Raw genomic sequence first — 57,671 nt, 5'->3', positions numbered from 1 at the left:
CGCCCGCGAGCTCGGAACGAGTCACCCTCGCCCAATTGTCATACCAAAGCAGACCCCAGGCCGCGTCATCCAGAAGAATCTTCTGCGCGTCCTTGACTGCGGCCATGCGCCTGGCTGGATCAGCCTCTCGGATATTCTCGTCGATGATCTTGTCGAGGGCAGGATTGGCGTAGCCCCCCTTGTTGGTCGCACTGGCTTTGCTGTGAAAATTCCAATAGAGGTGATAGAATGGGTCGTTGATCCAGGACTGCCACGTTTCAATCGACAGCTCGTGCCCGCCGCTCGATGACAGTTGGCGGAAGGTCGCGTCAGTCTCCTTCTCGATGCTGACCCGGAATCCGATTTTCTCCAGTTCGCGCTGAATCCATATCGCTGCTTGCTCATGCGGCGCATATCCAACACGCACCGCGAGCTTGACCGGGATCGGCTCCGAGCCGAGCCCAGCTTCCGCCATCAGTGATTTTGCTTTGGCGACATCGTAATTGTACGGCGAGAGCGAACCATCATGGCCGGGCGTTTGAGCTGCGATCGGGCTTTTCATCTGTTCGCCATAACCGTAGAGGACGTTCGGGATGATTGCGTGGATCGGCATCGCGTAATTGATCGCCTGGCGAACTTTCACGTTATCGAACGGTTTTTTCTTCAGATTCATGCAGAGAAAATTGCAATTGGTGTCGGGCAACGACACGACATTGAGACCCGGCTCGCCCTCAAGGCTCTTAAGATTCTTCGGCGACATCGAGTTGGGTCCGATCACCATGTCGATGGCTTTGCGCTTAAGCAGGAGAATCCGGTCAGCCTCATTCGCCGTTGATTTGATGACGATGCGCTTGAAATAGGGTGACGCCCCCCAATAGCCTTGTGTGGCTTCCAGGACCACCTCGACGCCTGGCTCGTTTCTGACGGCTTTATAGGGCCCGAGCCCGGCCGTGTTGCGCTTAAGCCATTGAGAGGCCCAAGGATCGTCGGCGGTCGCGTGCAGCTTGATCTCTTCGGGATCAAGAAGTGCGTTGTTGGACAAGGACAGCACGTCGAGCAACATGGCACTCGGCGCCGGCAGGTTGATCGCAAAGGTACTATCGTCGCGCACCTCGAATTGATCTGCCTCCGTCACCCCGATCATGGTTGGAAAGATGAGCCGCATGTAGCCGGAAGATTGCAGCCCACGGTCGAAGAGATATTTCACCGCGTTCGCATTCACCGGCCGGCCGCTCGGAAATTTCAGGCCACGACGGATGTTGACGACAAGGGTTTTGTTGTCGTTCTCATACGTCCAGCTTTCGCCGATGCCGCTTGCGAAAACAGCGGGCTTGGAAATCGCAAGGTTAGGCGATCCGGCGACTGGCTCTGCACCCCAGCTCAGCACCGTGTCGTAGATGTTTGCCTGAACGATATAAGCGCCGTCGGACTTGAATTGCGCCGGATCGAAGGAATCGATATCCGTGCCCCAGGCCACCGTGAGCGTCGGACCACCCTGTGCATTTGCAGACCCGGTAAAAAGGCCCGGCGTGAACATCGCACTGCCGCTCGCCGCCAGCTTGAGAAAGCTGCGGCGTGATTGATTTCCCAACATTCAAGTCCCCTGCGTAGGTTCTGGATTTGCGTGAACAAGCTCGAATGACGTGGATAGCTCTGTCTCGTGCGCACGAGTCTTCGAAGGCGCTCCCGCAAAGGAGCGACCCAGGAAGTTCCGCTTGCGTCCGCACAATCGACGATCGCGGAGATAAAGATGCGCCTGACGTGTTCAGACACACAGCTCGGGATAAGGCATGAACCGCTGCAGGATCCTCAGGCAGAGGCGTTTCCGCGCCTGCCTTTCGGAGCGGCCGCCGATCGCTTCTTTACGGGTTTGTCGATAACGCGCGAGAGGCAATTGGCCGCCTGCATGATGTCATCGGTCACAGCCGCGCGGGCGGCGGGGCCGTCGCGATGCGTCAGCGCATCAAGGATGCGGCGATGAGCATCCATGGAGCGACGCAGGTGCGCGGCGTCGGGCGCAACGAGCACGAAGCACGGGCCAATCAGAACCCAGAAATTCTCGACCGCACCAAGGATGATGGGTGCTTGAGCGATCTCATAGATCCGCCTATGAAAGGCGAAATTCGCCGATAGATAAGCGGGCACATCGACTGCATCGGCCGCCGCCTGGAGACGATCATAGAGCTCAGCGACCTCACTATCGTCAACGCCCGTCATGCGGATTGCCGCGCGCTCGGCAAGAAGCCCCTCAAGCGCCACCCGTGCATCGCGCACGTCGCGCAATTGCGCGCCTGACAGATGAACGACGCTCAGGCGCGCCGTGTCGCTGAACTCGAATGCACCTTCAGCCTGCAGGCGGCGGAGCGCCTCGCGCACCGGCATCGGGCTCGAACCCAACGCCTCGGCAAGTCCTCGAATTGTCAGCCTCTGGCCCGGCGCGAAGCGGCCGGCCATTACGCCGTCACGCAAATGCCGGTAAACCTGATCCGCCATCGAGTCCCGGGCAACGGACGGCAGTAGCGGCAGCGGTTTCTTGTCCTTCACCTTCGCGGGTCCCCCCAAGTCTTAATTTCGGATATGTGATCACAAATTTGCCCCTACGTCAAGTTTGCTCAGCCCATTCTTGATTTTGGACTTAAGGTTGCAGACTTGTCGGGTCGTTCGGTCAACGTGAGACTTCAGATGGGACGCGAGCGGCGGAGCACCGCTCGTCCCGCGGATCATGGGCCTGAAAAACCGGTTCTTAGAAAGGCCTCCGGCGGGCATGCCGGAGGCCTTCTGGAGGTCAAACTCGATTCTAAAAGCCTCTTCCTTTCTCCTTCGTGCTAGTTGCCAAAACAGATCACCAATTGCGCTGAGCTCGCAGGAGCAAGCTCACCGTGCTCTGGTCCTTCAGCTCGTAGGTCACTCCGGGCTTGGCAATACCCGTCTGCGCCGGCAACACCACAGTGCCGCCGGCCGCATACTTCTGGTCGAGCACGCTGTATGCCAGATCGGCCGAGAAGGTCAGGTTCTTGACCGGAGTCCAGCGAGTGATCACGCCTGCGACCGCATAGTTGAAGTCGGGGTTGCAGCCGGCCGCGCCGCTCGAGAGCGCAAGGCCCGCGACGAATGCACCGCAGATGTAGCCTTTCGCTGCACTATTATATCGCGCAGCAGCCCACGCACCGTAGATGCCAGTGTTCCAGTAAGGATCCCAGTTGTGGGTATAGCCGCCACGGAAGCCGTAGGTGGTGGTCAGTTCCTGACCGGAGCCCGCCACGAAGACCGAGTCGGCGAGACCGGCAAGGCCGACGCTCTGGTAGACCCCCGCAAGTCCCGCCCCCCCGTACATCGCGTAGGTGGTGGGTACGAGGTCCTGGAAATTATAGCGGCTTGCGCCATACGTATAAACGCCTTGGACGTTGATTGTGTCACCCGGACCGGTCGGGAGATTCTTGATTGACAAGGCCAGTTGACCCGCCCAGCCCCACTTGTCGCCGGGATGACCGGTCGTCTCGTCGGCGCCGTAGTAAGCGGCATGATTGTCATGCATCGCGACTGACGCCTGGAAGAGGCCCCAAGCCTGATCGACTCGAAGCATAGCGACAAGGTCAGGAGAGCTTGCACCGGCAATGTCGCTCGCGCCGTACGCGCCTGTCGCAAGACCAGCCACTGTCGCGCCGCTGATGTTCCAGATGTTGGTCGTGTAGTATTGGACCTGATCCTGCGCCGAGAATGATGCCGTGATACCCTGGCCGAAGTCAGCGGTGTACGTAAACTGATTCACACCCGTAACCGCACCGCCGCCGCCCGGCAGACCGTCAAAGTTGTTCGCGGGGTAATTGATCCAGGGCGTTGAGAACTGGGAGATGGTTTTGCCTATCGTGAACCCTGCGAACTGGATGAAGGCCAGATAGACACCAACCGATCCACCAGCGACGCCAGTTCCGCCGTAAACCGTCGAGCCGTTAACACCGCTGGTCCCAACGCCGGTATAGCCGCCCGACCCCCAGTCGAACACACCATCGAAGAAGGTGCGGAGCATACCGTATTGTGTTGCGGTGCGCGTATCGATCGTCAGATCTTCACGGGCATTGGTGGAATAGTAGTTGCGCAGGCGATTGCCCGCTCCAGGCGCACCATTCACCGCGCCCTGCGTGTAGATCGAGTTGGTGTTGAAGGCCGCATCAACGCGCAGATAACCTCCGAGCTTGATGCATGTGTCGGTGCCGGGGATATAATAGAACCCGGCGCCATAGAGAGAGCAGACCTTCACGTATTCAATCGGCCCTGCCTTGGCCGGCAGGTCGGCCGCCTGTGCACCACCCATCAAGCTGAGCGCAGCGGCCGAACCGCAGAGCATTCGGTTAAACGTCTTCATAAAAGCCCTCCAACATCTTCTGCGGCCCTTATGGGCGGTTGCCGAAGAATGATCCCAAGTTCACGACTGTTGCTTCTCGTTTCGCGCACCTCGACGTCTTCGCCACGCGCGAATGGATCGATTTGCTTGACGTGCGACCGAGGGGCCGCTCCGTCACGGGATGGACATTATATAAGTTACTTATATACGCAACTGATATAAGTTAGCGAAGTGTCGATTCGGGAAAGAGTCGTGGTATTCGAGCAACACACCACCGCACCCGCATTGTTGCTGCGTGTTGCAAACCGGGTTAGGTAAGTTGGCGAAATAATGAAGAGGAGGTCTCGGATCATGTCCCGAGATACGACCCGGCAGCAGCCCTCGCTGAGCGCGAAAGGTCACAGGACAAGCAAACAAACCGCTCCGTCGGACCGAATCATAGGAGAAGTCGGTTGGGACATTGCGGCCATCAATGTGCATCTGGAGGACATTCGGCGGACCTGGGCAAAGGCACTTGGCGTCAGCGGCCCCCAATGGCTGATCCTAATGGCGATTGCCGATCTGGATCAGGGTGCAGGCGTGTCCGTCGGAGATGTTTCGGCGAAGATCAACGTCCGCTCCCCGTTCGTGACCGCAGAGACCAAAATGCTGGAAAAGGGGGGCTTCGTATCTCGCACTGCCTCTCCGGCGGATGGCAGGGTCGTTTTGATGTCGCTGACCGAAAAGGCTCGTAAGGCAATTACGAGCCTTGCAGCCAAGCGCAGAAAACTGGATGAGACGATTTTTGCAGATCTTGGGCACGAAAGGCTGCAAGATTTCAGAGAAGTGCTTTCGACCATCAAGCGCAGAATGGAGAAAGTGGCCCTTCAGCTCGAGCTGGATGCAAGCAAGCCGGACGTGTGAGTGGCTATATTACAGGAGCCATTCGGCTCCGAAGGATTTATGAGCAGATTGTGCGCACCGGACGCCGAGCGCGAGAGCGATTGATCCCAATTGAATTCGCGCCCTAGGCCCTCGACGCCGTGCGGGTATCATTGAGCGCCAGCGGCCGAGCGTTCTTTACGCAATTCTTTCGCGTTGGAATGCTAGGCGCCTGGTCGTTTCGGTCGATGCGCAGTTTGTCTCTGAGCCAATCGAAGATAAACTGCCGCCCAATGCTCGGATTGTCGAGTTGCCGGTGCGATGAACCGGTCTCCTCGCCCTTGAAGATCTTGAGATCCATGGGTACGCCGGCGGCGCGGCAGTGCTCATGCAAGGCAGTGATATCCTCCAGGCTGACATAGTCGTGCTCTCCCACAACGACCAAGGATGGACATTTGATCTGACGGGCAAGCTTACAGAACGGGGATAGTTTTATATCTGGACCGAAGAGGCTGGCGGTGACATATCTGTGCTCGAGATCATCCCAAAATCCGCCGTCGCAAACGGCAGCAGCCCACCTCGTTTCGGTTGCCGCCACGCGTGTGGCAAGGGCCCCTCCAAGACCATCGCCTATCAAGGCGATTCGCCTCTGATCGACGTCATCGCGGCTGAGTAGATAATCCAACCAGCGACGTAGAGCCACGCATTGATAATGGTGGACCGGTCGATCCTGGAAGCGCTCGATCTCTCGCGGCAGGTCGGTAACGAGCAATGACAGGCCGTTCGCAATGGCATGAGACTGAAATCTCACCAATAGGTCTTCTTTCGTATCTCTTTCCTCGCCGATGGCCACGACCACCGGGGATTTGCGCGGCGCGGCCGATGAACGAATGAGATAGCCTTGGAGCAAATTGGTACCGAAGCGGATCTCGAGCACCTCTCCACGCGGAGACAGCACTTCCAGGAAGGCCTCGGCACATGAGTTGGCAATGCGAGACAGTTCGGGAATTCTCGGATCGCTGCGAACAAGAAAGGCGGAAGCTGTGCGATAATAGTTCAAGGCGCGCAGCCATTCGTTCCTTGCCGTCGTAAAGTGGCCTTCTGCGCTTGAGAGGCGCGCGCGCCTTGCGATCCGGTCGGCCAGGGCACGCCACTCCTCGAGCCAGCTCTCGTCGTCGCCGACAACGATCTTGCCGGCAATCATGAGGCACTCGGACACGAAGCTTGCGCCCTCTTGAGCATCTCCCAGCAGGCGTCTCAGCTGGGTGCTCTCGACCTCATGATCCGGCCAGTGGGTCCAGCCGTCAGCGTCATATCTGGGCGAGCGGTGGACACTTTTCGCCTGTTCTCGCATCATCCTGCCCTCCCTATTAAGCCGCGTAGAACGTCTCTGTTCTTTGCGGTCGATCACCTTTTTTTCGTCCAAGCGCCGAATTGACACGTGGCGATATGTCGTATGGTGCGGCGCGCGCATGCAATGCTATTTGAACTCATGCTCGAACCCGAAAACGCGACGATTAGGCCGGCTGGTCACATTGAACCGCCATCGGCTCGTCCTGCGGAACGTGAGACCATTTCGTGTTCGTCTATGCCCAGCGAAGTCTAGGCGACGACGACGCACGCGCTCACGGCAGAGAGCCGGACGCTATTCACAGCTCACCGAGCTCTCCTGTCTTCGCCCCGAACGCTGATCGGTGGCCCTTGGCTGCCTTGCTGAGCTGGCGCCGGTCTCATTCGCAAAAGGTCGCCACAAGATCGCACTCAGAAGCCGACATCGCTCGTCCCTTTCAACTTCAGCATGACACGAGCCTCGTCCGGGGTTGCTGCCTCTAATCCGAGTCCTTTCAGGATCGAGCGGGCTAGCCTCACTTGCTCGGCGCTGGAGGTGGCGAGCTTGCCAGGCCCCGCCCAAAGGCTGTCCTCGAGTCCCACGCGGATATTGCCGCCCATTGCCGCAGCCATGGCGCCTATGCGCATCTGCGCGGCGCCCGCGCCGAGTACCGACCAGACATAGTCGTCGCCGAACAGCCGCTCGGCCGTGCGGCGCATGGTGACGATGTCCTCATGATGCGCCCCGATCCCGCCGAGCAAACCGAAGACGGACTGGATGAAGAACGGCGGCCGCACCACTCCGCGGTCGACAAAGTGCTTAAGATTATAGAGGTGGCCGACATCGTAGCATTCGAATTCAAATCGCGTGCCACTGGGCGCGCACAATGCGAGGACCTGCTCGATCTCGGCAAAGGTGTTACGGAAAACGAGGTCGCGTGAGGACTCCAGGTGCTCGCGTTCCCACTGATGGGTGAACTCGTGATAACGCTCGAGCATCGGAAACAGGCCGAAGTTGAAGGAGCCCATGTTGAGCGAGGCCAGCTCAGGCCGGAAATGCCGGGCGGGCTCCACGCGTTCGGCGACTGTCATGAATGGGCTGCCGCCGGTCGTGATGTTGATCACGGCCCCCGATCTGCGGCTCAACTCCGGGAGAATCTTCGCAAATCCTTCGACCGATTGGTCCGGCTGACCAGTTTTCGGGTTGCGTGCATGCACATGCAGAATCGCAGCTCCCGCTTCCGCAGCTCGCACGCCCTCTTCGATGATCTCCTCCGGTGTCACCGGCAGGTGCGCGGACATTGAGGGCGTGTGGATCGCGCCGGTTAAGGCGCAAGTGAGAATGACCTTGCCAGACCTGGCCATGTGAAACCTCAAGAGCTAATCGGTAGCGGTAAGCGGCGGCGGCCGCGGAATTTTCGGCTTTGATGGCAGGACAGCCGGATCAGGAGTGCCCATCGCGCTTGTGCACGATGGATCTCCTCGCCTGCCAATTGATGACGAGGCAGCTTTTCGCGAGGTCAGCTGGCGAACCGCGGCTCCGGTATGCCCCGGACGCCAAGCCCCTTGATTGCAAATAGGGCCCCGCGCTGCTGTCCGTCATCGGGAAATCGCGGCAAGGGCGGCTTCGCCATGGAGGTCACATAGAGAATGTCGAGGTTGGGACCACCGAACATCACGCTCGTGACCTTGCGCACCGGCATCTGAATAACGCGCTCAACGCTGCCGTCGGGCGCGTAGCGTACGAGCTTTCCATCATAAACAAGCGCTTGCCAAAGAAATCCTTCTGCATCGACTGTGGCGCCATCGGCAGCACCGCCGTTTGAGCGATCTACTGGCGCGAAACGGCGCCGCTTGGTCGCAGCGCCAGTCTCTATGTCATAGTCGTAGGCCCAGATTTCTCCAGTCCAGGTGTCGGCGAAATAGAAGGTCTGGTCGTCCGGGCTCCAGCACGGGCCATTGGACACGATGATCTTCTCATCCAGGACGTGCAGCGAGAGATCGGGATCGAGCCGGTAGAGACGGCCGGAGGCCTGATCCTCCAGTGTATCCATGGAACCGAACACGAAACGCCCGCGGCGATCGACTTTGCCGTCATTCAATCGATTGCGCGGCAAATGTGCCTCGGGGGCCGCGATCAGCTTCAGCTCCCCGCTCTCCAGATCGAGATCATGCACGCCCGATTGCAGCGCGACGAGCGCATGCGTACCGTCGCGACGAAGCGCCATCGAGCCGATTTTCGCTCCAACATCCCAGGCGCGAAGCTCGCGTCCATCTGCGGTCGCACGAAAAACGCGACCATCGATGCTGTCTATCCAGTACAGACGCTGCTGCTCGGTGTCCCAAAGCGGGCCTTCGCCAAGCGTCGTCTTCAGATCCGCCACGATCTCGATCTGCAAAGTCATCCCCCCATTCTCACGTTTCACAGGTATTCCACATTCCCGTCAACGCTGATCGCTTGGCCAGTCACATTGCGTGCACCTGGCGAGCAGAGGAATAAGGCCATGGCCGCAACGTCCTCAGCCGTCACCATGCGACGCAGCGAGATCTTCTTGAGGTATTCCTGGCGCATCGCCTCGTAGCTGGTATGGAGCTGCTCGGCGCGCGCGCGGATTACGCCCTCCATGCGCGGGCCCTCGACGATACCGGGCAAAAGCGCATTGACGCGGATGTCGTCAGGACCGAGCTCGGCAGCAAGCGATTTGACGAGCCCAACAATAGCCCATTTCGTTGCCGCGTACGGGGTACGCCAGGCATAACCGAGGCGGCCGGCAACGGAGGCCATGCAGAGGATTTGTCCATAGCGAGATTGGCGAAGCATCGGGACCGCATGACGGGCGAAGCGGTACTGTGCATTGAGATTGATATCGATCGTTTGCTGCCAATCGAACTCTGCAATGGCATCGATTCCGCCCGTCGGTCCGGCAATGCCTGCATTGTTGATGAGCACGTCGAGCCCACCCCAACGCGCAGCCTGCGCGCGAAAGACGGCCGCGACCGCACCGCGGTCCGATACGTCGGCCTTTGTGGCAAGGACCTGCGGATGTTGATTGCAGAAGCTTGCAAGCGCATCGTCGTTGACGTCGCAGATATGCACATACGCACCAGCCTCAACGAAGGCACCCGCAAGTGCGGCGCCAATGCCGGATGCGCCCGCCGAGATCAGGACGCGCAGCTCGGGATGAGGCACAAGACGCTGCAGCACGCTCATGCCGGTGCACCTGCCCGGCCGCGTCTCGGAACGGCCACGGAGCGCCCAATGCCCGCATTGTCGAGAAAGCGGGACAGACAATTGGCGGCCTGCATGATGTCGTCTGTCACAGCGGCACGAGCGGCGGGCGCATCGCGGTTCAACAGCGCATTGAGGATCTGGCGGTGCGCGTCCATAGAACGCTGCAGGTGGGCAGCGTCGGGAGCAACGAGCACGAAGCACGGACCAATGAGCAGCCAAAAATGCTCGACGGCGCCGAGAATCGCCGGTGCCTGTGCAATTTGGTAGATCCGCCGATGAAAGGCGAAGTTGGTCCAGAGATAAGCGGGTCCATTGACTGCATCAGCGGCGCTCTGCAGCCGGCCGTAGAGTTGCGCCACCTCGGCATCGTCGACACGCGTCATACGCGAAGCCGCGCGCTCGGCCAGCAGCCCCTCGAGCGCCACGCGCGCATCGCGCACATCCCGCAGCTGCGCCTCGGACAGGCTCCCAACGCTCAGTCGCGCCGAATCGCGGAATTCGAAGGCGCCCTCGGCTTGCAGGCGGCGGAGCGCCTCCCGTACCGACGTCGGGCTTGAGCCCAGCGCCTCGGCAAGGCCCCGGATTGTCAACTTCTGACCCGGCGCAAAGCGTCCGGCCATCAGACCATCTCTCAAATGCCGGTAAACCTGATCCGCCATCGAGTCCCGGACGAGGGACGGCAACGGCAGCAGGGCAATGAGGTTGCGCGATTCCAAGTTCCCTCTCCTATATGAGATATGTGATCACATTATGAAAAACCCGTCAAGCTTCGTCGGCGGGGATTCCCGAATCGCGCGTTGAGGCAATTGCCGCCCGGCTGGCGGCGGCAGAATGCCTCGCAGAGGAGGCAAGAGGATTGAGCTTTTCACGCACCGAGGAGTTCGTTCGATGACAGCTGAAGGATGCCGACTGCGTAGAGCCCATCGACGAAGGCCCGATACTGCGGTCGCGCCGCAACGATGGCGGCAACGAGTCTCCTCCCTGAAGCGATCTCGCCGGCGCGGATCAGCAGCACGCCCTTCCAGAAGGTTGGCTCTGGATCAAAGCCGATCAATCCCTGGGCGTCCGTGAGCATGCGCAGCGCCTCTGCAAGCTGCGGACCTGTCGCTGCCGTCTCGCCCGAGAGCAGCCCGGGTGTGAAGACAGATGCGCCGAAGATCGTGTGGGCCTGAGAGAGCTTGGTGAGCCTGCGCAATTCGGCAAGCGGCTCCGGATGGTCGTCAACTCGCACATCGATGAGCCGGTTAGCCCAGGGCGCTGGAGCGATTTCGGCGGACACAATGAGGAGCGCGGCCGACATCCGGCCGCGGGCGTCACCTCCAGCGGCTTCAGCTGCATCCATCGCCGCGAGCATGCGGTCGAGAAGTGGGCCGGCAGTATCCTCGTAAGCTGCCAGCATGGCGGGAACCACGGCGTCGCTGGCCAGCATGTTTCCCAGCACCACAACGTTGCTGGCCTCGAGCTGAGCGCGGTGGGGAACGCAGCGATCGCCAGTGAACATGGCTTTGCCGCCAGCGGCATCGAGAAAGGCGACTTGGCGCAGCTCTCGGTCCTCGTCCTTCGCAAGCAGGCTCGTGAGCGCCATCGGCGCCGACACGCCGGAGGCCATGAGATCCAGCCCGTTCGGCCCGTAAGCTGGATCAACGAACGATTGGGTCGCAACAACACCAACGCCGGCTCGCGCAAACGGCACAACGCGCCCGAGGGCGAAATAATGCGATTGGCTCGCAACACCCAACTCACCCGTAACCGAATCCCGGGCGACAATCGAGTACGTCATCATCAAGACTCCACACGCTCGAGGTGCGCCTTGATCGCCGCGATCAAAGCCAGCGGATCCTCCAGCATCGGCAAATGACCGATACCTGGCAGGAGAACGTGCGGAGCATGCAGCGAGGCTGCCATTTCTGCGCCGGCTGCGGGAGGGCAAGTCAGGTCGAACTCCCCGGTCAGAACCGTCACAGGGCAATTGACGCTGGCCACATGGGCGCGGATATCGGCCGCGCAGGCGGCTCTCCACACGCGACGGATGTCGTCCTTTCCGTTTGGATTGCGCAGCGCAATGGTCTTGGCCACCACTTCGGCAGACGCGTGTGGACCCAGCGCATATTTCGGCAAGATAAGCTCAAACATTTCGGTGACGGTGTGATACTCGAGGGTGGCTAGAACAGCCGCATTGTCAGAATCTCGCGAGTAGAGCTGACTGCCTACCGCAACAACCGAGAGGACCCGTTTGGGCTCTGCAGCGGCGAGATAGACCGAAATTGCTCCACCAAGCGAACCGCCGATGGCGTGGAAGCGATCGATGCCTGCCCGGTCCACGGCATCGATGCAGTCCTGCGCCCACCGCGCAAGGTCGTACTGTTCGGCCGGCGGCGAGTCACCGAATCCACGCATGTCGGGGACAATCGTAAATCGGTCGGCGAATGCCGGAACAATTTCGGCCCACGCCGCGCCCTTGAGATTGATAGGATGCACGAACAGGATTGGCGGCCTGCTCGCGTCGGTCTCGCCATGGTAAGAAACGGCGATCGGACCGACCGGTCGCTTGATAGTGAGCCGCCTCATGAGTCCTCCACGGTCACGACGTTCCGAACGGCCGAAGGGACGCTCGATTGCGTGTGCTCTCCCTTTCCAGTGAGGCTCGCGCACTACGGTCCATCCGCTTCTCGGCGGTCACATCGGGCGGCAAGTTCAGCTGGAAAATCTTCTTTGGACGTTCTTCGCCCCGGCGGGATCAGCCTGTCCGCCGGATGTAGGCGGCGCGGCCAGCCCGGCGGGGCGCTCGCTTTGATTACAGCTTTTGGTCGTCCGTAACCGAGAAGCTCTTGCCGAAGCCTGGCGGCAGATAACCCACGCCGCGGCTGGCGTAGCTATCGCCGAACGGCTGCCGGATCTTGTCTTTGGGCGCCATCTCCGAGCAGTGGAAGTGCCAGATCTTCCACTCCGGCTTTCCCTCTCCGTCGTTGCGCACGTAAATTTCGGTGCTGCGCAGGTACTGGTCCGGTTTGTCGGCTTCCTCGAAATTGCCTTCGCAAAGCAGGTAGGCCATGTCGCCATGGAGATCCAGACGCCAGATGTGCATGACCGCAGGCTTCGATCGCGGCCTGTCCTTGAACGACTCCCAAAAAGCGGTCAGTTCCTCCCGCCCAAAGTACGGATCGCCGCTAAGGTTGAAATTCAAGAACGCGGTGCCACTCGGGAAGCAGGTTCGCATCAAGGGGATATCCCACTTGTGATTGGCAACCCACCAGTCGCGGTGCACTTTCAAAATGGCTGCTCGGTCCTCATTTAAAGTCGGCATGAATGCTCCTGATTGGTGTGATCGTTAAATTGGCCGCCGGGAAAATCCCCCTCAGATTGGCGACCTCATCGGCCTTCGGGTCAAAGACCAAGGCAGATTCTTGTGCTTACGCCTCGGCCACTAGCAGTCGCTCTGGACAGCAGTTCTGAGCGGTTCAGCTGAGCGCGCGCCAGAAACGCGAAATCTCGAGCGCTGAAGCAGGGCGTTGCCGCTGCTCGTCGTGATCCACTGACGCGGACGACGCCAAGAATGCACTTGGATGGCCTGCAACGCTGAGCCAACTCATAGGCCGCGGAATAGTTGATCCAATGACTCTTGCGGCACAGCGCATTGCGCGCCCACAACAAGCTTGAGCTGAGAGCAACACGAAGAGATGGCGCGAAGCGCCGGCCGATCGAAGCTGGATGCGCGATCAATGCCCGGCCGAAAGCGTGCGCTGGCGCGATAATGCGGCTCACTTTTAGGGGCCCTCCGTTCTCGATATGTGATCACAAATCAAATTCAGCGTCAAGCATTCCCGGCCGACGCCTTTCGGCATCGTCTCAGGCTCGCGCGGGACGCGCTCCCATTACGTCATTTCAAGCGCGCGGGACCGAGGGATGTTTCGCACCTCGCGATGGTCGTCCAGTCCCGTAACAATCGGAGTGAGCGCCGGAGGGTTCAGCGACGCGAGATAACGAGCGTCAGCAACTTCGCCATAGAGCGTCGTACGTTGGCGCGGCAGGCGTGCCATGGCCCGGATGAGCTCTTCCATTTGTTTTGGAGCCATCTCGTGGCCATGCTGAGCACCGGCTGAACGCGAGATCGTTTCGTCCATCAGCGTGCCGCCGAGATCGTTCACACCAGCCTCAAGGCAGGCGCGAATGCCTTGTTCGCCGAGTTTCACCCAAGAGGTTTGGATGTTGGAGATTTTCGTGTGGAAGACGAGCCGCCCGATCGCATGCATGAGAACGACTTCGCGGAAGGTCGGCCCCTTGCGCGAGCGCCCTTTCAAGTAGATCGGGGCCTCCATGTGCACGAACGGCAATGGGACAAATTCAGTGAAGCCGCCGGTCTCGGTCTGAAGATCCCGGATGCGCAACAGATGCTTTGCCCAATGCTCGTAACGGTCGACATGACCGAACATGATCGTTGCGGTGCTGCGCAATCCGGCTCTATGGGCCGCTGCCATGACCTGCAGCCATTGCGCGGTGTTGATCTTGTCGGGACACAGAATCGCGCGGACCTCGTCGTCCAGGATTTCTGCGGCGGTCCCGGGCAATGTACCAAGACCGGCGTCCTTCAACTCGCGCAGAAACTCATCGACCGAAACTCCGAGCGTCTTGGCCCCCTGAAACACCTCCAAGGGCGAGAAAGCATGGATATGCATTTCGGGCGTGAACTGCTTTACGGTCCGACAAATCTCAAGATACTTTGCGCCGGTGTAGGCGGGATGGATGCCGCCCTGCATGCAGACTTCGGTCGCGCCACGCTCCCAGGCTTCGCGCGCGCGCCGCCCGATCTCATCCATGGAAATATCGTACGGCCGCCCGCGCAAGTTCTCGGCGAGCTTTCCTTTCGAAAACGCGCAGAACTGGCACCTGAAGTAGCAGATATTAGTGTAGTTTATGTTGCGGTTGACGACATAACTAACGGAATCCCCATTGACGGAGCGGCGCAGCTCGTCAGCAGCGCGGCACACGGCCGTGAAGTCGCACTCCTCGGCTTCGAACAGCGACACGATCTCTGCCTCGTCGAGTCGTGCCCCAGAATGAGCCTTTGCGACGATTCTCCGAAAGCTGCCGGTTAGGACGGCGGGCGAGCTGGCATCTTCACGCAGCATCGCGAGGTCCCCGGCAGGCGGCTCGCACCTCGCTCCAGGGCACCATTCGTCTCGGCGCGGCCAGCCATGTCCGTCGACAAGACCGAGCAGGTTCTTCTGCAGCGACATGTCAGTCCAGCGAGCATATTGACGCGCATAGGGCGGATAAACTGCGAGGCGTTCGACGAGCGTCTTGCCGCATTGAACGGTGGCCTCGGAGAGACGTGCCAGATGCGGCCATGGCGCCTCCGGATTGACATGGTCCGGTGTAACCGGGGATACGCCGCCCCAGTCATTGATGCCAGCGGCCAGAATCTTGTCCAGTACGCCCGGGCTGAGATTGGGGGGAGCCTGGATGTTCATGTCGGGCCGGAACAGCAATCGCGCGAGCGCAATGGTCCACAGATGCTCTTCCATTGTTGGGGCCGCCGCGCCCCTCATGCGGGTATCCGGCTTCGGCTTGAAGTTCTGGATAATGACTTCCTGAATGTGCCCGTAGCTTTCGTCTAAATTGCGCAATGCAAGCAATGAGGAGATGCGCTCAAGCGGCGTCTCGCCGATACCGATGAGCAATCCGCTCGTGAATGGGACCGAGAGCTGGCCTGCCAGTTCAATTGTCCGCAACCGACTTCCAGGCTCCTTGTCAGGTGAGCCGAAATGTGGCCCCCCGGGCTCGCACAGTCGTGCCGAGGCGCTCTCGAGCATGATCCCTTGCGAGATGGAGACCTTGCGCAAAGCTGCGATATCGTCGGCCTCCATCAAGCCTGGATTGAGGTGCGGCAACAAGCCAGTCTCGCAGAAAACCACGCGCGCGGCTTCCTGGAGGTAGGCGAGCGTCGATGCAAAGCCCATCTCGTGCAGCTCTCGCTCGGCCTGGCGGTAGCGCAGCTCAGGCTTGTCGCCCAGCGTAAACAGCGCCTCCTTGCAGCCGGCCTCACGACCGGCACGCGCGATCGCCAGCACCTCATCGATGGTGAGGTAGGCACGCTGCCCTTTTTGGGGCGGATGGGCGAATGTGCAGTAGTGGCAGACATCCCGGCATAACTGGGTCAGCGGAATGAAGACTTTTCGCGAGTAGGAGATCTTTCTGCCGTGAGCCTCATCCCGCTTTGATGCCGCCATCCGCATGAGATCGGGAAGGGACACGTCGCTGACGAGAGACATGGCCTCGGAAGCGGAAATGTCACTTCGCCTCAAGGATTCCAGAAGCATCCGATCCACCATTCTCAGAACTCCTCACGCTCCGCGAAAAACGTCGGAGCTCTCTGCATTTTGGGCAACCAACCCCGAGCTCACTTCGGCCGCCGCATCGACGCTTGCGCGCCCCGTCCGTCCGTTCCCATCCCCAGCCGCCTTTGGCCGAGATTAATCGAACGCAAATAGCGATCGGTGGCTGTGGACGTGTTCAGGTCAAGAAAATCAAAGACATCGGCGGGAGCATCGAGATCAAGCCCAATCCTTGCATTGCGGCACACGATAGGCTGAATGCCGAGCCTATCGGCTGCGGCGATGTGGCGGGCGAAGCTATCGGGGCCGAAACACGGCTGCAAGGCTCGCGCTACGGTGAATGCAACCGCGTTGGTGCCGCCATCGCGCGGCGCCGGCACGATCACGGCGTTGCCTTGCGCGGCTTGGAGGAGCGTCGAAACGTCCTCGCTCAAGATAGCCGGCACATCGCTCGGCAGAACAAGGATGAGTTCGTCCCCACGATTTTCGACCGCGGCGAGCCCGGCTGCCACTGCCGCATTGGTTCCGTCCGCACCGCCGTCATCAATCACGACAGTCCCCAGACGAGCCGCCTCTTGAGCGACATCCTCAGCATTTGTTACCACAGCGATATGATTTAGTTTTATCACGCCACATGCCGCGCTCAGAACATCGCACAGCATAGACCGGGCCAACAGGGCGCGCTCGGATGCCGTCAGCAATGGGGAGAGCCGCTGCTTCGCGCACCAGAACGATTTTGCCGGGATGACTACCCATGCATCACGTGTCGTCATGATGCGCCTCCCTTTGAAGGGGCCCTGCCCCGCCGCTCGTGCGTTGCGCGAAGGTTTTCGCCGAAGGCAAGCGCATGCTCTGCGAGCATGAACTTCGACTGCATGTCTGTCATGAGCGTAGGCGCCGGGTGTACATCGACCCCCAGGTCGCCCGCCCCTGCCGCATCGGCAATATCTATGATTAGGCCATCGAGCAGCCCCGCATAATGCCTGGAAATCTCTGCATTTGACGGCTCAAGGCCGAGTTCGTCCATGATCTTGCGCGTCGGTCCTTTGATTGCCTGACCGCCGATAATCGGGGAAATGGCCACAACGGGAACGCTGGTCGCACGCAGTTTTTCAGCCATCCCTGGAACAGCCAGGATTGGATCGATGCTGAGATAAGGATTGGAAGGACATAGGATGATGAGGCGGAGATCCTCGGCATCGAATGACGCAAGCACCTCCTCGCTCAGGCGAGCGTTTTGCGCCCCGCTGAACCGGATCTGCTTGACAACCGGTTCGCAGCGACGCTCGACGAAATAGCGCTGGAATTCGAGCTCGCCTTCCGTGGTGTCGAGGATGGTCGAAAGCCTGTCATTGGTGACGGGCAGCACAGCTGAAGCGATCCCGAGCCGTCGTGCAATGTCGCTCGCAATCGCTGTGAGACTTTCTCCCCTTAAGCGGCGGCGGGTCCGCTCGATATGCATCGCCATATCGCGATCCCCGAGCAAGAACCAGGTCTCGCCGCCGATCTGCTTCAAGGCCTCCATGAAGTTCCAGGTCTCATCGGATCGGCCCCAGCCGCGCTCGGGATCGCTGAGACCGGCGAGCGTATAAAGGACTGTATCGAGGTCCGGCGAGATATGGAGTCCGAGATGCTCGAAATCGTCGGCCACATTGATGACCACGGTCAATCGTTCTCCGAGAACGTGCTGTAATCCAACAGCGAGCTTTGCTCCTCCGACGCCCCCGCAGAGCGCCACAACACGCCCTTTTCCCGGCAAATGTGACCGCCCGTTCATCTGAACATATCCCGTTCTTTCGCACGCACGAGCGCGGACGCCGAATTGATAGGCGCACGAGAGGAGAATCCACGAACATGGATTACTGGTTGGCCTTCGGCCGCCTGTCCCATCAAGAGCGAGGCGGCGGCCGCCAGCTCATCCGCGACCGCGATCTCTGTTACCTGCATGGGCCGGCCGAACAGATCGGGCTTGCCGATCATGCTCTGAAGGGCAGGAATTCCAGCACTTCCAAGCGCCACACCTACGACGCCGTTGCGCCATGGACGGCCGAAGCTATCGTTTATGATGACGCCGACATCGACCCCGAATTGTCGATCGAGGCCGCGCTTGAGGTGCCGGCAACTGTCATCCGGATCTTCAGGCAGCAACAACACGCGATGGCCGCGATCCTGCTCGATATTGGATTCATCTATGCCGGCGTTCGCCATCACGAAGCCGAGGCGGTGAACAACGATGATCACATTCTGTCTTGCGCGAAGGACCTCGGTGGATTCTGAGAGTACCACCTCGATGTGCCGGGAATCTTTGCCGACCGTTTTTGCAAGCTCCACAGCGCGGTCGGAAGGCCTCACATCATCGAGATAGACGTACCTGTTTTCCGCCTTCGACACGATCTTTTGTGCGACGACAAAAATATCGCCAGATGCCACGGCGATCTCTCCGGTCTTCGCGCCATCCGCGATGACACCAACCAGATCGTCGCCAGGCCCCACCAGAGGGATCCCGGGAAGGGCGCTGTATGTGATGCTCCTCGTCATCGCGACTTTTTCCTCCTTCGCCGCTGCCCACACGTCTTGTTGTTTCTGGCGCGGGGCATCTCTCCTCGAATACGATCTCTACGCGCCGTACCCGAAATCAGTTCTGTATCCTATCTGCTTCTCCCTTAAGCAGACCCTGGCACACCTCCTGGATAAGTCTTCGACGTTCGCATCCTTCAAGCGTGCTGACGCGCGTTTCCGTGCTATCTCTTGCCCTTATTCCGAACTCCGCTTCGCAACGGAGAGGCTAGCCATGAAGCGCCGCCGGAGAAATTGACCGCTTTATGACAGTGCGCATTGCGAAACTCGATTGCAGTCTTGCCACCCCCGGCAGGCGTGACAGGTGCTGCTTATGAATGCGTTCGTAGTCCTCCATGTCGCGCGCCAGTACCGAAAGCCGATAATCGTCCGTACCGGACATCAGATGGCAGGCGATCACGTCGGGGCATTTCTGAATTTCGGCTTCGAAAGCCCTGAGCGCGCCCTCGCTTTGGCGGTCAAGCGTGATGTGGACGATCACGGTGAGGGGAAAGCCAAGCGAGTTTGCATCGATCTCGGCCGAGTAGCCTTTGATGATCCCGGCTTTCTCCATTTGCAGCACGCGCCTTGCGCAAGACGTTGCCGAGAGGCCGACCCGTTCGGCCAACGCCAGCTGGCTTATGCGGGCATCCCGAATGAGTTCGCTTAGGATTTTGCGGTCTAGAGGATCGAGGGCTGTGAGCATCGTTGCGAACGCCCGTGTGGTTTTCCATTCAGGTCAGGCCGGAAATCGTGATGCCGGCACCCTTCACCTTGTATTTGCGGTTGATCGCGATCAGGACGGAGGTGAGGGCCTCGGCTGCAGCGGAGTTCGCGAGCGCACCGCCATCGATCCCGCGATTGCTCACCGCATCCGCCAGCAACATCACCTCCTTGCGGGCCTCAGGATCATCGCTGAACACCAGAACGTCGCAGTCCGCCTTTCCTCCGGCATGGAGCTTCTGTGAGCCGACATTGTGAAACGCTCCGACCACCCGCGAACTCGGATCAAGCTGCGATTGGGCGATCAGCGCAGCCGACCCGGCGCTCGGGAGTTGAACAACAGAGACCTTCGGCGGCACGAGCGGCACGACCGCGGTGACAACAATCTTGCCCTTGGCCGCGTCCTTGATCTCGGCCAGGCTTGTCTCATAACTGGAGAATGGCACCGCAACGACAACAATATCGCTCTTCGCCGCGGCGGCAGCGTTGGCCTCGCCAGTCACATTGGCGAACCCGTCGGATTTTAAGAGCGCGACTGCATCCTGAGCGCGCTCAATCGAGCGCGATCCAAGAATGACGGAATATCCGGCGCGACTCCAGCTGCGGGCAAGGCCGGATCCGAGATCTCCAGTGCCGCCGACGATCGACAAAGTCGGAAGGGGCGCGTTCGACATTTGGCTTACACTCCTTTGCTTGCGGCATGACGCCTTGACAGTGAAACTCTGCTTCGCTCGAGCGTGCTTGACCGTATTCACACCAGGCCGAACACTCAATAGATCAGTCGCACCGCTCCTTCACGTGAACGAATTAGTTCAAAGACGGCTCGATCGCGGGTCAACACTTCTCGGTCCGTCGCCGAACAAAGAAGTTCATACTAGCCGCCTTCAAGATAGGGAAAGAAATTGAGCTCGGCTCCGTCTTTGACTTCAGCTGACAACGGCACGACCATGTCACCAATCGAGGCCAGCCAGACATCATGCTCGGCGCTCAACGAGCCGATCACGTTGAGAATCGTCGCTCCCTCGGGGAGGTCAAGCTGAATGGATCCAACCCCGCCGGGCAAGAACCGACGGAGATTTCCATGCATATTGACCTCGACGCGGATCATGAGTGCGGGGCTCGCATTGTGGCGGCAATCTTTTCAGCGGTCATCGGCAGCGAGTTCGGCCAGCAGCCAGTCGCCGCCGCGATCGCATTGCCGATTGCAGCCGGTGGTTCGATGCATGGTGGCTCTCCAACGCCCTTGGCACCGTAAGGACCGGCAGCGGATCGGCATTCGACGATAATGCTCTCGATCTCCGGGACATCCATCGCCGTCGGCATCTTGTAATCTGTCAGGTTCGCATTCATGACGCGACCGTCCTGATAGACGATCTCTTCCGACAGGGCCTGGCCTATACCTTGCGCCACGCCACCCTCGATCTGTCCCTCAATATAGGTCGGATTGATCGCATATCCGACGTCCTGGGCCACGACATAGCGATTGATCGTCACTTTGCCCGTGGCTTGATCGACGGAAAGGTCGACGGCGTGGGCATGGTAGCTCGGCGTATTCCAGACCGGGAGCGGATGGTTCTTGACGCGTGTCGGATCGTAGGCTGGTGCCGGTGAAATGGCTGTGCCATGCGCAATGAGCCCGCCACCGGCAAGACGCGAGATGCGTGCCAGCTCCGCAATCGAAATCGACTTGTTGCCGACGACCACGTGCTTGTCCTGCAGCTTCATATCCTCAATCGGTGCTTCCAGCTGCTTGGCCGCGAGTTCGAACATCTGACGCCGCAGCTCTTTAGCTGCCGCAAGGCACGCATTGCCCACAGAAAAGGTCGTACGGCTGCCTTGAGCGCCGTAGTCGAACGGCGCGGCCTGAGTGTCCACCCCGGTGACGTTGATGTCCGTCAAGTCCAGAGACAGCTCCTCGGCGAGCACTTGAGCGGCTCCCGTGATCGCGCCGGTGCCGATTTCAACGGCGCCGCTGACGAGCGTCGCACTCCCATCGGGATTGATCTTGACATAGACACCAGACGAGCCACCCGTCGTCATCCACCAGCTGCAGGCGATGCCCTTGCCCCGTCCTGGCTCGGGATTACGATCTTGCCAGCCGATCGCATCGGCTGCCTTGCGCAGACATTCCTCGATGCTCACAGAGGTGTGCGTCTCGCCCGAAGGGCCCGGATCCCCCTCCTTGACGATGTTGCGCAGGCGCATTTCGAGAGGATCCAGGCCGAGATCCTTTGCGATCATGTCGATCTGGCTTTCCATCGCGAAATTCGCCATCGGTCCCGCCGGAGCACGGAAGGAGCCAGAATGGACCTTGTTCGTGTAGACAGCGATGCTTTCGAACGCGAGCGCTCCTGTCTTGTACGGACCTGCCATGACCTGAAGTGCGATAGCAGCCGTGCCTGGACCTGAGCCGGCATAAGCGCCACAATCCACGATGACCCGACCGCTTCGGGCAAGAAGATGCCCATCCTTGTCAACGGCAGTTTTGAGCAGAACCACGGAAGCCTGACGCGGAAGCGCGGCTGTAAGCTCCTCTTCGCTCGTCGACATCACTTTGACCGGGCGGGCAGTCTTGCGCGCCAGGAGAGCTGCGAAGTGCTCGACACCGATCCTCAGCTTGCCACCGAAGCCACCACCAATTCCCGGCACGGTGACGCGCACCCGCGCGGCCGGCAAATCGAGGATTTCGGCCAATGTCGTTTGCGTGTCGAACGGCAATTGGGTGTTGCACCAGACCGTCACTATCCCGTTCGCATCCCAATCCGCGGTCGCAACGCGCGGCTCGGTGTATCCTGGATGCTGAAGCGAGGTCGTGAACCGATGCTCATAGACCTTATGAGCCTTTGCGAAGGCTCCTTCGACATCGCCGACGTGAATACGGGCGTGACCTGCGATGTTGTCCTTGCGCGAAATGATCGGGAGCGCCTTGTAGGTTTCCCAATCAGGATGGATGCGGATATCGCTTGTGAGCGCCTCTTCCGGATCGTACAGTGCCGGTAGATCCTGATATTCAACCTTGATGGCTTCAATCGCGCGCTCGGCGATCTCGCATGACGTGGCAGCGACCGCGGCGATCGCATGTCCCATGAACAGGACGCGATCGGTTGCAAACACGGTCGTGTCGCGCACCGCCGTTCCATAGCGGACCTGCGGGATGTCAGCGGCGGTGATGATGCCACGCACGCCTGCGATCGCAGCCGCGCGCGAGATGTCGATGTTCTTGATCAGAGCGTGCGCGCGAGCACTGCGCAGGATCTTGCCGTAGAGCATACCGGGCAGCTTGAAATCCGCAGCGTAAACGTGCTTTCCGGTAACCTTGCCGACGCCATCCCGCCGGGGCAGGCGGTGACCGGCAACGCGATGGGTTTGAGCGTTCATTGCTTGGCTCCCGAAAGTGCGATGCGCTCTGCCGCGGTTTCCACGGCATCGATGATCTTGCGATAGCCGGTACAGCGGCAAAGGGTACCTGCGATAGCTTCCCTGATCTCGTCGCGCGAGGGGCGGCAGCCCGGATTTTCGTCCAGGAATGACTTTGCCGTCAGGATCATGCCCGGGATGCAGTAGCCGCACTGAACGGCGCCGCATTCGATGAATGCTTCCTGAAGGGGATGCAGATGCTCGGGATCGCCGATCCCCTCGATCGTGGTGATCGAGCATCCCTCAGCTTGCCCCGCGAGCAGGATGCAGGAATTGACGGCCCTTCCATCGAGCAGCACCGTGCAGACCCCGCACTCTGCTTCCAGGCAGTTCTCCTTGGTGCCCATCATGCCGATCCCGTTGCGCAGGACCTGTAGCAGCGTCCAATGAGGCTCAATGAGCAGCTGATGGCTCTCGCCATTGACAACGATATTGAGAATTTTCCGGTTCATTGATCCTGTTCCCGAATTCGTTGCAAACATGTCCCGAGCGCGCGCTCGACCATGACCGCGACAAGACCGCGGCGGTAGCCGGCCGACGCGCGAACATCAGAAATGGGACTGGAAGCCTCTGCCGCGATCCTGCCCGCCTCCACAAAGCTTTCCTTTCCGGCAGATCTGCCGATGAGATAACTCTCCGCCTGTTCGGGCCGGAACGCCTTTGGGCTTGCGGCTCCGATTGCCAGGCGCACTGAAGCGCAACGCGAGGTGGAGGCATCCAGCGTCAAGCAAGCTGCAACACAAACCACCGATATCTCCATGGCCCGCCGGCGCCCTTCTTTCAGGAAGGCGGTTGCGGATCCGGCCGGAAGCTTGGCAAATCGGATGCTGGTCACGATCTCGGCGGGCAAGAGATCAGTCTTTCCCGGGCCGACGATGAAGTCGCGCAAGGGGACGGAGCGCCGTCCATTGGGACCTGTCATGTCGAGGCTTGCATCGAGCGCGAGCAGTGGCGGCACAAAGTCGGCGGCAGGAGAAGCATTGACGATGTTGCCGCCGATGGTTGCGATGTTTCGTACTTGATGGCCACCGACGACGCTGGCAGCTTCGACCAACGCTCGCAGATTACCCCGAAACGCAGAATGCGTTTCGATCGTGCGGTACCTCGTTAACGCGCCAAGGGTGAATGCTTCGGTAGTCTCGGTGATTTCGCTCATTCCGGCCAGGCAGGCGACATCGATCAGATGTACGGGATCGATCTTCTTCCGATTGATCTGGATAACCGTATCGGTCCCGCCGGCGACATAGCGCGCGGTCGGCGCAAAGCGTTGAGCAAGGTCGATAGCTTCAGTGACCGTGGCCGGCCGATGGAGATCAAAGCTCATGGCTTGCTCCCTTCCAGCGCCTGGGCGGCAGGCCACACCTCGGAGCCCATCTTGGCGATCGTATCCTCGATCGTACCTCCTTCGGGAGCGAAGGGCATGATGATAATCCCGTCGACGCCGGCCTGGCGCAGTTCGATCACACGCGCGGTCACCTCCTCCACATTGCCGGCCAAAGTGAAGGCGTTGATATGGCGATCGGTCACGTATGGCAGCAGAGGAAGGTAAGGCGTCACCCCGGCGGCGTAATGGGCGCCCTGGACAGAGGCGAGCACGTCCTCCGGCAAGGTCAGCCCCTGCTCTTCGGCTGTTTCAAACTTGAGACGCCCTGCCCCGAGCAGTCTTGCAACCGTCGGCCGAAGCGCGTCACGGGCGGCCTGACCGTCTGAGGCAACACAGGCATTGAGCCGAACGATCAGCCTGACGGATTTGGGATCGCGGCCCGCCTTCCTGGCCCCATCGTCCAGTCTCGCGCGGAAGGCCTTGATTTCCGGAGCATTGCCGCCGGCCTCCATGAACGCGGCATCGGCGCAAGCGCCTGCCGTCCGTTGGCCGAGCGGACCATTGCTGGCCACATAGATTGGGATATCGGCGCGAACAGGGGTGAAATTCAGCTTGCCCTCCTTGAACCGAATGACCTCTCCCTCGTAGGTGACGGTCTCGCCGCGCAGGAGCATCCGAATGACCTCGATCGCTTCGCTGATAGCGCGCGCCGGCTTCTTCCGATCGATGCCAAGCTCAGCAAAACCGGAAATACCGGCGCCGAGGCCGAGAATTGCGCGCTTGTTGGAAATCTCGTCGAGCGTCGCAATCGCCATGGCCGTCAGCGCCGGATGTCTGGCGTAGGGATCTGTCACGCAGGGTCCGAGCCTGACCCGAGACGTATTTTGTGCAAAATATCCAAGACACGAATAGACCTCCCGATAGAACCGTTCATCGGCAAGCCAGACCGTGTCGTATCCGCTCGCTTCGGCGAGCTTCACGCGATCAAGCATCTTGGCCATTGGCGCGTTGCCGAGAATCAGCAGGTCGAGGGTCATCTTGTTGGTGTCCTGTTTGCGCTTACGTTCTTGGACTAGGCAGAGCTCAACGCGGAGCACAGATCATTCTATCTCGTCGCTGACGAAATAGATGTTCTTCGAGCGATCGAGAAACTTGCCATAGAGCTCCTCTCGCAGCGCAACACCAGCCGGTGAGGCAAGGTCCCTGTCGTGTTGCTCCAGGCTTTTGACCTCGATCCTTTCGATGTATTGCCACGTCGAGTTTTCGGCGCCCTGGATGGGGCGGCGAATGCGATGAACCTTGTAGCTCACGTAATTGTCGAGGCTCCGCACGAGAGCGTAGTCGCGCTCGCGGACCCAGGCCTCATATTCCGCTGGGTCGACCCCTTCCTTGAGCGTGCTGATCAGGAAACGGACTGGCATGTGACTTTCTCCTTGGCTGTTTGCCCAATTCGGGTTGATCGGATATTGCCGACGACTTTGACGCGCACGCGCATGGCATTTCCGGGCAGATAGGCGATCGGCGTATCCTCTGCCTCGACCAGGGCAAGCGATTCCGAATCCGCGCCGGCCTCCACTGCCCGGGAATCGGCAAGCTTGCGTGCTGAAGCAACCGCCTCGTCTCGCGTCAGCCCCTGGAACACCTGATCGACTTCACCACTGACCTGCGCAATGGCTGCGCCAACCGCATTCGCGCAGCCCCCGTGTTGAACCCGAACGACACGCCCGACGCCCTGCAATTCTTCCGGAACAAGAAACGCGCCGCCCCCGACCGCAATCAGCGTGACGTCTGAAGCGCTTGTCTTCATCCGGTCGACGTTCTCTTCCAGCATCTCCTTGCAGCGGCACAGAACCCTCTTCACGTCATCGGCAGTGATGTGTGCCACACGCTTGCGATCGCCAAGGTCGATCAGTCCGGCGGCAACGCCGATGTCGGTCGAGGTCACGCGATTGCCGCCAAACACCAGCGCTTCCGTGGACAGGCGATACCCAACGCTGAGCGGCCCGATGGCTGCCGCTCCAAGGTCGATATGGCTGCCGCCACCAAGTCCGATGGAAACGAGGTCCGGCATGCGGAATAGGGTCCTGACGCCTCCAATATGAACGACCGTGTTGGCTTCACGGGGAAAGCCGTTCCGCAAGTAGCCAAAGTCCGCCGTCGTTCCGCCGACGTCAACCACCACCGCATCTTTGAGCCCGGAAAGATAGGCCGCACCGCGCATCGAGTTGGTCGCACCGGAGGCGAAGCTGAACACAGGGTATGCGGCGGCACGCGAGGCCTCCGCGACGGTGCCGTCGTTTTGCGTGACAAAAAGCGGCGCGTTCAGCCCGACCTTTGACTTGGCTTGCTCAAAAGCCGTGATGGTCTCCCGAGCAAGCGCAATGAGAGAGGCATTGAGAATTGCGGCGTTCTCACGTTCGAGCAATCCGATCCCGCCGAGCAAATGTGCGCAGGTCACCGACACATCGGGGATTTCTTCGCGCAGGATGGCGGCGACCGCTTCTTCGTCGGACGGATCAAGCGGAGAGAACAGTGCGTTGACCACGACGTATTTGAGGCCGAGATTGCCGATTTCGCGCGCAATTCGCTTGGCTGCCGCGATATCCAGAGGGGCGAACCTGCGCCCGTCGTAATCGTGGCCGCCTTCGATTTGAAAGACCCCGCCATTGGCGAGCTCGGCAAGCCCAGCCGGCCAGTCGGTAAAGGGCGGCAGGGAGCTCGTGGCGGGGAGTGCAACTCGGATTACTGCCACTTTCGTCAGATGACGGCGCTGAACGACCGCATTGATGAAGTGGGTCGTACCTATCATCAGCGCGTCGAGACCGCTCGCATGCTCGGCACTCAGATCGAGCGCCCCGATGGCCGCAGCCACACCACTGGTGACGTCGGCCGTGGTGGCGACCTTCACGCCTTGAACGACTTTTCCGCCGTCGATCAGCACGGCATCCGTATTGGTGCCACCTACGTCAATCCCAATGCGTCTCATGAGCAGAATACCGACTTGAAATCGATGTCATAACCAAAAGCGCGGGGGCCGACATGGTCGAGCCCGCGCGGCGAGAGGAAGACCGGAGCCGCCGGCAGCGCGATGACGGTTGTCCGCTGGCCGTAGCGAATGGTTTCCGTTCCGATCGCTTCGCCGGATTCACTGTCGAGAACGCAAATGAGGTCGGGCGTCGAGACGAGCGCCCGCCCATCGCGCCACACGACGATCCACTCGTTCTGGAAATCGATCCGGATCTGGCTGCCGTGATCATCGCCAAGCCCCTCCACGACTGTGCGGCCGCGCAGGAAGCCCTCCGTTGTCCGCCGCTCGACTTCAACGACCTTGCCAGAGAACAGGAACCTGCCGGATTCCGCTTTCAGAATGGCTGCAATCGGGTCAGCGTGCTGCCGGTTGGCCTCGGCAACCGCCCGCCCGAGATTGATGGCTTTGGATGTGGTACGGGGAATGGCCCATTTCTTCACCTCAGCACCGGTGCGCGGCGCCTTGCAGGTCGCGACGATGGACCCGAACTCGGTACAAAGCTTTCGGCTCACACGTTCCATCCATTTCCAGGAGGAGGTTTTGCCAACGATCGCCTCATTACCGCGCGGGTCTACGGAGGTCAGCGGATAGGGAGCGAGACCGCCCACCGCAAAGCTCGTCATTTGCGCCTCAGGATAGGCACGCCCCATCGCATCGGCGTCGACAACTGGAATTTTCAGGTGGACGGCAGCGAGCAAGGACTGCATGCCGTTGCCGCCACCGATTTCGACTGCCATCACCGCCCTGAACTTGCGACCAAGATGCTCCTCCATGGCCGACACGGCGCGCGCGATGAGCCTGCTGTCGACCAGACGCTCCTGGAAAACAAGCGGCGCGCCCATAATGGAGACAACCGCGATCGCATCATCATCGTCCAGCTCGTCGGGATCGATCAGATCTACGCGAACGCCTTCATTGTAGTAACTCCGCATGCTCAAGAGCGCGTGATACGGACTCCCGCCGCCACCCGTTCCGAGAATCCAGGCGCCGACGGAGAGCGCCTCGATATCCTCCGGACTCAATTGTCTCATCTATAGCCTCCGAGCCGCGTCAGTTGCGGCGACAAAAAACCGGATCAAGCAGCAACCGGGCCGCCACCACCAAGGGCGCGCTGCGCACGCTGCATGAGAAACTGATCGCCGAAGCGGTGCGCGATACGCTCAGCGGCAGTCGTAAGCAGCGTGATCGCACGATTCCTCTCCTCATCGCTCATGTGCGAGGCTGGATAGGAAATACAGAAGCCCACCGTCTCGCGGATTTCTGGATCGGAGACGCTCACGGAGATTGAGCCGACCCCGGGGATCGCTTCATCGAGGGCCTCGGCCCAGCCGAACCGGCGCGGCTGATCCAGCGCCGCCACCAGCTCGTCGACATTTTGAGGGGCGCGCGGCGAAGGCGGCGTGACGCCTTCAGGATGAAGGGAGCGCACCACATTATCTGGAAAGCGCGAGAGCAGACTGCGCCCAATCGCAGTCGCAAATGCAGGAGCACGCTGGCCCAGCGGCGTGAATACGCGCAAGGCATGAGACCCCTGGTGCATCCGGATGACCAGAACATCCGCACCATCAAGGATCGAGACATAACCGGTATGCCCAGTCTCCCGGGTGATCTCCTTTACGGCCTCATCGACCGCGTCGATCAAGGAGGAGTTCAGCTTGTAGAGGCGCGAAATCTCAAAAAGCAAATTTCCAACCTTGTAGCGCGGAGGATTTTCCGAGCGCGACAGGAGCCCCTCAACCAGCATCGTCTTCAGCAAACGAGATGCTGAACTTTTGGGCATACTCAATAACTGCGAGACTTCTGTCACGGAGACTTCAAGCCTGCCGGGCCCAAAAAGTCTAAGGATTTGCGCGGCATTTTCAATTGCGCCCATTTTTTGATCACCTAGTTTCGTATATTGAAACTTAGTTGACAATAGCAGGACGATGACAATAATGCAAGCCATCGCGCACCGGACGACCGGCAAATCTTTCGCGCACAGTCAGGAGGGGAATGAGATGAACAGGGACACGCGCCGTCGGGATTTCTTGAAGTTCGCCGCAACCAGCGTCGCGGCGCTCACATTCACGGGCACAGCTCGTTTAGCTGCCGCACAAGAAAAGCGAACGCTGACAGTCGCCTGGGATGCCGACATCGACACGCTCGATCCGGCCTCGTTCAAGACGTCGGCCGGCTACACGGTGCAGGCAAACGTTTACGACAGTCCGCTGATGTGGAAGGTGCAGCCGGTCGAGGGAAAGCCGGGAGTGTCGCAAGCAAAGCCTGGCGAGATCGAGGGCGGCATCGCTCAGTCCTGGTCCTTCGAAAATGGCAACGCCACGCTGGTGCTGAACATCCGCAAAGGCCTGAAATTACCGAGCGGCCGCGACGTCAACGCCACGACCGTGAAGTATCTCCTCGACCGCGGGCTGCAGTCGCCGGGTTATATGCGCCTCCTGTTTCCGCGCCTTCTTGGGGTAACCAAGCCCGAGCAGTTCAAGGTGCGCGACGACTTCACGATCGAGATCAATATGCCCTCGCCAAGCCCGATGGCGCTGGACATGATGGCGCTTATGAACAACGCGCTGCTTGATCCGGATGAGGTCAAGGCGAATGCGAACGCAGACGATCCCTGGGCCGCCAACTGGTTGAAGCGAAATACGGCCGGCGTCGGGCCGTATCAACTAGTCAAGAACCAGCCGGGCGTCGAAGTCGTCCTGGAAGCGCAGGCTGATCACTGGCGTGGTCACCCCTATTTCGATCGGATCGTTCTCAAATATGTGCCGAACGAAGCCGATCGCGTGCTGCTGCTCAAGCGCAAAGCCATCGACATGGTCGTCGGCAGATCAACGCTGTCTCCGCGCAATGTGAAGAGCCTCGAGGCGGAGCCAGGTTTGAAGACAGTCTCCGTGCCGGACACCCTGTGTCACTGGCTTTGCATGAACACGCAGAAGGCTCCGCTTAACAATGTCAAAGTGAGGCAGGCCATCAACTACGCCATCCCGGTCCAGGCGATCATCCCGAGCGTGCTGTATGGTTTCGGCACCGAGATGAAGAGCCCTGTACCTAGTTTGACGCCCGGTTACGACAACACGATCAGTCCCTACAAGTACGACATCGCAAAGGCCAAGGAGTTGATGCGCGAGGCGGGCTTCGGCAAGGATCCGGTTCCGATAGACCTTGCGGTACGCGCTGGATGGCAGCCGCACGAGCAGGCCTCGATCTGGCTCCAGACCGAGCTGGAGAAGATCGGCTTCAAGGTGAACATCGTCAAGGAAACCGAAGCCACCTTCCGCCAAATCGCAACCAAAGGCGATCACCAGCTTTCGATAGAGTCCTGGCAGTCCTGGATCAACGATCCCTTCTATCACCTGTTCTTCAACTTCCACAGCACAGCGAAGGGCACGAACACCTCGTTCTATTCCAATCCAGAAGTCGACAAGCTGATCGATGAGAACATGCATGAAACCGACACCAGCAAGCGTCTGGCGGCGGCAAAACGCCTGCAGGAGATCATCATCGGCGACGCCGTTTGGGGGCACCTCTGGTACGAGAACTGGACCCGCGTCATGCGATCCGACCTCGTTGGCATTGAGAAGCGTTGGGATAGTTATGAGCGCTTTTTCAGCATGAAGCTCGCCTGAGCACGTCATCTTCGTATTAAACGGGAGAGCGCTCCAATGGGTTTCTTCAATTATGTCATGCGACGGTTTGCGCTGGCTCTGCCGACCTTGTTCGGGGTCAGCGTGATCTGCTTTACCCTCACCTACCTACTCCCGGGCAATCCGGCCATGGTCAAGGCGGGCCCGTTTGCCACGCCCGAACATCTCGCTGAAATGGAGCACCAAATGGGCCTGGATCGCCCGTTTCCAGAGCAATACTACCGCTACGTCTCGGGCATCTTCAAAGGCGATCTTGGCGAGAGTGCCTCGACGGGACGGCCGGTGTCTCAGGACTTTCTGCAGCGCCTGCCCGCCACTCTCGAGCTCAATCTGGCGAGCCTTCTCATCGCGATCGTGATCGGACTGCCTCTTGGGGTCTTGTCAGCGGTGCATCGCGACACATTGATCGACCATATCGGACGAGTGGTCGGCATCATGGGTGTCGCCATGCCGAGCTTCCTGACCGGGCTCCTGTTCGTTTACGTCTTTTTCTACATGCTCAACATGGCCCCCTCACCGCTGGGGCGCCTCGGATCCGGCATAGAACCTCCCGCACACATAACCGGACTTTATGTGATCGACTCCCTGCTTACCGGCAATTGGACCACCTTACGATCAAGTCTGCATCAGCTCATGCTGCCTGCAGCGACCCTCGGGCTCAGCGCGATCGCGCCAGTCGCACGCATGGTGCGGTCCACCATGCTTGAGATCCTCGAGTCCGACTACATCAAGGCGGCCTGGGCGGCCGGATTGCCGCGAAGAACGGTGATTTATCGGGATGCGCTGCGAAATGCGCTGATACCTGTCATCACTATTTCCGGAATCGTTTTTGGATTCTTGATGGCCGGAAATGCGGTCGTCGAAAGCGTGTTCTCATGGCCCGGCATTGGCAATTACGCGGTGACTGCATTGCTTACGAAGGACTCGGCTCCGATCCAGTCTTTCATCCTCTTCGTCGCAGTGACGTGTGTCATGGTCAATTTGGCAGTCGATATCGCGTACGGCCTCGTTGACCCCCGGATTAGGTTCAGCTGATGTCCTCATCATTCTCCTCTTCGATTTCGCAACCGGCTTCATCTCTGGTGTGGCAGCGGCTTCAGCGCAATCCTGTTTCCTTTGCGGCACTGTGCGTGATCGTGCTGATCGCGGCGGCTGCGATATTGGCGCCGATCGTGGCGCCCTACCCGCCCGATGCCACCGACCCTGCAGCTTCTTTGCAGCCGCCTTCCTGGCAGCATGCGCTTGGAACTGACGAGTTCGGCCGCGATCAACTCTCGCGAATCATTTTTGCGGCCCGGGTCGACCTGCTGGTTGCCTTTGCAGCAACGTTTGTTGCCGTTTCAATCGGAGGGTTGCTTGGAGCAGTCGTCGGATACAGCCGGGGGTGGGCTGATACGATCGCGATGCGCGTCGTCGACGCTCTGATGGCCTTCCCGGCCTTCGTACTGGCCATGGGCATCACGGCAGGGCTTGGCAATTCCACCACCAATGTCGCAATTGCCATCTCGATCACACAAATCCCGGCTTATCTGCGGCTGACCCGTGGAGAGATGCTTCGGCTCCGGGAGATGGAATATGCCGATGCTGCTCGCACGCTCGGCAATCCGACCTGGAGGATTGTGTTCATTCACCTGCTGCCGAACTGCCTTCCCCCGCTGATTGTGCAGGCGACCCTCTCGACGGGTTTTGCGCTTCTGACGATGGCCTCGCTCTCCTTCATTGGCCTTGGAATTCAGCCGCCACAGAGCGAATGGGGCGTGATGACCGCGGAAGGTGCCTCACAGATCGTCACGGGAGAATGGTGGCTGTTCCTGTTTCCTGGCCTTGCCATCATGATTTCCGTTCTCGCATTCAACCTTATCGGCGACGGACTCCGTGACTTGCTTGACCCGCGCATGAGGGGATTGAGATGACCGAGCTGCTTGAGATTTCTGATCTGACCGTCCACTTTCAGATAAACCAGGGTGCCATTGAAGCAGTCGACCACATCAACCTGACGATCCGCCGGGGCGAGGTTCTCGGGCTGGTCGGCGAGTCCGGGTCGGGAAAGTCAGTCACGTCTTTCGCCATTCTGCGCCTGATCCGTCCCCCAGGGCGCGTCGTCTCCGGAAGCGTTCACTTTGACGGAGTTGATCTGGGTACGCTCCCTGAGGAACAGATGCGGCGCATGCGCGGCGCAAAGATCGCGATGGTATCGCAGACGCCGCGAACCGCCCTCAACCCGCTTCTGACCGTTGGAAAGCAGATCTCACGCTTGCTGATGGTCCACGCCGGCTTGTCGGCACGAGAGGCGGACAAGAAAATGCTCGAGATGCTGCGCCTTGTGCGCATTCCGGCGCCGGAAAAGCGAGCCAAGCAATACCCGCATCAGCTCTCGGGAGGGATGTGCCAGCGGATCATGATCGCTATGGCTCTTGCAACCTCACCTCAGCTCCTGCTCGCGGACGAGCCAACGACCGGGCTCGACGTTTCAATCGCGGCCAAGATTCTCGATCTGCTGCGCGAATTGAGCGCGAAAACAGGTGCGGCGATCATGCTGGTCACGCACGATCTCGGCGTCGTTGCCGAGATATGCGACCGCGTTGCCGTTATGCATGCGGGCCAAGTGGTGGAATGCGCCCCCGTGCGGGAGCTGTTCCATAATCCCGCCCATCCCTATACCAAGGCGCTCGTCCGATCGATACCGAGGGTCGATCGGGACGTCGTCTTAGAGCCCATACCGGGGTCGGTTCCTTCCCTGGTCAACCCGCCGAGCGGATGCCGTTACGCAGGACGCTGTGAGTGGGTAATGGATCGCTGTCGCGCGGCACGCCCTGCGATGATCGAGGCCGCCCCCGGCCATGTTGTAGCATGTTATGGATTCGAGGAACGCCGTGGCACTTGTTGAGATACGTGATCTGCAAATGCACTTTCCGCTCGGCGGGATGGCCGGGACGCTCGCACGCCTGCGAGGTCAGGATCAGCCCGTCGTGCGGGCAGTTGACTCTGTCTCCTTCGATATAGAAGCCGGCGAGACGGTTGGATTGGTCGGCGAATCCGGCTGTGGAAAATCGACAGTCGCGCGGTGCCTGGTCCGGCTAATCGAGCCGACGGCGGGATCTGTCTGCTATGATGGCACGGACATAGCGAGGCTTGATGCGCATGCCATGAAGCCTTTGCGCCGCGACATCCAGATGGTGTTTCAGGATCCTACTGCCTCGCTCAATCCCAGACTATCGGTGAGACGGATGGTGGAGGAGGCGCTCACGCTTCATACCAAGCTTCCGGCGAAGGAGCGGCGCGACCGCATCGAGGAGCTCATGCAGGAGGTGGGGCTCGGCCGCGATCTATTGGACCGCTATCCGCACGAGCTTTCGGGCGGTCAACGCCAGCGGGTCAATATAGCCAGGGCCATTGCAACGAATCCCCGCTTCGTTGTTCTTGACGAGCCAACCTCCGCACTGGACGTATCACTACGCTCGCGGGCAATTCTTCTGTTGGAGAAGCTGCGTGAACAACTCGGGTTGTCCTACCTCTTTATTTCCCACGACCTGGCCACTGTGAAGTACCTGGCGAGCCGCGTTGCGGTGATGTATCTCGGCAGCATTGTGGAGATGTCGGGCACAAAGGATCTGTTTGCAAAGCCCTTGCATCCCTACTCGCGCGCTTTGCTGGCGGCCATTCCAGTTCCGGATCCCGACGCAAAGCGCGACGATTTCGCTTTGTCCGGGGAAATTCCAAACCCTATCGATATCGCGCCTGGATGCAAGCTGAGAGGGCGTTGTCCTTTAGCCAAGCCTGTCTGCGCGGAAAGACCGCCTTTGAAGGAGGTTGCGCCCGGCCGGTTCGTCGCCTGCCACCTGGTCTGAGACGGATGTCTTTACGTTAGAGCCGCGATACTGAGGAGCCCGTGGGACTATATCGAGCGTATCGAGGTGACTGATCGCGCGGTCTACGAAGCTGAACTCGCCCTCGCCGGCAAGGAACTGATCGACCAGCGATAAGTATCGGGGTAAATCGAAGACGATATCGCTCTGGTCGGAACGTATCGAGCCGTAACACCCCCGGCGAAGCGTGGGCTTGGTCTGAGTGCGTCTCCTTCGGATCTTTGGGTTGTAATGCACTTACTAGTCATCCACGCGAGTTCGCTCAGGGGATGATTCACGTTGATTCGATCCCGTGGGGGATTTCATAGCTATCCAAAAGTAGAGGGCTTCCACCTCCAAGCTGCCGAACATGCCGGGCACAAAAAAAGGGCCACTCCAAGGAGCGGCCCTTAAGTGAGGGAGGAAACGTCCCATAGGGACTTCTGGGATCAGGCCGCAGCCTGTTCGATCGGGGAGAATGGCAGGCCGAGGCTCTCGGCTACAGCCTTGTAAGTAAGCCGGCCGCGATACGCATTGAGGCCTGCCCGCAGATGCGGATTCTCGAGCACCGCCGCGAAACCCTTGTTGGCGAGCGCCAGCCCGAAGGGCAGTGTGGCATTGTTCAGTGCCTGGCTCGATGTGAGCGGGACGGCTCCGGGCATATTGGCGACGCAATAGTGAATGACGCCATCCACCTCGTAAGTTGGATCGGCGTGCGTGGTCGGGCGCGATGTCTCGAAGCAGCCGCCTTGATCGATGGCGACGTCAACGATGACGGATCCCTTGCGCATTGAGCCTAGCATGCTGCGGCTCACGAGTTTCGGTGCGCTTGCACCGGGGACGAGGACCGCGCCGATGACAACGTCGGCTGCAAAGACCTCCTCTTCGAGGGCATCTATGGTCGAGAATCTGGTACGAACGCGGCTTTCGAACAGTTCATCCAGCTCGCGAAGGCGGGGGATCGAACGGTCGAGGATCGTGACCTCGGCGCCCAGGCCAGCGGCCATTCGGGCCGCATGTGTCCCAACAACGCCGCCTCCGATCACGACGATGCGGGCCGGCTGCACGCCAGGAACGCCGCCGATCAACAGCCCTCGCCCGCCGCTATAGCGCTTCAGGGCGCTGCCTGCCGCTTCGACCGCAAGCCTTCCCGCGACTTCGCTCATCGGCGCAAGCAGCGGAAGCCCGCTATGCGCATCCGTCACGGTCTCATAGGCGATAGCGGTGCATCCAGACTTGAGGAGTCCCCGCGCCTGTTCCGGGTCTGGCGCCAGATGCAGGTACGTGAAAAGGATCTGCTCCTCGCGCAGCTGAGTCCATTCAGAAGGTTGCGGCTCCTTCACCTTTACGATCATCTCGCTGGATGCGAAGACCTCACGAGCTGAGCCGACAATCGTCGCGCCGGCCTTGCGATAAGTGTCATCGCTCGCGCCAATGCCGGCACCCGCATTGGTCTCGACCAGTACATTGTGACCGGCAGCCACATATTCGCGGACGGCGCCAGGGGTCAGACCCACGCGGTATTCGTGCGTCTTGATTTCCTTAGGGACCCCGACCTTCATATGCAATCTCCTGTTTGGCCCCTCCTTTTAATCGAAAGGCCAGGTTGTTTCTCTGCAAAATCGCGAAGAATGGGCGACATAACGGCGACAATATGCGCTGACCGAGATCGTTCTGCAGAATTCCAAACAAACGCGGCCAGCCCGGCAAAGTCACACGATCCACTGCACGGGGGCGACACGATCAGTAAAAGCTCTCTCATCATTGTTGGAAGGCGTCCTGCAAGCGGACCGCTGGGCGTCCGCTCGGCTGGCGGAGGTTCCATGTATGGAGACAGCGGTCAACCTCATGCGGCTGGGTCTCGTCACTGAGAACGGTTTAACCTCGGCCGGGCTTGAGGTCTTCGTCGTCGCTTTCAAAGCGCAACGTGACGCGCCTCAGCGGGAGTTGCTGCCGTAAATCACGCAGCGTTACCAGAACGCCAAGCCGGCTGAGAGATCTATGTTCGGTTAGACGGGTCGGTGCGCTGCTGCGCCGGACCCGATGCCAAGCCAAAAGTGGTTGGCGGCTTGCAAGCCCAGCAGCATGGTGCCTGATTCGGCAAATATCGCGATCATTTTGAGCAAGCTTTCGCACGGCGACGGAAACTGTCGCGGCATTGCGCGGTGACGAAGTCGGATTAGACTTTGCTTAAGTCAGATCGGCTGCCTGCACTGGATCTGGTACTGTCTGTCAGCGCGAAGCGGTCGCTGGCCATGGAATTGCTACCATTGAACTAGACGCCTTCCGTGCCGGTAACTCTACTCAGGCGCTATAGGTGATTGAATCATCGTCCCTTCGGCCGCTGGCCGCAAACGCGCCACCTAATTGCCTCGTCGCCCATCCCGCATCCTCCGCAACGTCAAACTATTTTTCAAATCGCTCGAGATCATACTCAGAAAATAAAAGCCCTATTTTATATCACGATGCTAGCTTCCGCGCGCTGGCGATATGCCGGTCACTCTGGAGAAAGTGGATGAATACAACCGCTATCAATGAAACCGCTATCAATGACACGGTGCAGGACCTCGGGGACGCCACCGAGCTCACAAAAGGCTTTGGGGGCTCGTGGCGCGCAGAACACACGACCGGCGATTATTATTTCGTGGATGAGTCCGATTGACGCGGACCGTCTTGATGGGATGGGCTTCGGCCCATCCCATCAGTTTGAGGCGGTGGCCAAGGGATCGCTGCTGTGAGCGACATATTTCATGCGTGGTCTAACGGGCGTTGGATCAGCCTCGACCTGCAATCCAATCGTTACAGCATGGCGAGCACTTCTGCAGCTTGTCCGGAGGAGCGTGAACGGCTAACCGAGACGACGGCCAAGTTGCGCGATTGCCTGAGTTCACCGCCAGCCTTTCTCCCACCCCTCCATCTGGTGTGGCACTATGCGCGTGCGGCTCATGCTGCTCGCTTCGTTCGCAGCCAGACCATCGCTCGTCAACTCGACTTTTTACGTGCCTCGCGTCGGGGAACAGCACCGGCGTCAATGGGAGTCGAAACAATCGATTACTACGCCAGCGTATTCCAACATCTGCGCAATCTTCGGTTCCGCCGCCCGCGCTGCCTTGAGGATTCCGTAGGGGGGTATCTGTTTTTCTATCCCTACATCGCATCGCTCGAGCTCCTCGTTGGTGTGAAGCAGCCCCCGTTCAGAGCCCACGCCTGGCTGCAATCTGGTGACCTCATTTTGAACGACGCGAAGCGTGCTGTGGAGGACTACAGCGTCATCTTGAGCTTCGCGAAATGAGACTCAATGTAGATGGGCTCTTGGATTCAGCGAAGGAGCTTGCCACCATCATTGTAGACGGCCGCGTGGAAATCACGGTGCTCAACGATATTGTTGACGCCGAGACCGGCATGCCGACTGAATTGGAACCAACACAGTTCAAAGACACGTCTCTGCCGGAGATTGTCGCCTTGCTGCAGGAGCGGTACGCTGGCGATGCGGCGTTCATTGTTCGCGCGCCAAGTGGCATCGCGATCGTACGCCCACCTTTCTCGGAGATCTCCATCTTCTACCAGGTCAGAAATGATGAGATTGAGTGCTGGGCAGGACTGAAGCTGCCAGATGCCGCCTTGGCGCAACGCCACGCCTTCAACTTTGGCTATTTGACTGGCCTGATACGCAACGCGTCTTGGTTGACCCCGGAAACAGGGTTGTGTGGGATTTTTGAGCTACTGAGTGGCGCGGCGCTCATCGTCTCAAGGGGGACTTTTCGGCAAGTCGATTTTCTGGCGGGCGCCGTAGCCAGGCTCAACACCTCGGCGTTCTCTTTCAAGGATGACGTGGCCAGTTTTCGCCAATTGATCTCAGCGAGCGTCGCTCACAAAACCCGCCACTATGGCGGTGCTTTCAGTATTCAATGTTCCGGGGGCCTTGATTCGTCGGTAGTGGCGCTGGCTGCGGCCGACCTCCATCGAGGCAGGTCCCTTTCCCTCCTGAACAGCTACTCAGAGACGGACGTCAATGGTGACGAACGCTTCTTTTTTGCCGCGCTAGCCGAGCAGGTGGGCGGCGCGCCAACCTATGTCGAAACGAATGCTCGCTCGTCGATGACCCATCTATCGTCAGAATTGCTGGCTCCAACGCCGCGACCTTGTAAGCTAGCGGCCACGATCGCCACAACGGCTCAACTTCACGAGGCTGCGCAGGCCGCAGGATCGCGCCTGGTGCTCACAGGAGACGGAGGCGATCAACTATTTCTCAGAATGCGCCGCTTGACGATGGCCAGAGAGCTGCTTGCCGAATCCCGATCGCCACAAGATGCATTGCGCGAGCTCGCCGGCCTTGCGATTCAGGCTCGAACGTCTGTCTGGCGTGTTCTTCGCGAGGTGATCACCGGTCGGAGCGGCCGGGACTTACGCCGCCATATGCTCGGTGATCATCGGCCGCAGTCGCCTGTCGCGTCAGTGCGGCCGGATTTCGGTGCAGAGCTCGTACCAGGCGCCAGGTCCCTACGCCACCTGCCGACGACGCGACTGTTTCAGTTCTTCGGCATGCGTCATGCGGAGCTCAATCGCATCGCACTACGAGACATTGCGGTAGAAGAGCGAAAGGCGTTTGTGTTCTGGCCGCTCATCAAGGCAAGTCTCGTCACGGCTCGCCGACATCATCACTCAAATGGAATTGATCGTGCACTTGAGCGCGAGGCCTTCCGGGAACATTTGCCCGACGTGATCTACTATCGGGTTGGCAAAGGTGCCGGGCGCGACATGCTAATGCGGTACGAATATGGTGCCTTAGTGTCACGTGTCGAGCGTAGTGCATTGTATCGGCAAGGCTTGATCTCCCGCGATCTCCTCCGTTCAGCTATCGACAATTTGTCATACGACTCAGCGTTTGCACTCGTTCGTCTCTGCGCTGTTGCCGATTGGATGGACCTTCATGAACTGGGGTAAGCCGCTCTTGCCCCCGCTCCAATGGGACATCATCAAGACGAGCCTGCAATCTTCCCGCGTTCTTGTCGCGGGCTTCTTGCTCACGACCATTGCAGCGTCTGCCTGCACGGTCGCCGGGCCGCTCTTGTTCTCACGGGCCGTCGCCCGGCTGGCCAGCGCGCCGCCGCTTCTTACGCTCAGTTTGTTGTTGCTGTTTGCCGTTACGACCGCACTTGCTCGGTGCTTGCAGGAGGTCAAGGCGGTTCTGTCGAACAGGCTGGAACAGGACGTTCGTAATCTCTCCAGCAAGAAGATCATGGCCGCTCTGGTGAGCGCCGAGGGCTCGCTGTTTGCTCAAAACAATCCGAGCAAGATTTCGGCAATGGTAGAGAGTTGGCACCAGTCCAATAAGATCTACATTCAGCTCTATTTGATGGTGCTGATGGGCGGGGTCGCCGATGTTGCGTTCTCGTTCCTTGCCGTCGGTGGAGCAGCAAATTGGTTTGTGGCGCTGTTCGTTCTAGCCTACGGCGCCGTCCTCGTGTTGATAACGTGGAAGAGCAATAGAGTTACAAAAGTGTATCAGGCTGAGGCGCAGGCCTCAAGTAACGAGGGCTCGAACGTTTTAGGAAATGCAATCGAGAACATCATTTCGATCAGGGTGTTCCGCGCTCAACCCTGGATAGCTGAGTTGTATGACCGCCAGGCCGCCGCCACGCGCCGAGCCTGGCTCTCGTTCTATGGCGCCCGGTTGCGCTATGGCGCTTTGCAAGCGACCCTCTTGTTCGTTCAGTATGCCTCGATCTTGGGGCTTTCGCTGTGGCTCTATGACCGATCAGGCGAGATAGGTGGGCTCGTCATGGTGAGCATGATCCTGGTTCAACTGAACCGGCCCTTCGAGCTTATTGGCATGTCAATTCGAGACATCATCATTGCGCGTGGCATGGCCCGGCCGCTGCAGGCGCTGCTTGATGCCCATGCCCCAGCGGCACGACCCGCTATGCTCAAGCGTACTATGCCGATATCGGGCTCACTCGCCATTTCCATCAGCGCGCTTTCGTTTGGTTATGAGCGCGCCGCCTCGCCGCTTCTCTCTGGGATAACGGGCGAGTTCAAGCCCGGCGTCATCAACTTCATCATCGGACGCTCGGGCGCTGGCAAATCGACGCTTATGCAGCTCCTGCTAAAAATGCATCAAGGCTACAGCGGCCTGGTACGCGTTGGCTCTCTGGACCTGGCCACGATCGATCCGGAAGATTACTTGGCGCACGTAGGTTACGTGCCCCAAGAGCCTATGATGATGAATCTGAGTATCCGCGAAAACGTTCTGCTGGGCCGCCCGTTTCCCGATGCGGACGTGTTCCACGCCCTAGAATGCGTCCATCTGGCTGATAAGGTGACCTCCTTGCGGGACGGTTTGGACTACCGCGTCGGCGAGCGGGGCCAATTGCTAAGCGGCGGCGAGAGGCAGCGCCTTGCGATCGCCCGTGCCCTCATCGCAAGGCCTCGGCTGTTGCTCCTCGACGAGGCCAGTTCCGGGTTGGACGAGCAGACCGAGCGCGGAATCTTCGACGAACTTCGGCAACTCGCGTCGGACACGACGATCATAGCAATCACGCATCGCCGGGGCGTGATAAGTCCACGTGACTACGTGCTAGATTTGTCGTGGTCGGCATCCGCGAGAGCCTCGCTTGTGCTCGCATAACTTCCGTGACCCGGCGCCTGAAAAAGTCTTGGATGGCACGGGCTGCGCCTTTGTGCTGCCCTTCGACCATCAACGCACTGATACTTTGACTTTCGACAAGCAACTCGCTGTAGTACGTACGTGTTCCCATTGCGCGTGAAAGGTAGACATAAACGACGTCCGCGACGTGATCCGCAATGTGGCGATGCTGTTTGACCAGCAACGCGCGCCGATAGCACTCGCCTGCTTTCAAGAAGAGTTTGGCGGGATCCTCATTGCTTGCGTAGATGGGCTTAATTTCACCGCAGAAGCTTGCCGCCACTTCATCAATCAGCTTCGCCTTGGTGAAATCGCTGATGCTATCGACATACATTTGCGACAGCATGTTGCAGAACAGGATGGCTTGATGTGGGTCGATCGGCCTGGCGTTGAACCCCTTGTGGTCGACATTTTGCACCACATCGCGCTCAGTCAGCCGTATCAAAGCCTCTCGTACGGGCGAAATTCCGACGCGAAGCTCATCGGCAATGTCGGCAGGCTTCAAGGCTGTGCCGGGTAGCCAATGGCCCAGTAATAGACGCTCGCGCAAGGCCTGGAATACTGGATGCTGTGTCTCAAAAGCCATGATTACTCGCCCGTTCAAGCGGCCTGACTGAGGCGGTCAAGGGAGCCTCACCTCTTGGCATAGCTCATGCCGCCCCGGAAACCATGCGCGGTCCGGTCCGCGGCGAAATGGCTGCTAGCATAGGCCGCCATGGCAGGCCGTCCGCTAGGGCCACGAAGCTCTGCTGCCGAGTAGGAGGTGGGTATGTCCAAAGCGGAATAGGCGGTCGCAACGGGTAGAGGCGATGATCGAGCGGCATTTCTGCCATTGTGCAACCCGCCCAAGAAGCAACGTCGCTGCCACTGGTGCCGACGTCGGCGCCAACATGTTGGTTTCGCTGTTCACGATATTGCGTCCGCACTCGCGGTCCGCCGCCCAAAATCAGGATAGATTCGCCGGTCATCATGGCTCCCATTTCGTTCATCAAAATGTTAGTCGTTTGTTGGATCGGTGGAGAGCTCCAGCTCCGCTCGTCGCGCAGCCGCGTTCGTAACGAGATCAGCATCGGCGATTCGTAAGCCGCCACTTGCGCAATGGCGTGTTGGTGCTCCGAGGTGCATCCGAAGGGGAACGGGCCTGCATCGGGTGAACAACACCGCCACCATCGCTAAAGAAGAGCGTGCCGTTCAAACCGCCCTGCTTTCGCTGATCACGGAAGTCCTGCGGCGTGAGTCTAAGAATTGAAACATTCGCAATCCTTTTCGCTCGTTGGATAGCCTTGGCGTGGTCGGGGGCCGTCCCACCCATCTGAGATACAACTTGACGCTACGTACGATTCAAGGGATCTGAGGCCGTCAAACTGGACCATTTTTGGCTAGAGTTTTCGCCGCCGAATCCTCTCGGCTCGGAGCTTAACAACGGACTTAATCCCTCGATTTTCGAAATTTGCACTCGGCACGAATGCAGGTCGTCCCCGTGATGCCGTGTCTTTCGTTCTACCCGGAGACGTAGATTTTCCTTACGGCGTGCATGCCGCTTGGCCTCGCGGTAGTTGAGTACACACAATCGAAACAGAGCGCCCACAGCCGGGAATATCGCTCCGAAGGCGTCTTTGCGTTCTCAGACTGCAAGCCGCAAATTCCGGCTGCCTATCTTGCCTCACTATGAGCGACACGACACTGAAGGGCGGTCGGATTTCAGATCATAAGCCACGGATGTAGCTTCCTCATGATCGGTCTCTCTTATCCTTGGCTTGAGCTCGAGTGCTCGCCAAGACTAGGCGCGACGTCGACCTCGCCGCGCTGCGCCACCCGCGCACGACGTTCGACGGCTTTGCCTTCATCGCAATCGCAGCGATATAGACCGATACATAGCGACTCGCTCTTGCACATCACACTTAATTTTGGAGCCATCCCGTCGCCGGCCATGCAGGCTTAAATGCCGGCTCCGATGATCAGATCAAAGAGCACTTTCGATTCCAGGCTGAATGTGTCGGCCGCATCGCCTGAGCTCAACGAACTGACGGCGCATGATAAACAGTGCAATCATCCCGGCGCCTAGCTCCGCGATGGCTTGACTGGCCAATACTCCGCTGAAGCCAGAGATGGCAGGGAAGAACAGTACAGCCGGAATGAAGAGATAATGTCTCGCGAAACACACAACCGCGCTGAGACGCGCTCTCCCGAGCGACTGAAGCATCGCCGTGACGACAGTCTCAATACCATACAGTCCAAAAAAGAGATGGAAGACGGTGCAGGCAGAAACGGCAATTTCCCTGACGCTATCGCTATCGCTGAACAGCCCGACCAAAGGACGGACAAAAACCATAACGGTCGCGGAATACGCAAAGGAAAGCGCAACCGTGATAGAGAGCATGACCTTTGCAGCCCTCAGTACGCGAGCAAAATCGCGTGCGCCCCAGCCAAAACCCAGGATAGCTTGAGACCCCATACAGAAACCGCTGATAAGCAGTGCGCCAATCGTTAAGAGTCGCACGGCTATTCCCACGGCCGCGATGGACTCTTCGCCGAAGGGCGCAGCTGCTCCGTACAAGAGCACGACAGTAATAGCAGATAAGATGCTGGTCATGGTCGCTGGCGCCCCCACGAACGCTATCTGTCTGATGCGATCTGCTCGCAACGAGATGTGAGACATCCTGACGACGACCATTCCGCGTCGCTTGGTAAAATACGCGATATAGAGGCTAATAGCCGCAGTCTGAGACACAAGCGTTGCGAGAGCGGCGCCTCGCACACCGAGGTCCAGCACGGATATGAGCACTGGATCAAGGCCAGCGTTCAGTATGAAGGCGGTCATCATCGTCCACATGCTAAATCGTGTATCGCCTTCGGCTCGGACGATGAAGCCGTTGACGATATTCAGAAGCATCAGGGTGCATCCGAACAAAAGTGTGGTCGCGTAGTCGAGCGCCAGGGGCATGATGGTTGGAGTTGCGCCGAGCGCTAGGAAGATCTCTCGCATGTTTAGAAACAGAGCGACTGTGACCGTGATGCCGACTGGCGCGGCGAGCGCGAGAGCAGTACTGGCGCCTCGACTCGCCTCTAGGTACTCACCAGCACCAAGATGACGAGATATGAACGACGCTGCTCCAACTCCTATCCCCTGTCCGGCCGCCGCGAGCAGGACCACGATCGGCAAGGTCATGCTGACGGCTGCGATCGCCGGCGCGCCGAGTGCGCCAACAAAGATTGCGTTGACGACCTGCTGCAACGCGTTGATCGACAAGCCAACAACAGACGGAATGGCGAGCCGTAGGATAAGTCTGAACAGACCGGGGTCTGATAGATCGATGCGCACGTTCTTGTTCGGCATCACATCGTGATCGGCCTCGGCGGCGAATTCCGCATCGGGCTCATTCATGGATGAAGGTGTCCCGAGATCTTCCGAATTTCATTGATCGTCTGCAACAGCTCCTGTTGCAAGACCGTGCAAAGATGGCGGGTCACCTCATAATCGACCATGCTCGGATCATACGTGGTGTCAATCTGTAGATCGCCCGATTGATATCCGACATCGAACCAGAAGACGTGGATCGCCGCCGCTTGATGCATGTGTTCGCCGATCCAAAGTGGAGAAGGTTCTGTGTCTAGAAAACGGCGTGGGAAATGGCGCTGCAAGCGGGCGCGATAATTCACCCCAATTCTGGGCAGTGGCAGGCGATCGAGCCGACGCCGCACGGCTGGATCTCGGTTTAGGAATTTCAGGGCCCGAAAGCCTATTCCCCCGCGCGGCAGCGCATTGCGCTGCCGGTATATCAAACGAGCACGGTCGGAACGCGACTCCCTTCCTGTGACATTCAGTGAAAGCGGAACGAGCTCGCTGAGAAGACCAATGATCTGAGATGAATCGAAATCGTCAAACAGCCGGCCTCGTGTCGAGGTCAGGCTATCAATCCAGAGCGAATAGTTGCCGAACAGGGCTCCACACGCACCCGACAGGGCAGCAAGAAACACATCAAAGTCCTGACAATTCGCTGATCTGGCTCCAATACTGAGGAGACTCGCTGTCGCTTCCCGGTCGATCTCAAGATGATACTTGGCCCGATCTACCCGAAGCGAACGGCCGTCCGCATCCTCGCGACGACCTTTAAGACTTGCATCGTGAAGCTCTCTCGCGCTTCCTTCGGCAACACTCGTGCGGCCCGATGACGCGTCGCTGACACGGAAGTTGAATTGATCGTAGTCAATGCCTTCCCAGTGCTTGAGTTCGTCTGGTGCTTCGCTGTTCGCGTAGTGCTCGAGCCGCTTCAACCAGGGAGAGAGCCTTTGTACGGCCTCGGCACCATTCACATCATGGCCTGCAGCAAGAGCGTTGTATGCGTCCTCCAATGCTTCCAGGAATAGCCGATAGCCCATCCCATCCACTACGAAATGATGCACCAGTACCAGCAGATAATAATCGCCGCTTTCCGAAGCACGGAAGGCCACGACGTGAACAAGAGGCGTGTGGCCGTCAAACCGAAACATGTGTTGACGTCTTGCCGAGACGCTCTCGATTGTCCTGCGCTGGTCTGGGCCGGTCATCCGGACGAGATCGATCTCCTCCACGATGCGCTCGGCCGGACAAGGGCCAATCCCCAGCCGTAGTCCATCTTGGGTTCGGGCAACGCGGAGCCTGAGGCCTTCGTGCCTCTCGATGACATGGGCCAGAGCGCGGTCCAGGATCTTGATGTCCAGGATGCCGCCGCGCAAGAAGAACAGATCGCCTAGGTTAAAATGCTCGTCAAAGCCGACAAGAGAATTCCAAAACGATATTACGGGGGGCACAGGCAGTAAGCCGTCCGCGGAAGCCGCGTTGTGGGGTGCCGCCTCCGCTTCCCCGGCCGCCAACTCCCTGATGGTCGGTGTTCGATAGAGCAGGTTGACGGTGAGATTCAGCCCGGCTTTGCGCGCCAGCGTGACGCAACGTACGCTCAGAAGAGAATCGCCGCCGATATCAAAGAAACTGCTGTCGATTCCCACCCCCTCGGCGCCTAATAGATCCTCCCAGATCCGAGCAAGAACCCGCTCGTTCCTGGTGCGGGGCTCAGCAGATGGACGAGTTTCTATCTCGCGGTAAGGAACGGAGGAAAGGCGAGCACGGTCTATCTTTCCGCTTGTCGTCAGGGGAACACTGTCAACCAATCTGAAGGCTGTGGGAACCATGGGAGATGGCAATCTGTTGCGCAGGTGGGCGAGAATCTCTCGAGAGCTTAGATTCTCCCGAGCGGGCTCCAGGCTCGCCGTCAAGCGGCGATCCTCATCGATGCCTTCTGCGAAGACCGCGGCCTTTGCGATTGCCGGATGAGACTCAAGGGCAACTTCGACCTCCTCCGGCTCGATGCGAAAGCCCCTCACCTTGATCTGGTTGTCCGATCGGCCGCAAATCTCGAGAAGGCCGCTGGTTGAGATGCGTGCGATGTCCCCACTTCGATAAAGCACATCGTATTGTCCGCCATCATACGGATTCGGCAGGAAACAGCGGTCAGTCCGATCTTGATCCTGCCAATACCCAGCGCTCAGACAGCGGCCCGCGATGCACAGTTCGCCGGAGGCTCCAACAGGCACTCTCTTCAATCGTGCATCGAGCACGTAGAGTTTTACGTTGTCGATTGGCCGTCCCACTGGGATAAGCGCCGAGTTGCCATCCGCATCCGATGTTTCGTGCACGGCTGCATTGGACGCACATTCCGTCGCACCATAGAAGTTCCACAAGGGCACGCCCGGAAAAGACCCGCGCCAGCGAGCAGGCAGCGAGGAAGGCATCGGTTCGGCGCTGCTTGTGACCAATCTCAAGGCGGTCCTTTGCGGTTGCCGTTCCTGGGACCCAATGATACCGGACAGGAGTGGCGGAGAGGCAAAAAAGCGTGTCACACGATGTTTTGCCAAACTGCACAACAACAGATCCGGATCTAGCACCTGCCCTTGGGTGAGGATCAGCGTGGGCACACCTCTCAGAAGCCCACCAAAATACTCCCAAGCGGACGCAACAAGGGAAGCGGACTTCTGGACAACCATCACGTCGGTACTATTGAAGGGAAAGCGTCGCCACATCCAGTTCAGCCGATTGAGAATGGCCGATTCCGGAATAAGAACCCCCTTCGCCCGCCCTGTTGAGGACGACGTGTATATAAGATTCGCAATTTGGTGATCTGAGGGTGAGTCGCTGGATTCGAAATTATCCGTCAGCGCCCTGCACCTGTCTAACGTCAATAGAGAAATCGAAGGTATGTCAAAGCCAGTCTCCGTGGTATTTGCGTGAACCAACACCTTTGCCTGACTATCTCGCAGGATATGTTGGATCCGATCAGGGGGATAATCTGGCGGTATCGGCACGACAATAGAGTGCAAAGCTCGCGCCGCCAGCATAACAGCGGCAACGTCAGGCGACCGGTCGACAAGCATGGCGACCATATCGCCAGCGCCCACGTCCAAATCCAGCAGGAAGGACCTGATAGCTGCTACGCGCTCACGCAGCTGGCTGAATGTGACTTCCCCGAACTCGCCAAAATATGCTACCTTGCTGTGATTGGAGACACTGATCTGCTCGAAGGCTTCTACAAGCAGACATTCAGACTCATATGGCTGCCTGGATCCCTCCAGTGAGTTCAGTAGAGTGACGTCTGACGCGCTGAGGCAGCTCAGCTCCTCAATGGGCGCAAGCGGTTCGTCAACGCAGGCGGCAATCAGACACCGCAGATTGTTGGCCATGCGGACAGCCAGATCACTCGAGATTATGTCTTCCGCATACGCGAGCTGGAGCGCAATCTCGTCGCCGTCATCTTGCGCGTACAGTGTTAAGTCGAATTTGACATAGCCTGTGTCGTATTCGCGGAATGTCAGATCCAACTCGTCCCGACCAACGGGTTCGGCGGCTTCGGAGTACATGTTGAACATGACCTGGAAGATCGGTGATCGCCCCGGTTCGCGACATAACCTTGTATCCCTGACCATCCATCCGAATGGATAGGCCGAATTTGCGATGGCATCGCTGACCAGGCCCTGGATGCGCGTGGCATGAGCAGAAAAGGACTGACCGGCATCGATCGCGGCACGGATCGGTAGCATATTCAGGAAAAAGCCGACGATGTCGGCGCTGCCAGGTTGATCCCGTACAGCGTGTGGTATGCCGACGACAATGTCGTCCTGACCGCTATACATTCGTAGCAGCAGCTTGAAGCACGCCAGCAGTGTTGTCGACGTGGTGCAGCTGTTTCGGCGCGCAAATTCTCTTACACGACTGGAAAGATCGCCGCCAAGCAGCACTGGATGCGAGGCGCCGCGGTATGAATTTGTCTGCGGGCGCGCTCGTCCCGTTCCAAGCGAAAGCACCGGCGGATCATCACCAATCTGACGACGCCAATAGTGACGTTGGCTCTCCAGCGCCTCTGGAGAAACGTGTCGTTTTTCCCACGCCGCGTAGCCCGAGAGTGACGCACGGTTCTCTGGGCAAAACGCCACGGCATCTACGTACCTTTGCTGAAGATCTCTGAGCAGCACAGAGATGGACCAGGCATCGACGATGATTTCATGAGCGGTGATCAATATGAGATGATTGTCAGGACCAAGCCGGACCATGCGCGCGCGAAACAAGTGGCCCTGTCCGAGATCGAAATTGTCTTTCAGCTCCGTTCGCCGAAACTGTGCGATGAGCTCCTCAGCCTCGGAGGAGGTGAGATGAGATACATCGATCAATTCAAGATTGGTGCATGGCGGAGCATCAAAGCATTGAACCGGACCGTCTTTGTCGATAAAGCGCGCCGAAAGTGCCTGGTGGGAATGAATGACCTCGGTCCAGGCGCGATTGAACCGAGCTAAACTGATGTTTCCCTTAATGCGCAGCCCGCCTTGAATGATGTAGTTCCTGGCAGATGGATCGAGCTGCGCCAAAAACCAAAGGTGCTCCTGGAGGTGCGTCAGAGGTGATCGGTTTAGCTTTCGGCATGTCAAAGCCGTACACGGATTGAGCTCAGTGCGCCCCTCGATCGAAGCGGCAAGAGATCGAATTGTGCCATTCAGGACCAGTCTGAAATCCGCTCTCACTCCTAGCAAGGTCTGCAACTGTCCCAATATAAGCATTGCGCGGAGCGAGTCTCCGCCAAGGCTTATGAATTGGTCATTTACACCTATGTTCTCGATACGCAAAATGCCGGACCAGATTTGACGTAGCCGGACTTCGAGGTCTGATTGCGGCTCCGCGAAGGGCGTTGACAATAACGGCCGAACACTGGCCGGGTCAGGCAACGCTGCAAAATCCACCTTTCCGTTCCTGGTCAGTGGAATATCGTCCACATGGACGATTCTTTCCGGAAGCATGTAGCTGGGGAGTGCCTCAGCAAGAAACTTCCGAAGATCGCTTTCCGCCAGTTCAGCTGGAGCCGACACATACGCGACCAGACGCCGCGATTCGGCTTGCGCCTCCGACCCAGCTATATCTCGCGCCGTAAGCTTTACACCTGCGCAGACAGAGGCGACTGCGACGGCGCCATGCACCGAGGGATGAGCGGACAAACGAGCTTCGATTTCTCCCAGCTCGATTCTGTGCCCGCGAATTTTAACCTGACGATCCCGTCGACCGAGACATTCTAGAAGCCCGTCGGAACGAACGCGCCCAAGATCACCTGTCCGGTATAGGCGCCCGAACGACGGGTCGTTTGAGAACGGGTTCGGCCCAAACGCATTCTTGGTGCGGACATGGTCATTGACGTAACCGGCAGCGACACCGACGCCGCTAACACAGATTTCGCCGACTTCTCCTACACTGCAGAGCCGTGGTCCGTCCGCGACATAAACCTCAACGTTTTGAATTGGCCTGCCGATCGGCACATAAGGCTCAGCCAGCGCAGGCGGAACGGAAACCAGATGATGCGTCACGCCGTCGGCGCACTCGGTCGGCCCGTAATGATTGAGAATGGAAACGCGGGGATACAAGGCCAGCCACGCACGCGCCAATCCGGGCGTTAGAGGTTCTCCGACCGTAGAAATAATCCGCAAGCCGTCCATGGCTCGCTCTGCCGCGGCAAGCGATTGCAGATATTCAACAAACACTGCCAGCATCGACGGAACGAGTTGGACGATCGTAGCGCCGCATCGTTGAATTGCTTGAAGGAGCGATGAGGGCGATCTCAGTGTCGAATCATCGATGATTGATGTAGAGGCTCCGACGCAAAGCCCAGAAAGAAGCTGCCAAAGCGAGATGTCAAAGCAGTGCGATGCCGTTTGCGCGACGCAATCCGTCCGAGTGAGACTTAGGGCATCGATCTTTGCCGCCAAATGATTGTTTAGGCCGTCGCGCTCGATCATTGCGCCCTTAGGCTGGCCCGTCGAACCAGACGTAAACAGAATATAGGCAAGTCCATCCGCGTTCGGGGATGGCACAACAGACGAGGTCTGCACCCGGCGCAGTGCCGCCTCTATAGCTACGAATTGCGGAGCTGCTTTGCTGCTCTTCTGGAATAGGCTGAGCGAATCCGGCCGGTCTCGGCCCATCAACAAAGCGCAGCGGCTCTGCTCGATCATGAATGATGTACGGGAAGCCGGCAGCGATGGATCGAGCGGTAGGTACGTTGATCCAGCTTTCAAAATTGCGATGACCGCCGTCGCCCAGTCGAGGTCCCGCCCTCCCCAATAGCCGACAACCGCGCCGCGAGCACCCTGCTCTCGTAAGGTCCTTGCAAGGGCATCCGATCTTGATCGTAGCGCCTCATATGTGAGTTCGTCTGCGCCGTGCCTCAGCGCAACTCTCTCCGGATCCGAATCTGCAAGCCGATCGATCGCCGTGACCGCGTCAACCGGTTGACGTTCCATAGACTGCTTCTTGCCTGATTGATTTTCCGTAGGCACGCGCCCCGCCATTCGTCGCCTTCTTCGGCGCCCAAATCGGAACGCCGGAGCTCGTCATCGAGGTGACATGCGCAGCCACCCTGATTCCGCACGTCGGTTTTGTCCGTATGACCTTCTCGCTGTTCGCTTCTGGCTCGATGATCGGCAGAGGAACACGAGGACGCTAGGACCCCGCGTCCACTTTGGCACCTACCCACTCTTGTAGTGGACCTGCCATCGTCTGCATGGCACTCGCGATCGACGCGCCCACAGGCTCGTTACGGCTTGTGATTAGCGTAATTGTCCGATTTCGCGGCACTTGAGCCGGCACCACCAACCCATCGAGAGCGTGTAGGCCACCCCGGCGATACAGCTTGTACGGACGAAAGGCTTCTTACCGTAACCACCGCCAGACCGATGGTGTTCAAGCCGGTGATCGTCGCCACAGGGACCCGGCGGCGCCTCAACATTCCAACGAGTTATCGAAGCTCGCAGCAGCAGTCCCAAGCACGGCCTTGAGGTCATCCAAGTGCTGGCACCGGCAAACAAAGCGCCCGATCACCTCGTCACCTAAATCCGAATAGCTCCGCTTATTTGGCCGTTAGTCAACGGAGATTTATTTATGACGATGACAACGCGAGCTGGAAATTGAGGCGTCGTGTCATCGCCCAAACTGGTGTGGATAGGCGCCGAGGGCACATTTTCCGGGCGGCGAACGGTTGAACGGCTGGCCGTCCGCAGCGACGAATGGCTCACAGAGACTTCGATCGACAGAGACGCAGCCTGCCCACGGGCCCTCTGCGTGAGGATTAATCCATCGCAATGCGCTCGCCAGACTTGCTTGATGAGCTACTCGACCATTTTCCACGACCTTTGCGGTTTCGGGCGCGGCAAATTCCTTCTTAAGATCATCTGGTGAAATGCGAGCGTCGCGTCCTTGCTCCCGATCGGCAGACTTTACCAATCAAGCACTCCGATTTTGCGCTCTCCGCTCAGCTATTCGGGCCCGTCAATTGACGATGTTGGGCTGCATGAGCAGCATCATCCACGCCACAAATCTCATCCTGCTGATGCTGCTAACGGCGAGCACTAGTTCGGCTTGTGCGGTCTGCTCAGCGTATTTCCAGGCGCCATTTGTGCCCCCCGGGCAGTCCGCGGTACTAGATGTGATTGCGACCTTAGTGGCCTGGGGGAGACTTGAGACGTTTGGCGTTAGACTGAGATTTTTTGTCCGCCAGCCAACACAACGTGGTGGCAGGTTTGGTGGGGCAGTGCCAGCGCTCGCATGAACGGTGACCGATGTCACGAGGCCTAAATGCCGCAGCGGGACCTCTCCTGAGCGATCGTGACCGCGGCAAGGCCGAACATCACGTCGCGGTTGATGCCGAAATGGAGGCGATGGAGCCACCAGATTGCGCAGCACCGGTCGAGATCGGAGAGTGCCCGAGCGCGGTTTATTGCTGCTGCGACCCGCGCTATTGGCTTCATGACACGTCTCGTCTGGAAACCTGAACGTCTCGGGACCAGTGCTCTAAATTTGGTGAGTTCTTGATCGGTGACGGTCGGCTGTCGCGCGCATGCGTCGGCAAAGGATTGGAAGCTGAGATTCATGTTTGCCATGGCATTGCGCGTCTCGAAGCTTGATGGGAACACGCATATGCGTATCCGGCCTTTCCGTAACCTTACGAGGCAAGTACTACTTCCCCCAACACCCAAATCTGGTAGCGACAATTGACAGCACTCTTATGCGGTAGTTACGCGGTGGCGCGCGTTAGTTCGCAGACCCGATGCTGTCGCATCGAAGCGATCGGAGTCGATGGCGTTGGCTGCACCTCGGAAAACGGGGCGGCGCGGCCCGGAGCCATGTGATATTGCCTCGACTCATCGATGGCAGGTAGAGCTCCTGAGAGAGACGGTGATGCACTGCGACTTCCTGCCGCTGTGGAGATGCAGTCAACGAATGTGAATTCGTCATTTGAACAACTCGCCAGCCGACCACCTAACGGATTGACACGCGACATAGCCAGGGTAGCAAAGCTACCCGCCCACAACACTAGTTCGGTACGGTCGACAGCACGTTGCGCAGCCTGTTGCGGCCTTCTCGAATATGAGGCCGAGCGAATACAAATTTGGCGCGCACCACCCACTCTCTGAGGACGATCCTTCAACTGAACAGACTACCAATGCATTATCATGCTGTGGGCACACGCATGCTCTAAGACCAATTTCCCGGTCGCGATGACCGGGTCTGTTGAAGTCTGTACTTGCCCGCCTACTTCATTCTTCTCCATGTCAGCCAGCTCGAAGAAGCCCCGCCGCGCATGGGCAATGCAAAACGCCAGTGTAATCGGCCGCACCTTCTTCTGCGGGTCGAACAGCGGTTCGAACCCGCTGAAGCACCGGCGTACAGCATGCCGGCGAACGCGGCCAGCTTCTTCTGGAGATGCTCGCCTCGTCGGTTGCTCGAGGCGTACTAGACTGCCGCCGCCGGCGCAGGCCCGGTGGCCGGCCACCACACACAAGTGCAGAACCGCCCGGTTGTACCTTGCCCTTCGCCGGGATACGGATGGTGTGGTGAAAAGGCCGGCGGGATTTCACCTCCAGCCTCTCGCAGAACCGGGCGTATTGGACGGAATGCGCGCCGTTTCTAATCCGCAAGCAGACGCTGCTGAGCACGGTTCTGACCGAGCTTTTGTAGATGGTAACCGCTTGCTGCTGGGTTAGCTACCCACAACGAGCTTTCATCCCGCTCGACTGAGCGCTTGTTATGTTCGAGACCAATGTCGGAAAGTTGACGATACGCACGCTCAGACAAAGCGCAAAAGCAGCGATGTCAGTTTGGTATGCGGATTGCTTTGTTAAGGTGTCATCACCGATCGCTTCCAAGGCGACGGCTAGGTAGAAACATTTAGCAGAGGCCGGGCTATGTCGCAGGCTGAGGTAGAACGGTTTGTCAAGAATCTAGCGAAAGAGGGTAGTCTGCTCGAACACGTTAAGCAGAGTGCTACAGGTCTTCGCGATCGGAAAGAGCCACGGCTACGATTTCACGCTTGATGAGGTTAGGAGCAGCATCCGAGTGCCACGCCGACATGCGTTGATGCAGCTCGACGCGATTGTCGGCGGCAAGCAGGATTTGAGCGGTGTAGGCTTGAGGAGGATTGTGCATACCACTGCGTTGGCTAGTTCCACGTCGGAGGCACCTACGAGCGCCGTGCAAGCCGCGGAAGCGGGCCGTGACCTAGTCGCTATCGTTTTGCTTATTGTAGTTGTTGTCGCTGTCACGGCCTGACGTATTTTCACTCTGATCGCATTGGCTCGTCCTGAAGGAAACGATCCGGTGCGAACAGAACTGAAAGCACGCCTCGTCAGGAGTGAGATCATTGCTTTCAGGCCTAGAGATGCGGCTTCAGGGCGTACCCGTACCGTATGACGCACACTGCCACCGAACACTGCCGACGGATTTTTGACCGGCGTACCCCCGAGCAACTGCGCACGTTGTCACACGTCAAGCGCTTCATGGAGCGGCTGGCCGGTGACTTGGAGTTCCGCAGGGCGCTTTCGGAGAACGTTCATTCTCCTCGAGCGGTAACAGAGCGCTACGGCATCGAAGTTGCCCCAATGAAGATGCTTCCTCTCTGGCGCGGCGGCTACCTGAAATATCGCTTCAAGCCGGAGTCTACGCCCTGGCCCCTGGCTATGATGTGGGACGAGTTTATCTGCGACATGTTGCGCGATCGCGACCTCCTGCGCGAAGAGGGCGAAATGTCGACGATCAACCCTCGCTTTCATGCCTGGCGTGAGCGCCACATCCGGCGCTGCAACGACGAATTGGGCGGAACGGCGGCCTCGGTCACGTACCCCATCATCGCTTTCGAGCTGAGCGACGGCTGCACCATCGGTTGCTGGTTCTGCGGCCTCTCGGCCGACCGCTTCAAAGGCTATTACGAATATAGCGAAGAGCATGCAGCGCTTTGGCGCGCCGTGGTCGGTATTGCGAGCGAGATGTTTGGTTCGGCAGCCCGTACTGGTTTCTGCTACTGGGCCACAGAGCCTATGGACAACCCCCATTACGACCGCTTTCTATTCGACTATTATCAGATCACGGGCGCATTGCCACAAACAACGACGGCGGCCCCGCTCAGGGATCGCGCACTCACCACGCGCGTGCTCGAACTGTTCCAGCGCTATCGCACCGTGACGAACCGTTTCTCGGTGCTGAGCACAACACATCTCGACCAGATTCACATGGCGTTTTCGCCTGAGGAGCTGATCGGTGTCGAACTCGTCCTGCAGGGCAAGGAGGCGCTGACTGCAAAGGCTTTTGCCGGGCGCGCGCCCGGAGCGAGAAACTTAGGGCTGGCAACAAAGATGATGCAATCGCCTTGCTGGAGAGCGATCACACGACCATCGCCTTTGTTTCCGGCTTTCTCGTAAATATGCTGCAGGGACGTTTACAATTGGTGACGCCGGTGCCCGGTAGCGAACGCTGGCCTCTTGGCTACCGCGTCTTGAGTGAACGCTTCTTTAGGAGGTCTGACGAGTTCCGCGAGGGGCTGCAGCGCATGATCGACCAGCATGTGCTCGAGATTCCAGCTCCCAAATTGCCGATCCGCTTCCGCAGGGACTTGCAATACGAGGCTGGGAACCGATGCTTTCATCTCCGGTCACGCAACATGGAACACCGGGTGCTGGACGACATCGCTCCGACTTCCGTTGGCCATCTAATCGCCTATGGCAACTGCACAGCGTCGGAGCTGGTTAGGCAGGTCACGACTGACGGAACGAGCGTGCTCGCAGTAGCCGACCTGCTCGATCAGTTATGCACGGCCGGGGGTGATTGAAGAGGACTTAGACGACAGCTTCGCCTGGCAGACCAGCTCACCTGTTACTGCGCTTTCATCGGGCAGCGGTTAGAGTTTCGGATTTTGTACGCCAGTGAGTCCGCCGGAAGAATTTCATTCTCGAGTTGCCCAGGCGAACGGTGCGTGATGCCCCTGCAGTTCCACCGCGCTGTCGAAAACATGGAAATTTGGAGTGCGCGCAGCGGCGGCTACTCGTTCGTTATAAGCTTGCAGAGCCCGACCGGTCCTGGCTTCCGCGGAAGGTTCGGCTACGTCGCTTCGTGGCGTCCGCTTGACCAGAGCCGTGGCGCGATCAGGGTGCTCGGCTCGCCGCTGCAGAGCTTGGCTGAGGCCGAGGACGCCTGCAATAGTATGCTCAATTACCTGAGAGACTGAACTGATTCCTGGTCGCGGAAAATGGAAGCATCTTAAAGATGCTGCAGTCGCGTCGGGTGCTACCCAGGATGTTCACGGGGTCGAGACGTACTTTGTAGCGGCTGAGATTATCGCGCCCGATTTGAGCGGGCGCTACACGTTCTATCCGTCGGACGGGCTTGCTTCCAAATCGAGCTCATCTGGATTATCTTGAAGATCATCTGCCGTCCCTCACGCCGGTCGGAGCAAACATGTTCGTCGAAGGCTCGACAGATTTGTTCGCGTTTCCCAATCCGGTAGTTAAGCCGTACATCAGGATCGTGATCCACAAGACGCCCCTAGCGAACGGCTGCGCCCTACCGGATCTATTCACGAAATGATCATCACGATCCGTACACGGATGCGAGCCAGAACAGCTTGATGACAAGGGCGGGACAGGTCGTAACACCGTAGTCTCAATGACTTCACTGATTTTGCCGTCCTGCCACGCCTGTTTGCAGCGGCTGCGGTAGTCGCTCCTCAATCGCGGTAGCGCTGACAATGCTGCTAAAAAATACCGTCGCGCTTAAAAATGCTTTCAGCACAGCCAGGACCCTTTAGATTAGGAATAATCAAGCGGTACAAAGGCGATATTACCCTCGGGCCCAGACGATCGCCGTAAAGCGCCCCGGCCATTTCCGGAAACCGCGAAGTGAAGATTGAGCCACCCATTCATTTCTTGCACAGAAAATGTCAAATTCGGGTGTGAGCCTGAACGAACATCAAAGATCGTACTGAGTTGAGTGGTGACATCGTGGAAGACGACATAGCCAACTTTCACGCCGGTGTGAAAAGACGGTAGGTTATCCTGGTCAGCTAGTATCTTCTGAACGATTTCTTTTCGCTCTAAACCAAAGTTTGAGGCAAAGCCGGTTGCAAAACAGTCGACTCTATCGTCGTTGAGATTATTGCGAACAACCAACACATCATGTCGTGTGCAGGTCGTAATGTTCGAAAGAAGATCGTTCGACGGCTGATAGTTCTGTCCTCTGAGTATCACGTGCAGCGTGTCAGGGGACCATCGAAACCCTTCCTTACTTATCGAGCAACCAGCCACAACGCCGCCAATACCGTGCGTCTCCAGTCCGTTTAAAAAGATAGCGAGGCGTTGTGAGATACAAACTGTACAGACAAGACGGCCCGTCACGTCAGCTCTGTTTGGGGGGTATTGTAGCACCGAGTGAATATAGTCTTTGTCTTCTGGACTGTCGCGCGCCATGGAAAACTGCCCCCTCATATTGCCTCAGATGACAATGTTACCGAGCGCCCCCAGCTGTCGCGCGAATTGGACCCCGCGGGTCCGAGCAAGCCGCTCGCGAAGCGCGCCCTCCAGAGC

At 58.9% G+C, this 57,671-nt stretch carries 45 protein-coding genes and 1 pseudogene (1 of these 46 running past the window's edge); 13 read left to right on the top strand and 33 right to left on the bottom strand.

The window, feature by feature from the left end; all coding sequences use genetic code 11:
* The 3 genes from I6F09_RS25090 to I6F09_RS25080 all read right to left on the bottom strand — a co-directional run.
* Positions 1-1,573 carry the 5' portion of an ABC transporter substrate-binding protein gene (locus tag I6F09_RS25090; RefSeq protein ID WP_225189280.1) on the bottom strand. It extends 53 nt beyond the left edge of the window, so 1,573 of the gene's 1,626 nt are visible here — the first part of the coding sequence; the start codon lies at positions 1,571-1,573; the stop codon falls past the left edge of the window.
* A 215-nt stretch (positions 1,574-1,788) separates the two neighbouring features.
* On the bottom strand, positions 1,789-2,523 hold the full coding sequence (locus tag I6F09_RS25085) for a GntR family transcriptional regulator (protein ID WP_225131290.1): 735 nt from the start codon (positions 2,521-2,523) through the stop codon (positions 1,789-1,791).
* A gap of 298 nt (positions 2,524-2,821) precedes the next feature.
* Positions 2,822-4,342 (bottom strand): porin, encoded by a 1,521-nt coding sequence (locus I6F09_RS25080; protein ID WP_225189279.1) that lies wholly within the window; start codon positions 4,340-4,342, stop codon positions 2,822-2,824.
* Between the two features lie 330 nt (positions 4,343-4,672).
* On the opposite strand from I6F09_RS25080, the gene I6F09_RS25075 reads away from it, so the two are divergent.
* Entirely contained in the window at positions 4,673-5,224 is a 552-nt protein-coding gene (locus I6F09_RS25075) for a MarR family winged helix-turn-helix transcriptional regulator (protein ID WP_225131295.1), read from the top strand.
* Positions 5,225-5,327: 103 nt separating this feature from the next.
* Here the strand turns inward: I6F09_RS25075 and I6F09_RS25070 are convergent, their stop codons facing one another.
* The 23 genes from I6F09_RS25070 to I6F09_RS24960 form a co-directional block, all read right to left on the bottom strand.
* Positions 5,328-6,539 (bottom strand): dienelactone hydrolase family protein, encoded by a 1,212-nt coding sequence (locus I6F09_RS25070; protein WP_225183967.1) that lies wholly within the window; start codon positions 6,537-6,539, stop codon positions 5,328-5,330.
* 404 nt (positions 6,540-6,943) lie between these two features.
* Complete coding sequence (locus I6F09_RS25065; protein WP_225183966.1) at positions 6,944-7,876, bottom strand: 3-keto-5-aminohexanoate cleavage protein; 933 nt, start codon at positions 7,874-7,876, stop codon at positions 6,944-6,946.
* Positions 7,877-8,031: 155 nt separating this feature from the next.
* A complete protein-coding gene (locus I6F09_RS25060) occupies positions 8,032-8,910 on the bottom strand; it encodes an SMP-30/gluconolactonase/LRE family protein (protein WP_346656695.1) in 879 nt (292 codons plus the stop codon).
* A gap of 23 nt (positions 8,911-8,933) precedes the next feature.
* Complete coding sequence (locus I6F09_RS25055) at positions 8,934-9,722, bottom strand: SDR family oxidoreductase (protein ID WP_225131302.1); 789 nt, start codon at positions 9,720-9,722, stop codon at positions 8,934-8,936.
* Positions 9,719-10,459: a GntR family transcriptional regulator gene (locus tag I6F09_RS25050; protein WP_225189278.1), complete on the bottom strand. Its 741-nt coding sequence runs from the start codon at positions 10,457-10,459 to the stop codon at positions 9,719-9,721. Before I6F09_RS25050 ends, I6F09_RS25055 begins: the two co-directional genes overlap by 4 nt.
* Positions 10,460-10,608: 149 nt before the next feature.
* Positions 10,609-11,526, bottom strand: coding sequence for a DUF1028 domain-containing protein (locus I6F09_RS25045; RefSeq protein WP_225172920.1), 918 nt, complete (start codon positions 11,524-11,526; stop codon positions 10,609-10,611).
* On the bottom strand, positions 11,526-12,311 hold the full coding sequence (locus tag I6F09_RS25040; RefSeq protein WP_225131308.1) for an alpha/beta hydrolase: 786 nt from the start codon (positions 12,309-12,311) through the stop codon (positions 11,526-11,528). The genes I6F09_RS25045 and I6F09_RS25040 overlap by 1 nt, the downstream gene beginning before the upstream one ends.
* A gap of 226 nt (positions 12,312-12,537) precedes the next feature.
* Entirely contained in the window at positions 12,538-13,047 is a 510-nt protein-coding gene (locus I6F09_RS25035; RefSeq protein WP_225131310.1) for a nuclear transport factor 2 family protein, read from the bottom strand.
* A gap of 568 nt (positions 13,048-13,615) precedes the next feature.
* Positions 13,616-16,072, bottom strand: coding sequence for a 5-amino-6-(D-ribitylamino)uracil--L-tyrosine 4-hydroxyphenyl transferase CofH (gene cofH / locus I6F09_RS25030; protein ID WP_225172921.1), 2,457 nt, complete (start codon positions 16,070-16,072; stop codon positions 13,616-13,618).
* Positions 16,073-16,140: 68 nt separating this feature from the next.
* Positions 16,141-16,848, bottom strand: a complete 708-nt coding sequence (gene cofC / locus I6F09_RS25025; protein WP_225183964.1) for a 2-phospho-L-lactate guanylyltransferase — start codon at positions 16,846-16,848, stop codon at positions 16,141-16,143.
* Entirely contained in the window at positions 16,845-17,852 is a 1,008-nt protein-coding gene (gene cofD / locus I6F09_RS25020; RefSeq protein WP_225140371.1) for a 2-phospho-L-lactate transferase, read from the bottom strand. The genes cofC and cofD overlap by 4 nt, the downstream gene beginning before the upstream one ends.
* Positions 17,849-18,613 (bottom strand): coenzyme F420-0:L-glutamate ligase, encoded by a 765-nt coding sequence (gene cofE / locus I6F09_RS25015; RefSeq protein WP_225189277.1) that lies wholly within the window; start codon positions 18,611-18,613, stop codon positions 17,849-17,851. Before cofE ends, cofD begins: the two co-directional genes overlap by 4 nt.
* A 247-nt stretch (positions 18,614-18,860) precedes the next feature.
* Positions 18,861-19,337, bottom strand: a complete 477-nt coding sequence (locus tag I6F09_RS25010; RefSeq protein ID WP_225131321.1) for an Lrp/AsnC family transcriptional regulator — start codon at positions 19,335-19,337, stop codon at positions 18,861-18,863.
* A 28-nt stretch (positions 19,338-19,365) separates the two neighbouring features.
* Complete coding sequence (gene npdG / locus I6F09_RS25005; protein WP_225131330.1) at positions 19,366-20,028, bottom strand: NADPH-dependent F420 reductase; 663 nt, start codon at positions 20,026-20,028, stop codon at positions 19,366-19,368.
* 200 nt (positions 20,029-20,228) lie between these two features.
* Positions 20,229-20,462, bottom strand: coding sequence for a MoaD/ThiS family protein (locus I6F09_RS25000; protein ID WP_225131332.1), 234 nt, complete (start codon positions 20,460-20,462; stop codon positions 20,229-20,231).
* A complete protein-coding gene (locus tag I6F09_RS24995; RefSeq protein WP_225172923.1) occupies positions 20,459-22,732 on the bottom strand; it encodes a xanthine dehydrogenase family protein molybdopterin-binding subunit in 2,274 nt (757 codons plus the stop codon). Before I6F09_RS24995 ends, I6F09_RS25000 begins: the two co-directional genes overlap by 4 nt.
* A complete protein-coding gene (locus I6F09_RS24990; RefSeq protein WP_225131379.1) occupies positions 22,729-23,223 on the bottom strand; it encodes a (2Fe-2S)-binding protein in 495 nt (164 codons plus the stop codon). Before I6F09_RS24990 ends, I6F09_RS24995 begins: the two co-directional genes overlap by 4 nt.
* The gene (locus tag I6F09_RS24985) at positions 23,220-24,095 is read right to left on the bottom strand and encodes a xanthine dehydrogenase family protein subunit M (protein WP_225131336.1); all 876 of its coding nucleotides are present in this window, start codon (positions 24,093-24,095) and stop codon (positions 23,220-23,222) included. Before I6F09_RS24985 ends, I6F09_RS24990 begins: the two co-directional genes overlap by 4 nt.
* Positions 24,092-25,132, bottom strand: a complete 1,041-nt coding sequence (locus I6F09_RS24980; protein WP_225131338.1) for an LLM class flavin-dependent oxidoreductase — start codon at positions 25,130-25,132, stop codon at positions 24,092-24,094. The genes I6F09_RS24985 and I6F09_RS24980 overlap by 4 nt, the downstream gene beginning before the upstream one ends.
* A gap of 63 nt (positions 25,133-25,195) precedes the next feature.
* Entirely contained in the window at positions 25,196-25,516 is a 321-nt protein-coding gene (locus I6F09_RS24975) for a hypothetical protein (RefSeq protein ID WP_225131341.1), read from the bottom strand.
* Positions 25,498-27,081 (bottom strand): hydantoinase/oxoprolinase family protein, encoded by a 1,584-nt coding sequence (locus tag I6F09_RS24970; RefSeq protein WP_225172925.1) that lies wholly within the window; start codon positions 27,079-27,081, stop codon positions 25,498-25,500. Before I6F09_RS24970 ends, I6F09_RS24975 begins: the two co-directional genes overlap by 19 nt.
* Entirely contained in the window at positions 27,078-28,154 is a 1,077-nt protein-coding gene (locus I6F09_RS24965; protein WP_225172926.1) for a DUF917 domain-containing protein, read from the bottom strand. The genes I6F09_RS24970 and I6F09_RS24965 overlap by 4 nt, the downstream gene beginning before the upstream one ends.
* A 44-nt stretch (positions 28,155-28,198) precedes the next feature.
* A complete protein-coding gene (locus I6F09_RS24960) occupies positions 28,199-29,068 on the bottom strand; it encodes an IclR family transcriptional regulator (protein WP_225131354.1) in 870 nt (289 codons plus the stop codon).
* On the opposite strand from I6F09_RS24960, the gene I6F09_RS24955 reads away from it, so the two are divergent.
* From I6F09_RS24955 to I6F09_RS24935, 5 genes are read left to right on the top strand one after another with little or no spacing between them, the layout of a single operon-like run.
* Positions 29,058-30,746, top strand: a complete 1,689-nt coding sequence (locus I6F09_RS24955; RefSeq protein WP_225189276.1) for an ABC transporter substrate-binding protein — start codon at positions 29,058-29,060, stop codon at positions 30,744-30,746. The genes I6F09_RS24960 and I6F09_RS24955 overlap by 11 nt on opposite strands.
* 36 nt (positions 30,747-30,782) lie before the next feature.
* Positions 30,783-31,799 carry an ABC transporter permease gene (locus I6F09_RS24950; RefSeq protein WP_225131358.1) on the top strand — a complete coding sequence of 339 codons (1,017 nt, stop codon included), beginning with the start codon at positions 30,783-30,785 and terminating at the stop codon, positions 31,797-31,799.
* The gene (locus I6F09_RS24945) at positions 31,799-32,677 is read left to right on the top strand and encodes an ABC transporter permease (protein ID WP_225131360.1); all 879 of its coding nucleotides are present in this window, start codon (positions 31,799-31,801) and stop codon (positions 32,675-32,677) included. The genes I6F09_RS24950 and I6F09_RS24945 overlap by 1 nt, the downstream gene beginning before the upstream one ends.
* Positions 32,674-33,651, top strand: a complete 978-nt coding sequence (locus tag I6F09_RS24940; RefSeq protein WP_225131362.1) for an ABC transporter ATP-binding protein — start codon at positions 32,674-32,676, stop codon at positions 33,649-33,651. Before I6F09_RS24945 ends, I6F09_RS24940 begins: the two co-directional genes overlap by 4 nt.
* The gene (locus I6F09_RS24935; RefSeq protein WP_225131364.1) at positions 33,638-34,612 is read left to right on the top strand and encodes an ABC transporter ATP-binding protein; all 975 of its coding nucleotides are present in this window, start codon (positions 33,638-33,640) and stop codon (positions 34,610-34,612) included. Before I6F09_RS24940 ends, I6F09_RS24935 begins: the two co-directional genes overlap by 14 nt.
* A 446-nt stretch (positions 34,613-35,058) precedes the next feature.
* Here I6F09_RS24935 and ald read toward each other — a convergent pair whose 3' ends face one another.
* Entirely contained in the window at positions 35,059-36,171 is a 1,113-nt protein-coding gene (gene ald / locus I6F09_RS24930) for an alanine dehydrogenase (RefSeq protein WP_225131366.1), read from the bottom strand.
* A gap of 265 nt (positions 36,172-36,436) precedes the next feature.
* Here ald and I6F09_RS37605 point away from each other — a divergent pair, with 265 nt between their 5' ends.
* From I6F09_RS37605 to I6F09_RS24910, 5 genes are all read left to right on the top strand, one after another.
* Positions 36,437-36,568 (top strand): hypothetical protein, encoded by a 132-nt coding sequence (locus I6F09_RS37605; RefSeq protein WP_275945364.1) that lies wholly within the window; start codon positions 36,437-36,439, stop codon positions 36,566-36,568.
* Between the two features lie 556 nt (positions 36,569-37,124).
* The gene (locus I6F09_RS24925) at positions 37,125-37,271 is read left to right on the top strand and encodes a hypothetical protein (RefSeq protein ID WP_225131368.1); all 147 of its coding nucleotides are present in this window, start codon (positions 37,125-37,127) and stop codon (positions 37,269-37,271) included.
* Positions 37,272-37,343: 72 nt separating this feature from the next.
* Positions 37,344-37,901, top strand: coding sequence for a lasso peptide biosynthesis B2 protein (locus tag I6F09_RS24920; RefSeq protein WP_225131370.1), 558 nt, complete (start codon positions 37,344-37,346; stop codon positions 37,899-37,901).
* Between the two features lie 20 nt (positions 37,902-37,921).
* Complete coding sequence (locus tag I6F09_RS24915) at positions 37,922-39,553, top strand: asparagine synthase-related protein (protein WP_225189275.1); 1,632 nt, start codon at positions 37,922-37,924, stop codon at positions 39,551-39,553.
* A complete protein-coding gene (locus I6F09_RS24910; RefSeq protein ID WP_225144530.1) occupies positions 39,540-41,237 on the top strand; it encodes an ABC transporter ATP-binding protein in 1,698 nt (565 codons plus the stop codon). Before I6F09_RS24915 ends, I6F09_RS24910 begins: the two co-directional genes overlap by 14 nt.
* Here I6F09_RS24910 and I6F09_RS24905 read toward each other — a convergent pair.
* From I6F09_RS24905 to I6F09_RS24885, 5 genes and pseudogenes are all read right to left on the bottom strand, one after another.
* Positions 41,146-41,841, bottom strand: a complete 696-nt coding sequence (locus I6F09_RS24905; protein WP_225131377.1) for a GntR family transcriptional regulator — start codon at positions 41,839-41,841, stop codon at positions 41,146-41,148. The genes I6F09_RS24910 and I6F09_RS24905 overlap by 92 nt on opposite strands.
* 1,377 nt (positions 41,842-43,218) lie before the next feature.
* Positions 43,219-44,640, bottom strand: coding sequence for an MATE family efflux transporter (locus tag I6F09_RS24900; RefSeq protein WP_225189274.1), 1,422 nt, complete (start codon positions 44,638-44,640; stop codon positions 43,219-43,221).
* Positions 44,637-51,113 carry a non-ribosomal peptide synthetase gene (locus tag I6F09_RS24895; RefSeq protein ID WP_225189273.1) on the bottom strand — a complete coding sequence of 2,159 codons (6,477 nt, stop codon included), beginning with the start codon at positions 51,111-51,113 and terminating at the stop codon, positions 44,637-44,639. The genes I6F09_RS24900 and I6F09_RS24895 overlap by 4 nt, the downstream gene beginning before the upstream one ends.
* Positions 51,114-52,391: 1,278 nt before the next feature.
* The gene (locus I6F09_RS24890; RefSeq protein ID WP_225189272.1) at positions 52,392-52,700 is read right to left on the bottom strand and encodes a hypothetical protein; all 309 of its coding nucleotides are present in this window, start codon (positions 52,698-52,700) and stop codon (positions 52,392-52,394) included.
* 659 nt (positions 52,701-53,359) lie between these two features.
* A pseudogene (locus tag I6F09_RS24885) lies at positions 53,360-53,580 on the bottom strand (transposase); the annotation flags it as partial.
* 926 nt (positions 53,581-54,506) lie between these two features.
* On the opposite strand from I6F09_RS24885, the gene I6F09_RS24880 reads away from it, so the two are divergent.
* Both I6F09_RS24880 and I6F09_RS24875 read left to right on the top strand, forming a co-directional pair.
* On the top strand, positions 54,507-55,514 hold the full coding sequence (locus I6F09_RS24880) for a radical SAM family RiPP maturation amino acid epimerase (protein WP_225129453.1): 1,008 nt from the start codon (positions 54,507-54,509) through the stop codon (positions 55,512-55,514).
* Positions 55,463-55,921 (top strand): hypothetical protein, encoded by a 459-nt coding sequence (locus tag I6F09_RS24875; protein ID WP_225140376.1) that lies wholly within the window; start codon positions 55,463-55,465, stop codon positions 55,919-55,921. The genes I6F09_RS24880 and I6F09_RS24875 overlap by 52 nt, the downstream gene beginning before the upstream one ends.
* A 976-nt stretch (positions 55,922-56,897) precedes the next feature.
* On the opposite strand, the gene I6F09_RS24865 is transcribed toward I6F09_RS24875, so the two are convergent.
* Positions 56,898-57,554, bottom strand: a complete 657-nt coding sequence (locus I6F09_RS24865; protein ID WP_225189271.1) for a hypothetical protein — start codon at positions 57,552-57,554, stop codon at positions 56,898-56,900.
* Between the last annotated feature and the right edge of the window lie 117 nt (positions 57,555-57,671).

Source organism: Bradyrhizobium sp. IC3195 (genome assembly GCF_020193585.1).
Lineage (GTDB): Bacteria > Pseudomonadota > Alphaproteobacteria > Rhizobiales > Xanthobacteraceae > Bradyrhizobium > Bradyrhizobium yuanmingense.
This window is presented reverse-complemented; position numbering and strand designations above follow the sequence as displayed.

Bases quoted from the DNA above. Each gene is read 5' to 3' on its own strand.
- I6F09_RS25080 (WP_225189279.1), bottom strand. From the start codon at position 4,342: ATGAAGACGTTTAACCGAATGCTCTGCGGTTCGGCCGCTGCGCTCAGC.
- I6F09_RS25075 (WP_225131295.1), top strand. From the start codon at position 4,673: ATGTCCCGAGATACGACCCGGCAGCAGCCCTCGCTGAGCGCGAAAGGT.
- I6F09_RS25070 (WP_225183967.1), bottom strand. From the start codon at position 6,539: ATGATGCGAGAACAGGCGAAAAGTGTCCACCGCTCGCCCAGATATGAC.
- I6F09_RS25065 (WP_225183966.1), bottom strand. From the start codon at position 7,876: ATGGCCAGGTCTGGCAAGGTCATTCTCACTTGCGCCTTAACCGGCGCG.
- I6F09_RS25055 (WP_225131302.1), bottom strand. From the start codon at position 9,722: ATGAGCGTGCTGCAGCGTCTTGTGCCTCATCCCGAGCTGCGCGTCCTG.
- I6F09_RS25045 (WP_225172920.1), bottom strand. From the start codon at position 11,526: ATGATGACGTACTCGATTGTCGCCCGGGATTCGGTTACGGGTGAGTTG.
- I6F09_RS25040 (WP_225131308.1), bottom strand. From the start codon at position 12,311: ATGAGGCGGCTCACTATCAAGCGACCGGTCGGTCCGATCGCCGTTTCT.
- I6F09_RS25035 (WP_225131310.1), bottom strand. From the start codon at position 13,047: ATGCCGACTTTAAATGAGGACCGAGCAGCCATTTTGAAAGTGCACCGC.
- cofH (WP_225172921.1), bottom strand. From the start codon at position 16,072: ATGGTGGATCGGATGCTTCTGGAATCCTTGAGGCGAAGTGACATTTCC.
- cofC (WP_225183964.1), bottom strand. From the start codon at position 16,848: ATGACGACACGTGATGCATGGGTAGTCATCCCGGCAAAATCGTTCTGG.
- cofD (WP_225140371.1), bottom strand. From the start codon at position 17,852: ATGAACGGGCGGTCACATTTGCCGGGAAAAGGGCGTGTTGTGGCGCTC.
- cofE (WP_225189277.1), bottom strand. From the start codon at position 18,613: ATGACGAGGAGCATCACATACAGCGCCCTTCCCGGGATCCCTCTGGTG.
- I6F09_RS25010 (WP_225131321.1), bottom strand. From the start codon at position 19,337: ATGCTCACAGCCCTCGATCCTCTAGACCGCAAAATCCTAAGCGAACTC.
- npdG (WP_225131330.1), bottom strand. From the start codon at position 20,028: ATGTCGAACGCGCCCCTTCCGACTTTGTCGATCGTCGGCGGCACTGGA.
- I6F09_RS25000 (WP_225131332.1), bottom strand. From the start codon at position 20,462: ATGATCCGCGTCGAGGTCAATATGCATGGAAATCTCCGTCGGTTCTTG.
- I6F09_RS24995 (WP_225172923.1), bottom strand. From the start codon at position 22,732: ATGAACGCTCAAACCCATCGCGTTGCCGGTCACCGCCTGCCCCGGCGG.
- I6F09_RS24990 (WP_225131379.1), bottom strand. From the start codon at position 23,223: ATGAACCGGAAAATTCTCAATATCGTTGTCAATGGCGAGAGCCATCAG.
- I6F09_RS24985 (WP_225131336.1), bottom strand. From the start codon at position 24,095: ATGAGCTTTGATCTCCATCGGCCGGCCACGGTCACTGAAGCTATCGAC.
- I6F09_RS24980 (WP_225131338.1), bottom strand. From the start codon at position 25,132: ATGACCCTCGACCTGCTGATTCTCGGCAACGCGCCAATGGCCAAGATG.
- I6F09_RS24975 (WP_225131341.1), bottom strand. From the start codon at position 25,516: ATGCCAGTCCGTTTCCTGATCAGCACGCTCAAGGAAGGGGTCGACCCA.
- I6F09_RS24970 (WP_225172925.1), bottom strand. From the start codon at position 27,081: ATGAGACGCATTGGGATTGACGTAGGTGGCACCAATACGGATGCCGTG.
- I6F09_RS24965 (WP_225172926.1), bottom strand. From the start codon at position 28,154: ATGAGACAATTGAGTCCGGAGGATATCGAGGCGCTCTCCGTCGGCGCC.
- I6F09_RS24955 (WP_225189276.1), top strand. From the start codon at position 29,058: ATGCAAGCCATCGCGCACCGGACGACCGGCAAATCTTTCGCGCACAGT.
- I6F09_RS24960 (WP_225131354.1), bottom strand. From the start codon at position 29,068: ATGGCTTGCATTATTGTCATCGTCCTGCTATTGTCAACTAAGTTTCAA.
- I6F09_RS24950 (WP_225131358.1), top strand. From the start codon at position 30,783: ATGGGTTTCTTCAATTATGTCATGCGACGGTTTGCGCTGGCTCTGCCG.
- I6F09_RS24945 (WP_225131360.1), top strand. From the start codon at position 31,799: ATGTCCTCATCATTCTCCTCTTCGATTTCGCAACCGGCTTCATCTCTG.
- I6F09_RS24940 (WP_225131362.1), top strand. From the start codon at position 32,674: ATGACCGAGCTGCTTGAGATTTCTGATCTGACCGTCCACTTTCAGATA.
- ald (WP_225131366.1), bottom strand. From the start codon at position 36,171: ATGAAGGTCGGGGTCCCTAAGGAAATCAAGACGCACGAATACCGCGTG.
- I6F09_RS37605 (WP_275945364.1), top strand. From the start codon at position 36,437: ATGGAGACAGCGGTCAACCTCATGCGGCTGGGTCTCGTCACTGAGAAC.
- I6F09_RS24925 (WP_225131368.1), top strand. From the start codon at position 37,125: ATGAATACAACCGCTATCAATGAAACCGCTATCAATGACACGGTGCAG.
- I6F09_RS24910 (WP_225144530.1), top strand. From the start codon at position 39,540: ATGAACTGGGGTAAGCCGCTCTTGCCCCCGCTCCAATGGGACATCATC.
- I6F09_RS24905 (WP_225131377.1), bottom strand. From the start codon at position 41,841: ATGGCTTTTGAGACACAGCATCCAGTATTCCAGGCCTTGCGCGAGCGT.
- I6F09_RS24900 (WP_225189274.1), bottom strand. From the start codon at position 44,640: ATGAATGAGCCCGATGCGGAATTCGCCGCCGAGGCCGATCACGATGTG.
- I6F09_RS24895 (WP_225189273.1), bottom strand. From the start codon at position 51,113: ATGGCGGGGCGCGTGCCTACGGAAAATCAATCAGGCAAGAAGCAGTCT.
- I6F09_RS24890 (WP_225189272.1), bottom strand. From the start codon at position 52,700: ATGGCAAACATGAATCTCAGCTTCCAATCCTTTGCCGACGCATGCGCG.
- I6F09_RS24880 (WP_225129453.1), top strand. From the start codon at position 54,507: ATGACGCACACTGCCACCGAACACTGCCGACGGATTTTTGACCGGCGT.
- I6F09_RS24865 (WP_225189271.1), bottom strand. From the start codon at position 57,554: ATGGCGCGCGACAGTCCAGAAGACAAAGACTATATTCACTCGGTGCTA.